The organism is Sphingobium sp. LSP13-1-1.1 (genome assembly GCF_040676415.1).
In the GTDB taxonomy this organism is placed as follows: domain Bacteria; phylum Pseudomonadota; class Alphaproteobacteria; order Sphingomonadales; family Sphingomonadaceae; genus Sphingobium.
The window spans coordinates 1-46,143 of record NZ_JBEGHU010000014.1; the positions used below are offsets into that span (position 1 = coordinate 1).

Sequence of the window (46,143 nt, forward strand, 5' to 3'; positions counted from 1 at the left end):
CGAAGAAGGGCATGAGCGCCAAGCAGATGGAGCGCATGCTGGGCGTCACCTATAAGACAGCTTGGTTCCTCTGCCATCGCATCCGCGAAGCTATGGATGGCGCAGCCCCTACGGGTCCGCTGGGAGGCCCCAACGCCGTTGTCGAGGCTGATGAAACCTATGTCGGCGGCAAGGCTAAGAACCGCGCCACCCGCAAGCCCGCCGCAAAGAAGGCAGTCGTGGCTCTGGTCGAGCGCGATGGCCATGTTCGCAGTTTCCATGTCGCCAATGTGACCGCCAAGGACGTTCGCGGCCTGATCGTCTCACACATCGACCGCGCCTCGCACCTGATGACGGACGAAGCGCCGATCTACACCCGCTTAGGCCGTGAGTTTGCAGGTCATTCGGCCGTGAACCATAGCGCCAAGGAATATGTGGCCACGGGCGGCTTCAAGCACAGCAACACCGCCGAAAACTTCTTTTCTATTTTCAAGCGTGGCGTAATCGGCACCTATCATCACATGAGCGAAGCACATCTTGGCCGCTACACGGCTGAGTTTGATCTCCGCTACAACACCCGCGACATGACGGATGGCGAGCGCGCTGCGATTATCCTCAAGGGCGGCGAAGGTCGTCGCCTTACCTATCGGCGGATTGATAAGCTCGCCGCCTAAGACGGCCCGCATCGCCGGCCAGATCGGGGCGAAAAGGAAGCGTTACTTTTCCTGAGACTCGACTCGCTTCTTCCGGCTAGCCCTGTGAGGCTTGTGGGGGGTTGCGAGCATGTTTTTGAGCGCCGCCTCTCGACGGGCCACCGTCTCCGCTTCGGAGTAGGTGTCATGTTGTTTCTGATCGGCGTTCGTCATGGTGGATAAGGTAACATCCGGCTCCTTTGCGAGCAATCTAGCAGTTCCTTACCTGAGAGATGGGCTGGCAACGCTGCTAATACCAATCCCAAGCGTCCTAACGGAATTGATTGGCCGTATTGTAGTACAATGGGGTGCATTTGAATTGAGAATGGATGCCCTGGTTCAGGGCACCTCTACCGCTCTCCAGCGAGAACCAGATGAGCGCTGGCAGAGGTTACCTTTCAAGAAACGGAAAACGCTGTTTAGAGAACTCATGCGGGAGTATCTGAGCCGGACCCATCAACCGCAATTCGCCGGTGAATTTGATAAAATTTGCGGGACTGCTGCCAGCTTACATTGGAAGCGGAATGTGGTCGCGCATGGTTTTTATCAGATGGCTGCGCCCGAAAGTGGGAATCCCGACGATAACATCCAATTCATCGCGCACGGCACACACAACGGTCGTGACGTATCGATTGCGATACAAGAAGATGTCCTCACAGAGTTATGGCACGATATTGCCCACCTTGGTGGCGCGCTTATGGTATCAGCCGTTAAGATCGGCGCTGCGCTGACCCATCCAGAACTCGTAATCGAAGATAAATGGCTTTTACAAGATCAGCCACAAGGCAGCTTTCAGAGCCTTCCCATTCCCAATACGCATTGACCCCCACCTTAATCATCTCAGCGGTGATCTCTGGCTTATCCTGAAAAAGAGCGCCGGCCTGTCCTGTCGAATCTGGCATCTCATACTCGCTAAGTAAAGTATATAATTGCCCCATGTTCCGCTAGGAACCTATTGGCTATGGCAAGTGGGGCGAATGGCATAATTGTTCTCCATTCCCCTTATGGTCTCCGCGAGTCGCTTGGCGGTTTCCCGGTCGCCTATGACGATTTCGGGACACGCGTTGCGTCGATAATCCAGTTCAAGGCACTGCCTGTCGAGGTCATCAACAGACATACCATCATTGAGGGATTTCGACGTCGGCTTCGGTCGTCTCCGGCCGCTCCCTTTGAAACCCGTGTATGCCAAGCCACCACTGGAGGGCCATGATGCCGCCTTTGGCGGGCTGGAGCAGCCCGATCATCAGGGTCAGCGATAGCGGCATGATGATCGCAAGGAGCATGGGCACGGATAGCTGCGCATCGTGCACCAGTGCGATGATCACTGGCGCCAACAGATGCCCAGTCAGGAAGATCGAGACATAGGCCGGGAAGTCGTCCGTCTGTTGATGCGACCAGTCCTGTCCGCAACGGGCGCAATGCGGAACGGGCTTGAGGAATCGAGAGAATAGCTTCTCATCCCCACATCGAGGACATCGGCCACGCAGTCCGCGCATCGTTGCTTCCCAACCCGTGACGGGCAGCGCCAGTGCCTCAGTCAGCACGGGCTCGGACGTACTCACCCGATCGGGATCGACTCCCATATTGTCGAAGGGCGACACCATGAAATCAGGCATTGATCATCACGGCCGCGGTTTCCGGGAATCGTTCAGGAAAGTTTGATCGCTTGGATTGCACAAGCCATATATACAATATTACTATTAATTGTTAACAATGATATTTGATGTATTAAACATCATGAGGCAAATATGATCACGTCGCAGCAAATGCGGGCCGCACGCGCTCTTCTCGGCTTGGACCAGCGTCAGTTGGCCGAATTGGCGGGATTGTCTCTCCCTACGATCCAACGGATGGAGGCGTCCGAAGGCCAGGTGCGGGGCGTGGTCGAGACTCTGGTTAAAGTGATCATGGCGCTGGAGAGCGCCGGTATTGAGCTGTTGGGCGAGAACGCGCCGAGCACAGGCGTCGGGCGCGGGGTCCGCCTTCGTGAACCTGCCAGTGGCGGCGTCAGGCGGTCGTCGTCCTCCATGCTGTACGACAAGATACCGGCTGAGGAAGCCGACAGGTGATGGCAGCCTCCTATACGCCCAAACTCCTCACAACGCTGCGCGAAGGCTATTCGGTCGCGAGCTTCCGGGCAGATGCCATAGCAGGATTGACTGTGGCCATTGTTGCGCTCCCGCTCGCGATGGCGCTCGGCATTGCCAGTGGAGCGACGCCCGACAAGGGATTGGTGACCGCTGTGATCGCGGGCTTCCTGATCTCGGCGCTTGGCGGATCGCGCGTCCAGATCGGCGGACCGACCGGCGCCTTCGTGGTCGTGATCTTCAACGTCATCGCCCAGCACGGCTATGATGGACTTCTGGTGGCCACGCTGTTGGCCGGGCTGATCCTCATCGCCGCCGGCGCCCTTCGCCTGGGGCGGATGATCAAATATATCCCGCACCCGGTTGTGACCGGCTTTACCGCTGGCATCGCGGTGATCATCGGGTCGAGCCAGGTGAAGGATTTTCTCGGCCTCTCGATCGAGCATGTCCCTGCTGAATTCATTCCGAGGTGGCAGGCCTATTTTGGCGCGATCGCCACCGTCAATTGGGTCACGCTTGGCATCGGCGTGGGCACGCTTAGCGTTATCGTCATGCTGCGCAAGCTTGCGCCGAAATGGCCCGGCTTCTTGATCGCTGTGGTGGCGAGTTCGCTCGCAGTTGCCCTGCTCAAACTGCCGGTCGACACGATCGGGTCGCGCTTCCCGGATATGTCGGCCGGTTTGCCGATGCCGTCGTTGCCGGAATTCTCCCTGGCCAAGGTCGCCGCAGTTCTCCCTTCCGCGTTCACGATCGCCTTCCTCGCTGGGATAGAAGCCCTGCTCTCCGCAGTTGTCGCCGATGGAATGGCCGGAACACGCCATCGCTCCGATCAGGAGCTGATCGGCCAGGGCGTGGCGAATTTGGGGTCGGCACTCTTCGGCGGCCTGCCGGCGACCGGTGCCATCGCACGCACGGCGACCAACATCCGTTCTGGAGCAAAGACGCCTGTTGCGGGAATGATGCATGCGGCTTTTCTGCTCCTGTTCATCCTCTTCGCCAGCGACCTGATGGCCTATGTGCCGATGGCGGCGCTCGCTGCAATCCTATTCATGGTCGCCTGGGGCATGAGTGAGTACAAACGTTTCGTGGCCCTTCTGCGTATGCCGAACAGCGATCGTGCGGTACTTTTGCTCACTTTCGGACTGACGGTGCTGGTTGATCTGACAGTCGCAATCGGTGTCGGCGTAGCGCTCGCGTCATTGTTGTTCATGGCGCGCATGGCCGAAGCGGTCGAAGTTGACGCGGGGATCGCGCAAGAGTCCGAACTGGATGCAGAGGACATGCACCAACGCGATGCGCTTCCCCGCGGCGTCGAGGTGTTCCGGATCAACGGGCCGTTCTTCTTCGGGGTCGCCGGCGAACTGCTGGACACGTTGAGGCGGGTCGGTTCGTCGCCCAAAGTCCTTATCCTGCGCATGCGCCTGGTCCCGCTGCTCGATGCCAGCGGAGTGCAGGCGCTGGCGGAATTTGTCGAACAAGCCCGCATTACCGGCGCGCGTGTAATCCTCTCCGGTATAAGGCCACAGCCGTTCGCCATGCTCAAACGCGCACGCCTTGGCCGGTCCTCGGGCAAGCTCCTCTACACGTCGAACTATGCAGAGGCGCTCATCGCCGCCGCAAAGATCGTCGAGGAAGCCTGACATGCCGGGAACTTTCAACTCATGCGCATAACGCGGGAGGCAGGCTTGTGCGCTGTCGATCGAAATGCGCAGGCCCAACGTGACGACGGTCCATTATCAGGAGAAGCAGATGAACGACCAAGATTATGTCTATGACGAAGAAACCGGGGAATGGATGCCAGCAGCGGAACTGGCAGTGCGCCATGCCGAAGCCGAGAGGGTCGAGGTGCGTGATGCCGTGGGAAACATACTCATCGATGGCGATCAGGTCACATTGATCAAGGATCTGGAAGTCAAAGGTGCTGGGCAGACGCTGCGGCGTGGCACACTTATCAAGTCGATCCGACTTACCGGCGACACACAGGAAATCGACTGCAAATATGATGGCATTAAGGGACTGGTGCTGCGAGCGGAGTTTGTTCGGAAACGCACCTGATCACGAAGCAAACTGTCCGACACAGAGCATCAACAGGAAGCCCACCGTGCTGGCAACGCCGCCGATATAGGGGAAGGACCCGGAACGGGATCGCCGCAGCCGGAGCGGACGGAACACGCGGTGCAATGATGGCGCGATCGATCGGCAAAGCCTTGCCGCGACATATGCTGTAGCCGGATCATCAACTCGCCAAGCGCTGTGAGTGAATAAGCCGGGAGTACCGGCACGCAATCGAACCCAATTAGCGGACCGTCTGGACGCAGGAACGAAAATCGGCGGTTGAACGGCTACAAGGGGTCGGTTTCGCCGAAGGTGAACGCCGGATCGTGGGACAATCCTGCCGTTCGCGGATATGAGCAGGAATGGCGGGTCTCGGCGACACCCGAAATTCGATCCTTGACGCCAGTCATCCTCGTAATGGGTGAGATTGGCTGGGAACTCCTCCCAAAGATCTGCGGAATGCGGGATCGGGCCCTAGCTCGATAGCCGCTAGCCAAGCCTGGGAGACCCCCATTCTTCAAGTTTCGGTCCGCTCAGACAGTATCAAAGCATCGTCCATGTCGATCCCTGGTACGACCAAATCCTATCGCTCCAATAACATGTGAGCGGGATTTCATTGCGACGAATGAACATGATCCCCTAGTCTGTCAGTCGCACACCATCTGGAGCGCGCTCATGGCCGATGACCAGCCTCGTTACGAACCCTACGACAAGCCGGCAGGCGGTTGGGGTGCGGCTGCTGCTACGACAAAAGTCCTGATGCAGGAAAGCGTGGTCACTAAAGGATCGAAAGCGCTGCTCTCCATGAATCAGCCCGGCGGGTTCAAATGCCCGAGCTGCGCCTATCCCGACCCCGACTGCACCCAGACGCTGGAGTTTTGTGAGAATGGAGCGAAAGCGTCGTGCGCGCATTCGGGACCAACAACTTCCCCGACTGTTCGAACATGTGCCACGAACCGACCAGTCGGGGCCTCCCGCATTCGATCGGCGTCGGCAAAGGCACGGTCACCATGGCCGATTGGGCCAAGGCCGAAGCGATCTTCGTGATCGGCCAGAATATGGGGACCAATTCTCCCCGCATGATGACCGATCTCGTGCGCGTGTCCGGCATCGAGGAGGCACAGATCCGGCGTTGTGCCGAGATCTACATCCGGACCAGCGCGACGATCATCTGCTACGGCATGGGGCTGACCCAGCACCAGCAAGGCGCGCGGTTGCTCCAGCAGGTCTGCAACCTCCTGTTCCTGCGCGGCAACTTCGGCAAGCCCGGCGCCGGGATCGCGCCGATCCGGGGTCATTCGAACGTCCAGGGCGATCGCACCGTCGGCATCGATGAGCAGCCTGCCGCCGCATATCTCGATCGCGTCCGGGATGTGTTCGGGTTCGATCCGCCGCACGAGCATGGCCATCACACCGTCGATGCCGTCAAGGCGATTAGGGCGGGGACGGCCAAACTGTTCGTCGGCATGGGCGGTAACTTCGTGCGCGCCGTTCCGGACACCGAGCGCACCTATGAAGCCATGCGCAATCTCGACCTGACCGTCGGCATTTCGACCAAGCTCAATCGCAGGCATGTGGTCCATGGCAAGGAGGCGCTGATCCTGCCGGTCATTTCCCGGTCCGAGCGCATCGAGACAGAGGCGGGCGAGCAGTTCGCCACGATCGAGGACACCATGTCCAAGGTCAGCGCCTCGCGCGGCGTGCTCGATCCGGCCAGCCCGGACTGCCTGTCCGAAGTGGAGATCGTCTGCCGCATGGCCCGTGCCACGCTGCCCGATAGTAGCATCAAGTCGATCCCGGTAAAGATCCGGCTGGCGTGAGAATGGCTCGGGCGGCCCGATGACGCTGATAAGCCTTGCCGCGCTGCTCCACACCGCGATCGTCGCGGCGACGCTGCTGCACATATTGGCGCGACCGGACATCAACGCAACCACACGGATCGCCTGGGCGCTGGCTCTCTTCGTACTGCCTGTCCTCGGTGCGCTGGCCTATTTTCTGTTCGGTCGAATCCGGTTCGATGGCCCGCAAGGCGCCGCTCATCGCGAGGCCGAACTTGCGACCCGGCCAATGGTGCTGGACAGCGGCGAGCCGCATGACCTTGTCACTCAGGGACCGGCCAGCGGCTTTGCCAGCGCCATCAACGGGTTCGGCGTCACGCATGGCAACCGCGCGGAGTTGCTCGACAGCCCGGACGGGCAGCGCGCGCGCCTGATCGCCGATATCGATGCGGCACGGCGCTTCGTCCATGTCTTCTACTATATCTGGCTGGATGACGGCACCGGCCGGGCGGTCGCCGAAGCGCTGATCCGGGCGGCACGGCGCGGCGTACGCGTGCGCGCCGGAGTGGACGCGATCGGATCGGGCGCGCTCCTTAAATCCACCGTCTGGCAGGCGATGCGCGCAGCGGGCATCGAGACCATGGCGGCCTTGCCCATCGGCAATCCGTTATCGACGGTGCTCGTTCGCCGGCCTGATCTTCGCAATCATCGCAAGATCACGATCATCGACGGCGCTATCTGCCATTGCGGCAGCCAGAACTGCGCCGATCCGGCCTTCTCACCCAAGCCGAGATATGCGCCATGGGTCGATGTCATGACCCGGTTCGAGGGGCCGGTGGCGCGGCAGATGGACCTCCTCTTCGCGCAATCCTGGTTCGAACAGGGACCGATCGACCTGACCCCCTGGGACTACCGCACCGATCCTGTCGAAACCGGCGTCACGGCTCAGGTCGTTGGCACGGGTCCGACGACGGACAAGGGTGTGACCGCCCAGCTCCTTGCCCGCATCGTGGGCGAGGCCCGCCGTGAAATCATGATGACGACCCCCTATTTCGTGCCGGGCGATGTCGTATCGGAAGCCATCATCGGAGCGGCCATGGCGGGCGTGGATATCACGCTGATCGTGCCGCATCGCAATGATTCCTGGTTCGTCGGCGCGGCGAGCCGAGCCTATTATCCGCGACTGCTCGATGCGGGTGTCAGGATCCAGGAGTTCGAGGGCGGCCTCCTCCATGCAAAGATCCTGACCGTCGATGGCGAGCTGACTTTCTTCGGGTCGACCAATCTTGATTCTCGCAGCTTCGACCTCAATTTCGAAAATGACATCATGGTGCGGGACAAGGAATTCACCACCGCGATGCGGGCGCGCCAGCAGGAATATGGTCGTTCGGCGCGGCCGGTGACGCGAGGTCAGACAGAAGCCCTCCCTCTGCACACCCGCATCTGGCGCAATGCGCTTGCATCGCTCGGTCCGTTGATTTGACGTCCGGTCAGCTAGCGCTTCTCCCGGAATTTGGATCCCGATAGTATGGTTCGTCGAAGCACGGAGTATGACGCACATGGTTGGCACGCCGATCCCGAAGGACATCTTTACCGAACCGGAGAATGTCGATCCGGATACCCTCGCCAATCTCGGCCCGCTGAGGCGTTTGGCCGGAATATGGGAAGGCGACAAAGGCACCGATCTAAATCCGAAAGCGGATGGTCCCGAGCAGCGCCAATATTTTGAGCGTGTCGAGATGCAGCCGATCGATCCCCAGACGAATGGCCCCCAACTTCTCTACGGCCTGCGCTACCACACCCATATCGGCACGCGCGAAGAGGACATCACCTTCCACGACCAGATCGGCTATTGGCTGTGGGAGCCTGCAACCGGCCTCATCATGCAGACACTGGCTATCCCTCGTGGCCAGGTCGCGCTCGCATGTGGGCAAGCCGGGAAAGACGACATGACGCTGAAGGTGAAAGCCGTTCGCGGCCAGACCGATTATGGCATCTGCTCCACGGAGTTTCTGGAGCAGGCGTTCCGGACCGACAGCTACATGCTCGATATCGCTTTCGCCGCGGATGGCTCCTGGACATATACGAGCGAGACCATGCTGATGGTCAAAGGCCGCAACGAGCCGTTCACCCACCGCGACACGGGCAGCCTTAAGAAGGTGGGCGAGGCGGATCTCAATCCCTGGCTCAGGATCGTTCGCGCCAAGGCCGGCGGGCCGGGCTGATGGGGGGAGCCGCGACGACGTTTCACTATTTCGACACCAGGACCTGGCTTGGCGCGGTGATTCTTGCGGCGCTGCTGATCGGAGCCGCGATCCTCATTTCCTGGCTGGTGCAACGCGCCTTCACGACGCTCATCGCGCATGACCGGTCCGAACGCATCGACCAGATCACGATCTCGTTTCTCAGCCACCTGGCAATCCTGATCATATGGCTGCTGATCGGCGCGCTGTACGCCCATCTTGTTCCGGCGCTTAACCGTCTCAGCACCGCCTTGCTCGCCGGGGTCGGGCTGATGTCGGTGATCGTCGGCTTCGCCGCCCAGACGACGCTGGGCAATCTGGTCTCTGGCGTTAGCCTTGTATTGTACAAGCCATTCCGCCGTGGGGACCGATTGCAGGTCGTCGCGCCCAATAAGGATCAATTCGACGTCGGTGTTGTCGAGGATATCACGCTGGGTTTCACCATCCTGCGCACGGATGATGGCCGCGAGATCATCATAGCCAATGGCACGATGGCGCAGCAGACAATGATCAAACTGCCACGCAGCGAGAAGGATGGCGCATGAGAGCCGTGATCGCCGCCTCAGCTTTCGGAATAGTTGTGGGGGGCTTGGCCGATCGCCTAATTCACGATGAGGGAACGGGGGCGTCTGTCAGGAGCAGGCATTCGGACATCTATCCCGGAACGCCCGGCTCTGGTCGGCACAGGCTTCAAGGAAACTCCTCCGTCTTACATCGGCAAGCTGCGAAGTGAGTATGGCGCCCATTCACTTCGCCGGACGCCATTCACTTCGCCGGACGCCATTCACTTCGCCGGACGAAGGCGTCGATCATCTATAGGGCGACCGGGAACCTTCGTGCCGTCCAGATCCCTCTCGGTCATAGCAAGATCGAGAACATGGTTCGCTATCTCGGCTTCTTGGCGAGGGGCCATTCAGCGTAACCACAAGCGGAGCACTCCTCCGACCAGCGCCAACGCAAGAACGCTCGTCGCCCAAATTCCGACGAACCATCCAAGCCGGCACAGCCAAAGCGGCATCAATGATAGCCCTCCGTCCCTACCTTGCCGCGAAACACCCAATAGGACCACGCAGTATAGGCCAGGATGACGGGCACCATGATCGAGGCCCCCACCAGCATGAACATCTGGCTGCGGTGAGGCGCGGCCGCTTCCCAGATCGTCACCCGCGCTGGAATTACGTCGGGCCAGATCGAAATGCCAAGGCCGACGAGGCAAAGCCCGAACAAGGCAAGCGCCCAAAAGAATGGCTGCGCATCACGCTTCCGACGCAGGCTGCGATAGAAGAGCAATGTCACGATCACTGTGGCAAGCGGCACCTGCGCCGTCGCCACTATGCCGGGGAAGCTCAGCCAACGCTGATAATATTTTGTCTCCAGCCCCAAGGTCGCGAGACTGATTGCGCCGATCATGCTCAGAAGGCCGATGCCCAGTCGACCGGCATAGGTCACCGCCTGCCGTTGCAATCCGCCCTCGGTTTTCCAATTTAGCCAGCAGGCACCGAGCAGGGCATAGCCCACCAGCAGACTAATGCCGGTCAGCAGGCTGAACGGTGACAACCATTCCCACCAGCCGCCGGCATAGCTGCGACCCTTGACCGTGATACCCTGAAGAAGCGCGCCAAGCGCAATTCCTTGCGCGAAGGTGGTAATGACCGAGCCGGTGGTGAACGCCTTGTCCCAGAAGGCGCGGTGCGCCGGATCGCGCCATCGAAACTCGAAGGCGACACCTCGAAAGACGAGTCCCAGCAGCATCGCGATCATTGGCGCGTAAAGCGCTGGCAGGATGATCGCATAGGCTAGCGGGAATGCAGCGAGCAGACCGCCAACGCCCATCACCAGCCAGGTCTCGTTTCCGTCCCACACCGGCGCGATGCTATTCATCGCGGTGTCACGGTCCTGGCCGACCTTGAAGAGAGGAAAGAGGATGCCAATGCCGAGATCGAAGCCATCCATCACGACATAGGCAATGATCGCAAAGCCGATGATGCAAGCCCAGATGACAGTGAGATCGATCATGCCGAAGCTCCCTCGATGATAGCTGGGGCGGGGGTGATGCCTGCGCTGCGGATCGGTGCGTCATCGGGCGGGGTTTCATGCGCTTGGGGCGGCTTCTTCATCAGATGCAGGAGATACCAGATGCCCATGCCGAAGACGGTGAAATAGACGATCGCAAATGCGAGCAGCGACGAGGCGACGGCGGGAGCATCCAGAGGCGAAGCGCTCTGTGTCGTCCTTAGCAAGCCGTAGATCGTGAACGGCTGGCGCCCGACTTCGGTTACCACCCAGCCGGCCAGCACGGCGACAAGTCCGGACGGTCCCATCAGGACCGCGAACCGATGCAGCATCGGCCAGTCGTAAAGCGCCTTGCGCCAGCGCGCGATGAGGCTCCACAGCCCGATTGCGAGCATGGCAAACCCAATGCCGACCATGACGCGAAAGGCCCAGAAGACGATGCCGACGGGCGGTTGGTCGGCTTTCGGTACAGTGTCGAGACCCTTCAGGGGCGCGTCGAGTTCGTGCCTGAGGATCAGCGACGAGGCCTTTGGTATCTCGATGGCGTAGTCGACCCGCTGTTCCTTGCTGTTCGGGATGCCGAACAGGATCAGCGGAGCGCCGTGCGGGTGACTCTGGTAATGGCCCTCCATTGCCATGACCTTCACCGGCTGATGCTCGAGCGTATTCAGTCCGTGCATGTCGCCGGCGAAGATCTGGATCGGCGCAACGATCGCTGCCATCCACATCGCCATCGAGAACATCTTGCGCGCGCCCGGATTGGCGCGGTCCTTGAGAAGATGCCAGGCACCCACCGCGCCGACGATGAAGGCGGTCGTCAGATAGGCCGCGAGGACCGTGTGGAACAGGCGATAGGGGAAGCTGGGATTGAAGATGATCGCAAGCCAGCTTGTCCCGGGCAGGAACTGACCGTTGGCGCCGATCTCATAGCCAGTCGGCGTTTGCATCCAGCTGTTGACCGCCAGGATCCAGAAGGCGGAAATAAAGGTCCCCAGCGCCACGGCTAGCGTAGCGACAAAGTGCAGCTTGCGCCCGACCTTGTTGATTCCGAACAGCATGACGCCGAGGAAGCCGGCCTCCAGGAAGAAAGCGGTCAGTACTTCATAGGCCATCAGCGGCCCGATAACTGGACCTGCCTTATCGGAAAACACCGACCAGTTCGTACCGAACTGGTAAGACATGACGATACCCGAGACGACGCCCATCCCGAACACGACAGCGAAAATCTTGAGCCAATAGCGGAACAGATTGGCATAAACGCCCTTACCGGTCTTCAGCCACAGGGCCTCCAGTACCGCCAGATAGCTTGCCAGCCCGATGGAAAAGGCGGGGAACAAGAAGTGGAAGCTGACCGTAAAGGCGAATTGCGCCCGCGCAAGAATGATGGCGTCCATGGATGTCCCCGTTCAGCTGGCGAGTGCGGACCAGCTCTTGAATAGCATGTAGATGGCGACAATGAGCACGAAGATCGCGAACAGGCTGTTCAATCGGCCCTTTTCGGCAGCCATCACTTGGGATGTGCGTGTGCCGATGATGCTTCCGACGATGCCGCCCGCGATGAAAACGCTGGCGAGGCCCCACAGGACATAGCCAGAAACAGCATAGTTGAGCGCGGTGGTCAGGCCGAAGGCGGCGACCGCCACCAGCGAAGTGCCGATAGCACGCAGGATCGGCATATGTGTCGACGCAATCAGGCCCGGTACGATGAGGAAACCCCCGCCAATTCCGAAAAAGCCGGAAAATGCCCCGGTGCCGAGACCATAGCCAACCACCTTGCCAACGTTCTCCCGGTTACATTGCGCGCCTTCTATGCCCTGATCGCCGCGTCCGCGGAACATCAGGAACGCCACCACGACCATCAGGATAGCGAATAGAAAGAGCAGCCTGTGTCCGTCGATGCTCTTGCCGAGGGTCGAGCCGCCGAGCGCGCCGATGAGGCCAGCCGCCGCATAGATCCCGCCGCACCGCCAGTTCACCGTCCGGGCATGGGCATGGTTCCAGAGACCGGCGAGCGCGTTGACCGCGACCGCCAGAGCGCTGGTGCCGATAGCCTCGTGCGGATTGCGGATCCCCACGAGATAGAGCAGCAAGGGCACGGCGAGGATCGATCCGCCGCCGCCGACGAGCCCGAGCACGAACCCGACGAGCGCGCCCGAGAGACCGCCAAGGGCATATTGCATCGGCTCCAGCATGGCTCAGTGCGCCGCCCCGATTGCATGCGGCGCGACCATCCATTCGCGCCCCTTGAGCATGCCGTGCCAGTAGACCGGCGGAAGGATCGTGTCTTTCAGCAACCACGACAGGCGGGAGGGACGCGTCCCGTCGATCAGCCAGTTGGGGAAGCTGGGTAAGAGTTTGCCGCCATAGCCGAATTCGGCGAGGACGATCTTGCCTGCCTCGACCGTCAGCGGGCAGGAACCATAGCCGTCATAGTCCGCGACCGGTTCCTTGCCTTCAAGAGCAGCGAGAACGTTTACCGCGACGACCGGTGCCTGCTTGCGTGCGGCGGCTGCGGTCTTGGCGTTGGAGGCGGAGCAGGCGTCGCCCAGTGCGAACACGTTGGGATAGCGCAGGTGCTGAAGCTTCGCCTCGTCAACCTCGATGAAGCCGGACGCGGCCGCGAGCGGACTCGACCGGACAAAATCCGGAGCGACCTGGGGCGGTACGACATGGATCATGTCGAAGCGTTCATCGACCCGTCGCGTGCCATCGCCATCCTTGCGCTCGAAGGTGGCGACCTTCGCCGCGCCATCGATGGCAACCAGCTTCGATTCGAAATTCAGGTGCGCGCCATAACGCTCGACATATTCCATGAGCGCAGGGACATAGGCTGCGACGCCGAACAACACCGCACCGGCAGTGTGGAACTGCACGTCGATGTCCTTCAGGACCCCGGCCTTTTCCCAGCGATGACAGGAGAGATACATGGCCTTTTGCGGCGCGCCGGCACATTTGATCGGCATCGCAGGCTGGGTGAACAACGCCCGCCCGCCCTTGAATTCCTTGACAAGCCGGTTGGTATAGGGCGCGAGATCGTAGCCGTAATTGGAGGTGACGCCGTTCTTCCCGATCGTTTCGGCCAGACCTGGTATGGCATTCCAGTCGAGCGTGATGCCGGGACAGGCGACCAGGACCCGATAGCCGACGTCGCGACCGTCACAGAGGATCACCTTGTTCTCGTCGGGGGCGAAGCCGGAGGCGGCGGAGCGGATCCAGGTGACCTGCCTGGGCATGACCCGCGCTTCGGCGCGGCGCGTGAATTCCTTGTCGAACACCCCTGCGCCGACCATCGTCCAGCCCGGCTGGTAATAATGCACCTCCGACGGCTCGATGACGGCGATATCAAGTTTGGGATTGCGCTTCAGAAGGCTGGACGCCGTTGCAATTCCGGCAGCACCGCCACCGACGATCACGACATCGTGAATCCTGGGAGAGGAAGCCGAGTTCTCCTGCGATTGGGCAAGCTCGTAGAGCTTCGTCGATCGAGCGCCGGAGCGACAGAAAGCCAGAATCGGCTTGGGAAGGACCGCAATCGCCTCCGCCATGGCGTCGACATTGGCGTTGGCGATCGCGCCTGAAGCTGCGGGCACATGGGCGAAGCGCAGGCCCGCTTGCTGGGCAGCCTCGCGGATCTGGTCTGCCGTAATTTGCCCCGGTTCCTCGCCGTCGGGCCGGTTGCAGATGATGGCCTTGAACCCCTGGGCTGCAATCGAGGGGATATCGGCGATCGTAAGCTGGGGCGATACGGCGAAGTCTGTGTTCAGCGGTTTGATGTCCATGATTGCTCCTCCACCCGCTGCCGCGCGGGGCTGTTATCTCATTATGTGGTGATGCGGTGGATGGTCATGCCGGCCAGCATGGCGACCACGAATATCCCGGCCTCGAACGGGGCGATCAGCAAGTCAGCCAGCGCCGGTCCGGGGCACAGGCCCCCGATGCCCCAGCCGATGCCGAACAGAGCTGCGCCCGCCAGCAGCTTCCCGTCGATCAGGCGGGTGCCGGGCAGGTCAAAGGCGTTGCACGCGACGGGCTTCGTCATGCGTTGCTGGATCAGCCAGGCTATCGCCATCGGAACCATCGCCCCCGCCATCACAAAAGCGAGCGTGGGATCCCATGCGTCGAAGAGGTCAAGAAAGGCACGCACACGTGCAGGGTCGGCCATGCCGGAAACGGCAAGTCCAGCGCCGAACAGCAGGCCAGACGCGAGCGCGAGCGCAACCTGCCTCATAGCCAGCCTCCCAGGCGCATCACGCCAACCGTTGCAAAGCCGCTGGCCATGAAAGTGAAGGTTGCCACTATCGACCGCGGCGACAGCCGCGAAAGGCCGCATACCCCGTGGCCACTGGTGCAGCCCGACCCGAGCCGGGTGCCCAGGCCGACAAGCAACCCCGCCCCGATGAGTTGCAGGATGCCCGCGCCGAAGCGGGTTTCAACACCACCGCAAACCAGTGTTACCAGCATCGCGCCCAGTGGCAGTCCGACCACGAAGGCGATGGCAAGCGCACGCGGCGCCCCAGCGGTGGCGATGGCGGTCGCGCGGGCCAGCATGCCGCTGACCCCCGCGATCCGGCCAAGGCCCAGCAACATGATGGCGGCGGCAAGGCCGATCATCAGGCCGCCCAGAAATCCGGCAACGGGCATTGCATCGGGAAAGCCGGGCAAGGTCATAGCGCGTTGACCGGGATCTTGAGGTAGGTGATGCCGTTGTCCTCAGGCGGCGGCAGGTGCCCGGCGCGCATGTTGACCTGGACCGAGGGCAGGATCAGGCGCGGCATCGCGAGCGTCTTGTCGCGGGCCTCGCGCATCGCGACGAATTCGTCTTCGCTCACGCCGTCGTGAATATGGACGTTGGAACTGCGTTCCGCCTCGACCGTGGTTTCCCACACATAGTCCGTACGTCCTTCGGGCAGATAGTCGTGGCACATGAACAGCCGGGTTTCCGGCGGCAACGACAGGAGCCGTTTGGCAGACTGGTAAAGGGTACGGGCATCCCCGCCGGGAAAATCGGCGCGGGCCGTGCCATAGTCCGGCATGAACATGGTATCGCCGACAAAGACGGCGTCACCGATCACATAGGCAATGCAAGCCGGCGTGTGGCCCGGCACATGGAGCACGGTGACGTCGAGATTGCCAATGCGGAAGTGGTCGCCATCCTTCCACAGATGATCGAAATCGGAGCCGTCGCGCTCGAAGTCCGTGCCGGCATTGAACAGCTTGCCAAAGGCTTCCTGCACGGTGACGATATGCTCGCCGATGGCGATCTTCCCGCCCAGCTTCTCCTGCAGATAGGGCGCTGCCGACAAGTGATCGGCATGGGCGTGGGTCTCCAGGTGCCAGTCGACCAGCAGTCCCTTCTCCCCAACATAATCGAGAACTGCATCTGCCGCGCAGAAGGATGTCCGACCCGAAGCCGGATCATAGTCCAGCACGCTGTCGATGATCGCGGCGCGTCGGCTTTCGGCATCGTGAACGACGTAAGTCACCGTGAACGTCGGTTCGTCGAAGAATGCCTTGATCTGCGGGACGCCAGTCTGCGCGGCCGAGATTTGCAACGATGCAGCTTCAAGTGAGGAGTCGATCACGGAAAACCTCATAAATTCACATTTACATATATTGTGTAATCGAATAATTCTGTTGCGTCAAGAAACTAGAGTGTCGAAGGAAGCACTATGGAAACCAGTCAAAGGATCGAGGGCAGGCCCCCGCGTATCGGAGAACCCGCGCCCGATTTCCGCGCGCGCTCGACAACCGGCGAAATCCAGCTCTCCAAGCTGCGCGGACGATGGGTGATCTTCTTCTCTCATCCCGCGGATTTCACGCCTGTCTGCAGCACGGAATTTGCCGAGCTCGCCCGGCGCCAGTTGGAGTTCGATGCGCTCGAAACCTCGCTATTGGGGCTGTCTGTCGACAGCCTTTACGCGCACATGGCGTGGGTCAGGGCGATCCGCGAGACGCTGGGAGCCGATGTCCGATTTCCCATCATAGAGGATCCGAGCATGGCGATCGGGCGTGCCTATGGCATGATCGATGAACAATCGGCCGACAGCATGGCGATGCGATCGACATTCTTCATCGACCCGGAAGGAGTCATTAGAGCGATCACTTGCTATCCCCACAATGTGGGGCGTTCGGTGGACGAGATGCTGCGGCTGCTCAAGGCATTGAAGGCGGTGGAAGGAGCCGACACGCTGGCGCCTGAAGGATGGCGGGATGGACAGCCGCTGCTCTCAGCACCCTCCGACGTCTCCGGAGATCGTCAGGACTGGTTTTGCCGTTTTGTGGACGCGCCATGAAAGCGGCATTTTACGAAGACCGCGACACTGCGACCATCGCTGCTGAAAAGCTGAAGGTCTTTGCTCAACCGCAGCGCCTTATGATTCTGTCGTGCCTGTTGCGCGGGGAACGCAACGTCTCGGAAATTGGCGAAGCGACCGACATCGCGCAACCCGCGCTCAGCCAGCAGCTGGGCGAGTTGCGCCGCGCCAACCTCGTTCAAACGCGCAAGGAAGCTAAATTGGTGTGGTATGCGCTTGCTGACGAGGATGTCGCCCTATGTGTCCGCACAATGGAAGCGATTTTCGGAGGCATAGGCAAAATAGACGATGTTCGCGGCGCTGCGAAGCCGGCCCGCGGCCAGCCGCTGTCGGGCGGTGTCGCTGGTTTCGCTCAAATTTTGGATTGAAAACTTTCTGTCGCTAGAACGATTTCCAAGCGATCGGAACCGATTGCTGGTTAAGAAATCGCGGAAAACAAGGAATCCAGGGCGGCGATCCGATTCAATCAGATCGAAACCCGCTCTAGCGCCCAGGCGCCTGACTCTTGACTCTGCTGACTCCGCAAAAATCACATCGGCAGTCGGTGCAGGAGCCAGGGATTATCGAAACGGACACACCGTCAGGCTTCAGAGGGATACGGCGTATATCGTGCCGATCATCGGCGCAGCGATTAGGCCGGGCGGTCTTGCACCAGCCGGAGCGGCACGATTGCTGTGAACTGACATATTCGCACCCGGACCGGAACGGCGCATGTTGGGTCCGCGTCCGCGCCGAGCCCCCTACCGGTTTGCTTTGGAACAAAGCCCTCGTTCCCGCCCACGTCGCTAAGCGTCGCGTTGTACCGAGAGCCGACATCTACCGTTTGGCCACATCGGTGTCGTTTGAGGAACGGGAAGGCGCAAACCATTTTCTGAAATTACATGACTTCAGACATCTTCTTGCGTTGCGGGCCAGCATGCCCCAACCTGCCTCATAATTCACGATACCACTTGAGTTTGGATAACGAGCCTAAGCTTTCGCTCAATCGCTGGCACCTTCATCATCTTGCTCAGATAGAAACTTCGTGTCTGCCACGATGGCTCTGCTTCGCCGCCGCCATGACCTGCATGACATTGAGGGCCTCCTCAACTGGGACAGGACCAGGTCCTCCCATCGCGATTGCGTCTCTGATTGCTGCATAGAACTGTCGATAGTCTCCCGGAATTGATGCGACGGGCATCCCGCCCTGTTCACATTCCGCCACTTCAAAAAGCGTGCATGGTTCCCGGTCCACGCCAAATTCGGGGTATGATGGGTTGCCCCCTGCCTTTAATTGCTGCTCTTGGGGATCCATGCCGCGCTTGATGAAACTTCCCGATGTGCCATGGACGGCCATGCGCAAGCTGTTGTCGAGTGTCAGCTGGCTGGCATGCAAGACAACACGAAGGCGCGGATAACGCAGCAGGATGTGGAAATAGTCATCGGCCAGACCTCCGTATTTCTGGATCCCCAGATCGGCGTAGACTGCTGCTGGCATACCAAATAGTAACAAGGCCTGATCGATCAGATGTGGGCCAAGATCGTTGAAGATGCCTGCGCCGGGTCGTTCGCGCCACCGGTCGCGGAGTTCGGGACGAAAGCGGTCGAAATGGCTTTCGAACTGCATGATTTCACCCAGCCTGCCTGACGCAATCAGCGATCTCAGAGTGAGAAAATCGCTGTCCCAGCGACGATTGTGGAACACCGACAGGAGCCGATTGGCCTGCCGTGAATGTTCGGCAACGCTCCGCGCGTCTTCGAGTGTGAGAGCAAAAGGTTTGTCGATCACGACATGTTTGTTGGCATCGAGAGCGGCATGGGCTTGCGGCACGTGGAGCGGGTCGGGAGTGGCGATCACGACCAGATCGATGTCAGGATCGGCCAGAGCTTGATCAAGCCCCTCGAACACTCTTGCCGCGGGAAGATCCGTGTGGACCTTGGCGGGGCTTGTGGAGACCACCGCGGCGAGTTCGATCCCCGGCGTGGCCGCAATCAAGGGCGCGTGAAACGTCCTGCCGGCATAGCCATAGCCGACCAGAGCGACCCTCACGACTGGATGAACCACAAGCACGCCCTCCCACAATATGATCGGCACTCGATCCCCGGAATAAGAAACCCGCAGCCAGGGAAGTTCCCCGACTGCGGGCATAGGTGCTCCCCGGCAGGGTTTCTACATCTTGACGCGAACCCCGACGTGAACGCCTGGCCAATCGTGTCATAGGCGCCCGAATAGGGGATTGAGAAGGTCGTCGTTGGCTTCGGCGAGGGCGGCGGATCCTTGTCGAACAGGTTACTGATGGTGAGGAAGGCCTCGAAGCGCTCCATGACCTTCGTCGTGAGGGTCACGTCGGTATAGGCCACAGCCGGGATATCGTTCTCGGGAATGCCGATCCCTTCGACCAGGTTGGCATCGATCAGCGATTTGCCGATGATCCGTTCCTGCAGGAACACGCCGAAGCTGTCCGAATTGTAGTTGATCTGGAAGATCCCGCGCCAGCGCGGATTGGTCGCAGCGCCGCGCTGGTTGATCACGGACCCCACGGCGGGACGGATGTAATCGGCGCTGTTGATGTTGACAAAGCCGCGCAGGGCTAACTGGCCCGATCCCAGATTTGTGCGATATTGCGCTTCGATGTCCCAGCCTTTGACCCGCTGCGGATTGAGGTTGAACGGCGGCGTGATGACCGTGAGCGCACCGTTTGACAGGCTCTGCAAGGCGCAGAAGGTCTGATCACCGGCCGCGTAGAGATTGACCTGCTGCTGGGCCAGCAACCCGGCAATCGCGTTGTTCACGTCGATCTTGTAGTAGTCGATCGATGCCTGGAAGCCGGGAAGGAAGCCGGGCTTCAGTACCACCCCGGCAGTAAGAGCATCCGCCTTTTCGGGAGTCAGGTTCGGGTTGCCGCGGGTCAGCTGGAACAGTGGAATCGTGTTTCCGCCGAAGGTGATGGTGGCACTCGAGAACTGGCTGCCGTTATAGAGGTCGATCATCGAAGGCGCCCGAATGTCGCGCGAGCGGGTCAGGCGGAAACGGATGTCGTCGACCGGCGCCCAGTTGGCGCCAAGCTTCCAGGTCGTCGCATCGAATGAGCTGGACGAAGGCGCCGACGTGGAGACACCTCTGGCGAAGGTGTAGACCCGGCCATCTGCGCTGTACCTCGCGTGGCGGACGGCTCCGTTGAGATCGAGCTGATGGAAGAACGGCTTGCCTTCGACCAGCGGAACCCCCACCTCCAGATAGCCCTCAACCACCTTGATCGCGCCGCTGAACGGCTGCGGATTGAAGAAGCGGAATGCGCCTTGGCGCCGTTCTGGGCCGATGGCGTGCCAAGGATGCCGGTGAAGCTGTTGACCGTCTGCGACAGGGCATCCGATGTCTGGTTGGCCTTGTCGCTGCGATATTCGATACCTGTTGCCAGTGAGATCGGCGAGTTGCTGGCAAGGAAGGCACCGCCGAGTTCACCGCGCAGGTTCAGAGCGATGTTGTGCTGGGATCCACTCGTCGTGATGCTTCCCGTTCTTCCATTCGGCCTTCTGTTCAATGTGAACCCTGAGGGCCGCCGCCTTGAAGGTCAGAATTGCCGGATCTCACTCCCATTCTTGCGGGGCCACTGCGGTTCTGCAAGCAGTAGGGCAATTAACGTGATGCCTCACTCTGAGAGAGCTTCGCAACAGCCGAAATATGGCGTCGCATGGAAATGTCACGGGGATAACCGACCGGCCGGCTTGTACGACCGGGCTTCGTCCACGAGGCTCTGCATCCGGGCGATCTTGTCCTTGCGTACCTGGTCGCGGCGGATCAGGTCGCGCACATAATCGCTCGCATTGCTGTAGCGGCCGGTTTCGGCCTGCGCCTCGACCCATTGCTTCATCGGATCGGGAAGGGAAATGTTCATGGTGGCCATGGGCGGACTCCTTGTCCAGAATATGCCAAGGACCGCCAATTCTTGTTAAATTCACCAGTCCCGACCCAAGGTCTAATTGTCCCTTTCCGCAAAAGGTTCATCCTGTTCCCAACTTTCAGACGAGTCCGGGAGAGGATGGATGTTACAGCAGGCAATGGCGCGGTTCGCGGGGAAGACGCTGGTTCGCGACACCTATGACAATTTCATCGGCGGCCAATGGGTGAAGCCGGTTCGCGGGGAATATTTCGACAATCTTTCGCCGGTGACGGGCCAGAGCGTGTGCAAGATCGCTCGCTCGACCGCCGAGGATATCGAGCTGGCGCTCGACGCGGCGCACAAGGCGAAGGAGGGTTGGGGCCAGCGATCGGCGACCGAGCGGGCCAACATCCTCAATCGCATCGCGCAGCGGATGGAGGAGAATCTCGACCTGCTCGCCATGGCCGAGACGATCGACAACGGCAAGCCGATCCGCGAGACGACCGCGGCCGACATTCCGCTCGCCATCGACCATTTCCGCTATTTCGCGGCCTGCGTGCGGTCGCAGGAAGGCTCGATCGCGGAGATCGACCATGACACGGTCGCCTATCATTTCCATGAGCCGCTGGGCGTGGTGGGGCAGATCATCCCCTGGAACTTCCCGATCCTGATGGCGGCGTGGAAGCTGGCCCCGGCGCTGGCGGCGGGCAATTGCGTGGTGCTGAAGCCTGCCGAGCAGACGCCGATGTCGATCATGGTGCTGATGGACCTGGTCGGCGACCTGATCCCCGAAGGCGTGCTGAACGTCGTCAACGGATTTGGCGTGGAGGCCGGCAAGCCGCTGGCCACAAGCAAGCGGATTTCGAAGATCGCCTTCACCGGGGAAACCACCACCGGGCGGCTGATCATGCAATATGCCTCGGAAAACCTGATCCCGGTGACGCTGGAGCTGGGCGGCAAGTCGCCCAATATCTTCTTTGCCGACGTGATGGAGGCGGACGACGACTATTTCGACAAATGCCTGGAAGGCTTTGCGATGTTCGCGCTCAACCAGGGCGAGGTCTGCACATGTCCGAGCCGGGCGCTGGTGCAGGAAAGCATCTACGAGAAGTTCATCGAGCGCGCCGTCGCCCGCGTGCAGAAGATAGTGCAGGGCAGTCCGCTCGACCCCGCGACGATGATCGGGGCGCAGGCGTCGAACGACCAGCTGGAGAAGATCCTTTCCTATATCGACATCGGCAAGGATGAGGGTGCCAAGGTGCTGACCGGGGGTACGCGGGCGCATCTGGGCGGCGAGCTGGAGCAGGGCTATTATGTGACGCCGACCGTGCTGGAGGGGCACAACCGGATGCGCATCTTCCAGGAGGAGATTTTCGGTCCGGTGCTGTCGGTCACGACCTTCAAGGACGAGGCGGAGGCGCTCGCCATCGCCAATGACACGCTGTACGGCCTGGGCGCGGGGGTGTGGAGCCGCAACGGCAACACCGCCTATCGCATGGGCCGCGCAATCCAGGCCGGGCGCGTGTGGACCAATTGCTACCACGCCTATCCGGCGCATGCGGCCTTTGGCGGATACAAGCAGTCGGGCATCGGGCGCGAGACGCACAAGATGATGCTGGATCACTATCAGCAGACCAAGAACCTGCTGGTCAGCTATTCGACCAAGGCGCTGGGGTTCTTCTGAGGCGCGTGGCGGGTCGCATGCCGAAGGCGGATTGTTTCCCCCTTCACGCCTTCGGTTCCGGCGGGCGCCTCTCCCGGGCGCCCGCCTTTTCGTCTTCGTCCCGACGGCGGGAGGGAGAAGGGAGAACATGATGAACCTGCCGCCCCGCGTCCTGGCCACGCCCGGCGCCGAGGCGCTGATCGCGCGGCTGACGGCGCGCCACGGGCCGTTGATGTTCCATCAGTCCGGCGGCTGTTGCGACGGGTCGGCGCCGATGTGCTTTCCGCGGGGCGAGTTCAGGGTCGGGGGGCAGGACGTGCTGCTGGGCCATGTGGCGGGCGAGGTAGACGGGGGGGTGCCGGTGTGGATCGGCGCGGCGCAGTTCGAATATTGGCGGCATACCCAGGTGACCATCGACGTGGTGCCGGGCCGGGGCGCGGGCATGTCGCTGGAAAGTCCGGAGGGGGTGCGCTTCATCGTGCGGTCGCGCGTCTTCAGCGATGAGGAGAATGCAGCGCTGGAAGCGGCGGGAGAACCCTTGCGCGGCGGATGATTAGGCATAGACAGTAAGAACAGGAGAACAGGCGGGGAGAGGAACATGACGGTGCTGGCATCGGAGATCGCCTTTGCGTCGAGCCATGCGGGCGATCCGGCCAGGGCCATGGCCGAAGTCGCCGGGCAATTGGGAAAGGAGCCGCTGGCCGGGATGCTGCTGTTCTGTTCGCACCGTTTCGACCGTGAGGCGCTGGCGCGGGCGGTCAATCGCAGCGCGGAGGGCGTGGTGGCGATCGGCTGCACCAGTTCGGGCGAGCTTACCGAAAATGGGTATGACGAGGACAGCCTGAGCGTCATCGGCTTTCCGGCTTCGGCCTTTCACATGAGCTCGCTCTGCTTCGATGACATAGAGAATTTCGATCCCGCCGCCGCGCGGCAGGCGGTGCGGGGGCTGGCGGCGCGGGCGGAGCGGGAAAGCCGCCATCTGGGCGAGAAGGTCAATCATGTCGCGCTGTTCCTGGTCGACGGGCTGTCGCACCGGGAGGAATTGCTGACGATGACGATCCAGGACGCGCTGGGCGATATCGCGCTGATCGGCGGGTCGTCGGGCGACGGGCTGGTCTTTCGCGAAACGGCGGTGTTCCATGGCGGGCGCTTCCACGCCCATGCGGCGGTGGTGGCGATCCTTTCCACGCCGCGCCCGATCCATGTCTTCAAGGCGCAGCATTACCAGCCGAGCGCGGCGAAGATGGTCGTCACCGGCGCCATCCCGCAGGACCGGATCGTGACCGAGATCAATGCGGAACCGGCCGCGCAGGAATATCTGAAACTCGCCGGCCATGGGGGCGAGGCGCTGGGTGTCGCCTTCTATGCCGCCCATCCGCTGATGGTGCGGGCCGGGGGCGATTATCATGTGCGGTCGATACAGAGCGCCAATCCGGACGGCAGCCTGACCTTCTATTGCGCGATCGACGAGGGGATCGTGATGACCGTGGGCGAGCCGGTGGACCGGATTGCGCGGATGGACGCGCTGTTTGCGGACATCGCGGCGCAGGTGGGGCCGGTGGACCGGATCATCGCCTTCGATTGCGTGTTGAACCGCATCGATGCCGAACAGCGGCAGATCAGCCGCGCGGTGTCGGAACTTTACGGGCGGCATCGGGTGATCGGCTTCAACACCTATGGCGAGCAATATCATGCGCTGCACGTCAACCAGACATTCAGCGGCCTGGCCATCGGACGGTGAGGGAGGTCGCCCTCTCTTCCGCCGAGCTGGAGGCGTTGCGGGAAGAGAACCGCAAGCTGCGCAAGATCAACGCAGCGCTGATCGACCGGGTCGAACGGTCGAGCGACATGGCGGGCAATGCCTTTTCGATGTTCGAGACCGCCATCTCGCTGGAAGCCATGGTGCGCGAGCGGACGGCGCAGCTGGAGGAGGCGCTGGCGAAGTTGGCGGAGGTCAATGCCGACCTTGCCGCCGCCCATGGTCATGCCGATGCGGCGCGGATGCGGCTGCGCGATGCGATTGATTCCGTCAACGAGGGCTTTGTGCTGTTCGATGCGGAGGACCGGCTGGTCCTCTATAACGAAGCCTATCTGGGTTTCTGGCCGGAGATTGCGGCGCACATCCGCGAGGGCATGAGTTTCGACGAGATCGCCCGGCTGGCCGCGGCGCATCATCGCCCGGTGGGGCAGGACCGCTGGGTGTCCGACCGGCTGGCGCGCCACAGCGTGGCGGAGGGCGGCCATGTCCAGGCGCTGTCCGACGGACGCTGGGTGCAGATCAATGAACTGCGCACCAGCGAGGGCGGCATCGTCGGCATCTATACCGACATCACCGAGGTGAAGACGGAGGATGCCCGCGACCGGGCGCGCGAACTGGCCGAGCGCAACATCGTGTTGCAGGCGACGCTCGACAATCTGTCGGAGGGCGTCTGCCTGTTCGACGCGGAGGGGCGACTGGCGGCGTGGAACGAGGCGTTGCAACGGCTGCTGGAATTGCCGGAGGAGTGGGCGCAGGAGGGCGGCACCCATGCCGCGCTGCTGGATTGGTGCCGGGGCCGGCTGGGCATGGACGACAGGGGCTGCCTCGACCGGGGCGGCGCGCGTCATCGCAGCGAGCTGGTTCATGCCGGGGGACGCAGTTTCGAGATCCGCAGCAACGCCATGGAACGGGGTGGGCAGGTGATCGGCTTCACCGAGGTCACCGACATGCTGCGCGCACAGGCGGCGCTGCGCGAGACGGCGGAGACGCTGGAACGGCGCGTGGCGGAACGCACGTCGGAACTGGAGGCGGAGGTAGCGGAGCGGCGCCAGATCGAGGCGCAGCTGATGGATGCCAAGACGGCGGCGGAAAAGGCGAACCTGTCCAAGACCAGCTTCCTTGCCGCGGCCAGCCACGACCTGTTGCAGCCGTTGAACGCGGCGCGGCTGTTCGTCGCGGCGCTGGGCGACCGGCGGCTGGCCCTGCCCACACGGGCGCTGGTCAACCAGACGTCGACCGCGCTCGATTCGGTGGAAGACCTGCTGGAGGCGCTGCTGGAGATCAGCCGCCTGGATGCAGGCGCGATCCAGCCGGAGATCAGCGATTTCCGCATCGACCGGCTGCTGGATACGCTGCGGACGGAATTCGCGCCGATGGCCCGTTCGGCGGGGCTGACGCTGACGGTCGAGGGTCTGGCCGACGAAGGAGGGCCGATCTGGGTACGGTCCGACATTCGGCTGTTGCGCCGTATCCTCCAGAACTTCCTGTCCAACGCCTTGCGCTATACCCAGCGCGGATCGGTGCGCGTCACCTGCGTGGCGGAGGGGGAGGGGATAAGGCTGAGCGTCGCCGACAGCGGCCCCGGCATCCCCCCGGACAAGCAGCAACTGATCTTCGAGGAGTTTCGCCGTCTCGAAACGCATGGAGGCAGGGGCGCGGGTGGCAAGGGGCTGGGCCTGGCCATCGTCCGGCGGGCGAGCGACATGCTGCGCCATGAGGTGACGCTGGAATCCGTGCCGGGGCAGGGTTCGACTTTTTCGATCCGCGTGCCGCGCGGCGGGGCGGTGGTGGAGGAAGGGGAGGGCGGTGCCGCGCAGCGCAGCGACCGTTCGATGCGCGGGCTGAAGGTGCTGGTGGTCGACAATGAACGCGCGATCCAGACCGGCATGGCCACGCTGCTGGGCGGCTGGGGCTGTGCCGTGGCCACGGCGGCGGGATTTGAGGAGGCGGTGGCGGCCTTCGCGGACGAGGACGCGCCTGACGTCATCCTGGTCGACTATCATCTGAACGACGGCGAGACCGGGGATGGCGTGATCGAGCGGCTGCACGGCCATTTCGGGCGGGCGGTGCCTTCGGTGATGATCTCGGCCGACCGGGGTGAGGCGCTGAAGGCGCGGATGGACGGCTGGGGCATTCCGCTGCTGGGCAAGCCGGTGAAGCCGGCGCAGTTGCGCGCCCTGTTGCGGACGATGTTGAAATAGGGCTGAAACAGGCCGTGCCCGGCGATCGGATTCAGGAAGGGCGCAGGTTTCGGCGCTTCATTTCGTCCAGCACCGCCTGTTCGAAGCCGCTGGGCCGTTTCGTGTCGCCGATCCTGCGGCGGATGGCGAGCAGTTGCTGGTCCGTCAGATCGGCCGCGTCGGCAGCGTCTTTCAGATGATCGTGCACGGCGAATCTCCGGATCACGGCGGTGAGAAGTGTCGCACGAAAGCCGGGCAGGGGCAATTTACCGGAAAGTTCTAGTACGATCGGAGAGCAGGGGGAGGCCGCCCCGTCCGGGGAGCGGCCCGCCCATCTTCATGCCGCCAGGTCGAAGCGGTCGGCGTTCATCACCTTGGTCCAGGCAGCAACGAAGTCGTTCACGAACTTGTCGCCCGCATCGGCGGAGGCATAGACCTCCGACAAGGCGCGCAGTTGCGAGTTCGATCCGAACACCAGGTCGACGCGCGTGCCGGTCCATTTCTGTTCGTTGGACGTGCGGCAGGTGCCGGTGAAGATGTCCTTCTGCCCCTCGGCTTCCTTCCAGGCCGTGCCCATGTCGAGCAGGTTGACGAAGAAGTCGTTGCTGAGCGTGCCGGGACGGTCGGTGACCACGCCATGCCGCGCACCGCCATGATTGGCGCCCAGCACGCGCAGTCCGCCGACCAGCACCGTCATTTCCGGGGCGCTGAGCGTCAGCAACTGGGCGCGGTCGATCAGCAGTTCCTCGACCGGGACATTGAACGGCACGGGCAGATAGTTGCGGAAGCCGTCGACCTTCGGTTCCATCACCTCGAAATTCTGCACGTCGGTCTGTTCCTGCGACGCGTCGGTGCGGCCCGGAGTGAAGGGCACCTCGATCGAGCGCCCGCCATCCCTCGCCGCCTTCTCGATCGCCGCCGATCCGGCCAGCACGATGAGGTCCGCGAGCGAGACCTTCTTCGCCCCCGCGACGTCGAACTCGGCCTTGATCTTCTCCAGCGCGGAGAGGACGCGGCCAAGCTGCTCCGGCTGGTTCACATCCCAGTCCTTTTGCGGGGCAAGGCGGATGCGCCCGCCATTGGCGCCACCGCGATGGTCCGACCCGCGATAGGTGGAGGCGGAGGCCCAGGCGGTCGTCACCAGTTCAGCCACGCTGAGGCCCGACGCCAATATCTTCTGCTTGAGCGAGGCGATGTCCGAAGCGTCGACCAGCGGATGGTCGACCGCCGGGATCGGATCCTGCCAGATCAGGTCCTCGGCCGGTACTTCGGGGCCGAGATAGCGCGCCTTGGGCCCCATGTCGCGATGGCACAGCTTGAACCAGGCGCGGGCGAAGGCATCCTCGAACGCGGCGGGGTCATTGCGGAAGCGTTCGGAGATCTTCCGATATTCCGGGTCCATCTTGAACGCCATGTCGGCGGTCGTCATCATCGTCGGCACGCGCCGGTCGGGGCTGTGCGCGCCCGGCGCCATATCCTCCGGCTTCTGATTGACCGGCTGCCACTGCTTGGCGCCCGCTGGGCTCTTCACCAGTTCATATTCATAGTCGAGCAGCATGTGGAAGAAGCTGTGGTCCCAGGTCCGGGGCGTGGGCGTCCACGCGCCCTCGATGCCGCTGGTGATGGTGTGGTCGCCCACGCCGCTTTCATAGCCGCTCTGCCAGCCCAGGCCCTGCTGCGCTATGTCGGCGCCCTCGGGTTCCTTGCCGACCTTGGACGCGTCGCCCGCGCCATGCGCCTTGCCGAAGGTGTGGCCGCCCGCGGTGAGCGCGACGGTTTCCTCATCGTTCATGCCCATGCGCAGGAAGGTTTCGCGGATGTCGCGCGCCGATTGCAGCGGGTCGGGATTGCCGCCCGGTCCTTCGGGATTGACGTAGATGAGGCCCATCTGGATCGCGGCGAGCGGGCTTTCGAGGGCCATGTTCTTTTCGGGCTGGATGCGGGTCTCATTGCCCTCCTGCCCGACCCAGAATTCCTCCGTGCCCCAATAGACGTCCTTTTCCGGCTCGAACACGTCGGCGCGGCCGCCGCCGAAGCCGAAGACCGGGCCGCCCATCGATTCGATGGCGACATTGCCGGCGAGGATCATGAGGTCGGCCCAGCTCAGCTTCTGCCCATATTTCTGCTTGATCGGCCACAGCAGGCGGCGGGCCTTGTCGAGATTGGCATTGTCCGGCCAGCTGTTGAGCGGGGCGAAGCGCTGCGAGCCGGAGGAGGCGCCGCCGCGGCCGTCGCCGGTGCGATAGGTGCCCGCCGAGTGCCAAGCCATGCGGATGAAGAAGGGGCCGTAATGGCCGTAATCCGCCGGCCACCAGGGCTGGCTGTCGGTCATGAGGGCCGTCAGATCCCTTTTCAGCGCGTCATAATCGAGCGTCTTGAAGGCTGCGGCATAATCGAAATCGTCGCCCAGCGGATTGCCGGACAAGCCGTTCTGCTGGAGAATGTCGAGCGAGAGCTGGTTGGGCCACCAGTCGCGATTGGTGCGCCCCAGCAGGGATCGAAGCGCCGCCGGCTCCTTCATGGGGCAGGCCAACGGATCATTGCTCGTCTTTGCGTCCATTGCACGGGTTCCTTTCAGCTTCTCCGGATGGGGGGATTTTAGGCCATGGCCGGCAAAGGGGGAACTGCGACGGCCATGTTATTTTTCCGATGACTGTATGGAATTTATTGCATGAAAGGGGAGGCGCCCGCCCCTGATCCTTCAAACGGGGTGAACGACTCCGCCCGATGGCCGCTCGCCTAGATGCTGAATGCGAAATGGCTGGCGCCCTTTTGCAGCCGCCGCCAGTTTTCCGCATTCATGTGCACCAGCGTGTGATGGTCGCCGCCCTCGAACCAGACATCCTGACCCATCAGCATGTCGTCGTCGATGATGGTCTTCAGCCCGTAGGCCGCGCCGACCGGGGGCAGCGCGCCGAGGTCGCAATCAGGAAACAGCGCCGCGGTCGTATGCTCCTCCGCCAGGGACACGTCGCGGGCCAGCCATTGCTGCAGGAAGTTGAAGCTCACATGTTTGGAAGAGGGGAGGACGGCCAGCAGATATTCGTCGCCCGCCTGCACCAGCACGGCCTTCGCCACCTGCCGGCCGGGGACATGCGCCGCCTGCGCCGCCCGCGCCATCTCTGTCGAGGGTTCATGCGGCCATTCGTCGAACCTGGTGCCGCAGCGGTCCATATAGCCGCGCAATCTCTGGGAAATCGCCATGACATCCTCCATCGGCCTGTGCCCGGGGGCATGGTCAGCGGGGCGTCGTGCGCGGTGCCGGAAATGGGGGCCGGCACAAGGGCGGGCGGCGAGTCTGGCCAATGCCGTCTATAGGTGAAGAATAGCAGATTTGCCGGCGACAAGCGATCCCGCCCTGGAACCCTCAATCGGCGCGGAAATGCACCCGATTGGCCTTGATCACCGCCTGGGTGCGGCTGAGCACGCCCAGCTTCTGGAGAATGGCGGAGACATGCGCCTTGATGGTGGTCATCGACACGCCGAGATCATGTGCGATCTGCTTGTTCAGCCGGCCGCGCACCAGATGCGCCAGCACCGTTTTCTGCTGCGGCGTGAGGCTGTCGATACGGCGGGCGATTTCATCCTCCTCCGCGGTGGGAGCGATCGTCTCGCCCATGGCCTCCGGCAGGTAGATCTCGCCCGAGACCACGCGATGGAGCGCGTCGACAATGGCGCTGCGCTTCAGTGACTTGGGAATGAAGCCCGCGGCGCCGGCGGCCAGCGCCTCCTGCACGATCGGGCGGTCGAAGGCGCCCGACACCATCACCACGGGCAGGATCGGAAAACGATCGCGCAGCAGTTTGAGGCCATCCAGGCGGCGGACATCGGGTATGTTGAGGTCGAGCAGGATGAGGTCGAAATTGTCCTGCTTTTCCAGCAAGGCGACGGCCTCTTCCATGCTTGCCGCCTCGAAGATCTCGCAATTGTCGAAGCTGATCGCGATCACGCTGCGCAGCCCGTCGCGCACGAGGGGGTGATCGTCGACGATCAGTACCCGCTCCATGATTGCCTCGCCACCCATATACTGGCCCACCCCTTGCCCCGGATAATCGGACAAGTCATGGGCCGTGGCAAGCCGCATCGCGCCAGGCGGGACCGCCCGGATGGAGGGGATGTGGTTGCCGCGGCCCATGACGATCATCGTGCTTATCCCTTATTTAGGCAGCTTGAACACCCAGAGCGAACCGCCCTGGTTGATGTCCTTGAAGCTCTTGGCGACTTCGCCGCCCCAGAGCGGCACCGCGCCACCCCAGCCGGACATCACCGCCACATATTGCTCGCCATCCTGTTCCCAGGTGACGGGGCTGCCCACCACGCCCGATCCGGTCTGGAACTTCCACAGTTCCTGGCCCGTCTTGGCGTCGAAGGCCTTGAGATACCCCTCCGGCGTGCCGGTGAAGACGAGGTTGCCCGCGGTCGAGAGCACGCCGCCCCAGAGGGGCGCCTTGTTCTTATATTCCCAGACGATCTTGCCCGTCTTGGGGTCCATGGCGCGCAGCGCGCCGATATGATCCTCCGCAATGGGCTTGATGGTGAAGCCGGCGCCCAGATAGGCTGCGCCCTTCTTGTAGGCGATCGGCTCGTTCCAGATGTCCATGCCCCAGTCGTTGGACGGGATGTAGAAGAGGCCGGTGTCCTGGCTGTAGGCCATGGGCATCCAGTTCTTTCCGCCCAGGAAGCTGGGGCTGGCGAAGACCGACGATCCCTTGGCCGCCTCGCCCGGTGCGCCGGGGCGATTGGCGTCGTTGTAGTTGGGCCGGCCGTTCTTGTTGAAGCCATTGGCCCAGGTCGTCTGCATGACGAACTTGTTGGCGCTGACGAACTTGCCGTTGGTGCGGTCGAGCACGAAGAAATAGCCGTTGCGGTCTGCCTTCGCGCCCAGCTTCATCGCCTTGCCGTTGACGGTGGCGTCGAAGGGGATGAATTCGTTGACGCCGTCGAAATCCCAGCCGTCATGCGGGGTCGTCTGGAAATGCCATTTGATGACGCCGGTGTCGGGATCGATCGCCAGCGTCGAGCTGGTGTAGAGATTGTCGCCGGGGCGCAGATGGCTGTTCCACGGCGCGGGGTTGCCGGTGCCAAAGAAGAGCAGGTTGGTTTCCGGATCATAGGTGCCGCCCAGCCAAGTGGCGCCGCCGCCGGTCTTCCACAGGTCGCCCTGCCAGCTGGCGTTGGTCTTGCCGGTGATGCCGTTGTCCTTGCCATTGAGGGTGCCCATATGCCCCTCTATGGTCGGGCGGCGCCAGACCAATTCGCCGGTGTTGACGTCGCGCGCCTCGACCGCGCCGACAATGCCGAATTCGCCGCCGCTATTGCCGTAGATCACCTTGCCCTTCACCACCATGGGTGCGGCGGTGGCCGAATAGCCGGCCTGATAGTCCGCGATCTGCTTGTTCCAGATGACCTTTCCGGTGTGGCGGTTGAGCGCGACCATGTGCGCGTCCAGCGTCGCGAAGATGATCTTGTCGCCATAGATCGCCGCGCCGCGGTTCACCACGTCGCAGCAGGGCATGATCGCTTCGGGCAGGCGGGCGTCATATTGCCACTTTTCCTCGCCCGTGCGCGCGTCGAAGGCGAACACGCGCGAATAGCTGCCGGTGACGTAGATGGTGCCGTCATAGACGATCGGCTGCGCTTCCTGCCCGCGCTGCTTTTCCCCGCCGAGCGAGGAGGCGAAGGCGGGTACCAGCCTTGCGACATTGGAGGCGTTGATCGCCTTCAGCGAGCTGAAGCGCTGCGCCTGCGGACCCATGCCATAGGTCAGAACGTCGCCCGGCGTCGCCGCGTCGTTCATGAGGTCCGCATCGGTTGGACCTTCGGCCAGCAATGGCGCGGCGGCAACCGCCAGGCCCAGGATCGCGGCGCCGGACAGGGCTCGCGTCAAACGTCCTTTCATTCTTTCCTCCCTCTGTTGAAAGGGCGTGCTCGGCGCCCCCGACCGTTGCAGATTATTGCACCTGTTGTGCGCAGCAATTGGACCTTGGGTCGGCCCCTTCCCCCCGACTCTCCGGAACGGGGAGGGGCAGGTGCCCGATCTCAACCCGCCGCCAGCGCGGGTGTCCATTCCACGCCATAGGGGGCGAACAGCGCCTTCATCTCGCCGCTGGCGGCCATGGCGACGACGATCTCCTCCACCGCGTCGCCCAGGGTGCGGCTGTTTTCCCTGACCGCCATGCCGATGTCCCATCCGGGCGAGGTGAAGGCGGGCAGGGGCCCCTTGCGCAAGGCAAGGCCCTTCGCGCCGCGGTGCAGCCCTTCCTCGATCTGCGCGCGGCTGGCGAGGACGGCGTCCGCCTTGCCCGCCGCGACGGCCGCGACCGCTTCGGCGCCGCTGGGATAATGCGCGACATCCTTCGCCAACAGGCCGCCGAAGGAACCGATCAGGTAGAAGTCGGGAATGGAGTCGAGTTCGGCCGCCAGCCTGTGCCCGCGCCATCCGGTGGGCGGCGCTTCCAGATCAATGGCGTCCGGCATACCGGCAAGACGGAAGCTCTCGCGATAATAGGGCGCGATGATCGCCACTTGGTCGTTGCGGGCGGCGAAGGTCCGGTCGAAGGGGATGTGCAGCATCAGGTCGCCCGGCGCGAAGCCGAGCAGTCCGCCCTTCCACACGCCATGGCGCAGATCGTCGTCCACGCTTTCGTCCGCGACGAGCTGGGCCAGGTCGGCGCGCACGCCCAGTTTCCCGGCGATCGCATGCGCCAGATCGACGTCGAGGCCGACGAGCTTCCCGCCTTCCTCCCAGGACCAGGGGCGATTGTCCCTGTAGACGACCACCCGCAGCACGCCCAGGTCCTTGACCTTGCCCAGCGGTGCCGCATGCGCCATGCCGGGCCTCATCCCTAGCCCCAGCGCCATCGCCGCGCCCGCTGCGCCGATCAGGCCACGCCGGCTGAACATGGCCTCAGCCCTGGAACTTGGTTTCGAGCCAGGCGCGGATCGCCCAGCCGGCCTTCTGGCCCAGCACGTCCCCGAAGGGCGGCATATAGACCTTTCCGTCATGGCTGGAGCCGTGGCGGAAGCGTTCGACGAACCACTGGTCGCCCGATTCGCCCTGTTCCAGATAGCGCAGGTCCGGCGCGATGCCGCCGCTTTCGGCGTCGAGCCCGTGGCAGCGGGCGCAATTCTGGCCATAGGCGGACTGGCCGATCTCTATGGCCTTGGCATTGCCGCTATAGGGGTTTTTCTGAAGCCATTCCTCGCCAATGTCCGGCAAGGCGGAGGTGTCGACCGCCTGCGGCGTCACATTGCCGTGCGCCATCAGGCCGGTTGCCGTGGTCGCGCCCAATATGGCGACGGCGCCCAGCAGCGAAATGCGTCCCAGATTCATGCTCGAAATCCTCACCCGAATTGATTGGGGCAAGTGTAGGGCAGCGTGCTTTGCCGCCCTATTGGCCGTTGGTACTATCCCGGTGGAGGCGCGCGCGCCTTAAAACTCGCGGGTGCCATACAGGAACATGGAATATCCATTGGGCGGCGGAGAGGATCAGGGCGGATGAAGCGCATCATTCTGGCGGGGTTGGTACTGGCTCCGGCGAGCGCGCAGCCAGTGAGCGCGTGGGCGGAGACGCTCTATGTCTCCAACGAGCGCGGCAACAGCGTCACGGTGATCGACGCGGCCAGCGCGAAGGTGGTCGCGACATGGGCGGTCGGCGGCCGGCCGCGCGGGATCACCGTGTCGAAGGACGGGAAATATATCTATCTGTGCGCATCGACCGACCATGCCGTGCAGGTGATCGAGCGGGCCACGGGCAAGGTCGTGGCGGAGTTGCCGTCAGGGGAGGATCCGGAGCAATTCTTCCTGTCGCGCGATGGCGGGACGCTGTTCGTCGCCAATGAGGACAATGCGGCGCTGACCGCGATCGACCTTGGGACCAGGACCGTCGCCTTCCAGGTGGATGTCGGCGGGGAGCCCGAGGGCGTGGCGCAAAGCCCCGACAGCCGGTGGGTCGCGGTGACGTCGGAGGAAGAGAATGTCGTCAACTGGGTCGACGTGGCGAAGCGGGAAATGGTCGAGGCGACGCCCGTCGACCTGCGCCCGCGCCATGTCGAATTCACCCGCGACGGCGCCCAGCTCTGGGTCGCGGCGGAGGTGGGCGGGACGGTGCAGATCATCGATACGGCCTCCCGCAAGGTGGTCGAGACGCTGCATTTCGCCATTCCGGGCGTGGCGGAGCATCGCATATTGCCCTGCGGCATCCGCTTCACGCCGGACGGCAGGACGGCGGTGGTGGCGCTGGGTCGGGCGGACCATGTCGCGCTGGTCGACGTGGCGAGCCGCAAGGTGCGCGCCTATGTGCCGGTGGGCAAGCGGGTATGGCATGTCGCGGTGAGCGGCGACGGCGCGCGGGCCTATGCGGCCAATGGCCTTTCGGACAATGTGAGCGTGATCGATCTGGCCAGGGGAGAGGTCACGGGAACGATCCCCGTGGGCGCCGCGCCCTGGGGAATCGTGGCGGTCCCCTGATCATCCGCAGATAGGTTGCCCCCTCATCCCAAGGGAGGAAGCCCTAAGTCCAATTTTCCTGCCGGGGCGTCCGCCTCACTCTCTCTTCAGCCGGGGGCATTGACCGGCACAAAGAGGGAGGATGTTATGAAAAGGACGCTGCTCCTCGCGAGCGCGGCCATGGGGCTGCTTTGCGCGACTGCCACGCCGGCGTTGGCCGGGACCACCGCCGATCTGCTGAAGCGGCTGCATGAGAAGGGAATCCTCTCCGACGAGGAATATCAGGAGCTGCTGAAGAATGAGAGCGCCGAGGCGGCTTCGGCGCCTGCCGCCCCGCCGGTGACACCCGACGCGTCGGGCGGCGGCCGGACCGTGCGCATGACCGACAGCGGCGTCGGCTTCGAAATGGGCGACGTCACGCTCAAATTCTCCGGCTCGGTCAACGGCTTCTACGTCCATGACAATGGCGAGGCGCCCAGCGCGACCAACAGCGTGGTCGGCGGCGTGGCGACGGTAGGCGGCAAGAGTTCGGCGATCCGCAACGGCCTGCTGCCAGGCTTCCTGAAGGTCGAGGTCATGACCCGGCAGGGCGGCTGGGATGTGGGCGCGCATTTCGGCATGTATCCGGGCATTAATTCGGTGAACTATGCGGCGGGCGGCGGCGCGAACAGCCCCGGCAATCCGCGCGGGCTGCAGACGGCGGGCATCGATTTCCGCCAGACCTACCTGACCTTCGGCCGGTCGGGCTTTGGCGAGGTGAAGATCGGCCGCGACATCGGCCTGTTCGCCTCCGAGCAGATACTGAACGACATCACCCTGCTGTCTTCGGGAACGCCGGCGGGCAATGTCGCGCCGTCCAACACCACGCTGGGGCGGATCGGCGTCGGCTATATCTACACCGATTTCCAGCCGCAGATCACCTATACCACGCCCAGCTTCAGCGGCTTTACCGCCAGCCTCGGCATTTTCGAGCCCTTGTCATCGCTGACCGGGCCGGACGAGGCCAACAAGGAGCCGGGCTTCCAGGGCAAGCTGGTCTATGACGGCAAGTTCGGCGGCGTGGGCACGCGCCTGTGGGCGGCCGGCATCCGGCAGAAGCATAATGTGATCGCGGGTCCGGACTATACCAGCTGGGGCTGGGACGCGGGCGCGAAGGTGACGGTGGGTCCGCTGACGCTGGTCGGCACCTATTATGATGCCTCGGGCCTTGGCACGACGGCGCTCAACCTGTTCGACACCGATGGCCTGGGCAACAAGCGCGACAGCCATGGCTTCTACCTGCAAGGGCTGGCGACCTTCGGGAAGGTCTCGGTCGGGGGCAGCTATGGCGAGAGCAGTCTCGACTATGCCAACGCCGCCGACGCGCTGGCCAATCCGACGCTGGTGGACAAGAATTCGAGCTGGGTCGGGCAGCTCCGCTACGGCCTTATGAGCTGGGTGACGCTGCTAAGCGAATATGTCCACACCAAGTCGGAAGCGCATAACGGCAACCAGGCCAGTTCCGACGCCGTCGCGGCCGGGGCGATCCTGTTCTTCTGATCCCGACCGAAGGAACAATGTCACGGGGCGGGGCCGCATCCTAACAGGGATGCGGCCCCATTTTTTCATGGCTGGACAATGGCCTGGCGGTCGAGGAACAAAGAAGAAGAGGCAAGGGGATGAGGAAGGGCATGCGGCTGGTCGGCGCGGCATGGGCGATGCTGGCGGGGCAGGCCATGGTCCTGGACGCGCGGGCGGAGACGGCCGACGCCGATGCGGAGCGGCAGCCGATCGTCGTCACGGCGCCCGGCGGCGCGATCGATGCCGATGATGCGTTGCACCTGACCGGCGCGGACATCGGCCGCGCCGGGGCGCCCGACCTGCTGGGCGCACTGACCCGGTCGATCGCGGGCGTGACCCTGCAGGATGCGCAGGGCAATCCGTGGCAGCCCAATCTGGTCTATCGCGGCTTTACCGCCTCCCCCTTGCAGGGGCAGGCGCAGGGGCTGGCGGTCTATCTGGACGGGGCGCGCTTCAACCAGCCCTTTGGCGATACCGTCGCCTTCGACCTGTTGCCGGAGGCGGCGATTCGCGGCGTCACCCTGCTTGACAGCAGCGCTGTCTACGGGCTGAACGCGCTGGGCGGGGCGATGGTGATCGACACCAAGACGGGCGCCAGCGATCCGGGGCTGGAGGCGAGCCTGACCGGCGGCCGTTTCGGGTCGCGGGAGGCGAGCGTCGCGGGTGGCCTGAAGAAGGGGGATTTCAGCGCCTTCGGCGCGTTCCAGTACCGCCATGAGGACGGCTGGCGCGACCATTCGCCCTCCACCCTCTATAATGGCTATGCCGACCTGGGTTTCGACACCGCGACGGGCGGGCTGCATCTGAAGTGGATCGGCGCCGACACGGACCTGGCGGGCAATGGCGTCGCGCCGGTCGAATTGCTGGCGGCGGACCGGCGGGCGGTCTTCACCTGGCCCGACAATGCCAGAGCGCGCTATGGCCGGGTCAGCCTGCACCCCTGGGTCGCGTTGGGGGAGGGGACGCGGATCGAGGGCACGTTCTATGCCCAGCGGTTGAAGCTGCGCACCGTGAATGGCGATGCCGCCGACATGGAGGCGTGCGAGGACGAGGATCGCGCCGGGCTGCTCTGCCTGGAGACCGTGGGCGGGACGGAAGAGGCGCTGCTGACCGATGGCGACGGGCGGCCGATTGCCGATGTGCGGGGCGGTGAGGGCTATGGCGTGCTCAACCGTGGCCGGCTCGACAGCCGGGCGATGGGCGCGCTGGTCCAGATGATCGACGAGCGGGCGTTGCCGGGCGGGCGCAATCACCTTGCCATCGGGCTGAGCTATGACACGAGCCGCAGCCGCTTTGGCGCGTCGACCGAACTGGGCGCGCTGACGGAGGATCGCAGCGTCCAGGGGCTGGGGCCGTCCATCGTGCAGGAGGACGGCGCCATCGGGCCGGTCGGCCTGGTCGCGCATGCCAGCTATTGGGGGCTGTTCGCGCAGGACCGGCTGCCGCTGACCCCCCGGCTCTCGGCGGAGATCGGGCTGCGCTACAATCATGTCGCGATCGCGATGCGCGACCGGATCGGCACGGCGCTCAACGGCGATCATCGGTTCGAGCGGCTGAACCCCGGTCTGGAGTTCGATTACCGGCTGTCGCAGGAACTGGACCTGCGCGTCGGCTATGCCGAGAGCAACCGCGCGCCCACGCCCGCCGAACTGTCCTGCGCCGATGAGCATGCGCCGTGCAGCCTCGCCAATTTCTTCATTGCCGATCCGCCGTTGAAGCAGGTCGTCGCCAAAAGCTGGGAAGCGGGCGCGGGCGGGCGGGGCCGGTGGGGCGGGTTCCGGCTGGAATGGCTGTTGTCCGCCTATCGCACGCGCAACCGCGACGACATTCAATTTGTCGCGTCCGACATTCGCGGGCGCGCCTGGTTCCGCAATATCGGCGCCACCCGGCGGCAGGGCGTGGAGTTCACCCTGAAGGCCGTGCGCGGCGGCTTTTCCGGGGCCCTCAGCTATGCCTTCACCGACGCGACCTACCGGCATGAGCTGGCGCTTTCCAGTCCCGCCAATCCCGCGGCGGACGAGAACGGCGTGATCCTTGTCCGGCCGGGCGACCGGCTGCCCGGCATTCCCCGCCACAGTGCGACGCTGTCGCTGGACTATGCCGGGCGGGGCTGGTCGGCCGGCGGCGACCTGATCGCGCGGACGGGACAATATCTGGTGGGTGACGAGGGCAATGACCAGCCGCCGCTGAAGGGCTATGCGCTGGTCAATCTGCGCGCCGGGGTCGATATCCTGCCGGGGGTGACGCTGTTCGGCGAGTTGCGCAATGCGCTGGACTGCAAATATGCGACCTTCGGCACGTTCAGCGACATCGGGGAGGTGGCGATGGCGCAAGCGCCGCATGCGTCCGATCCGCGCGCCTATGGGCCGGGCGCGCCGCGCCGCTGGTATGCGGGGGTGAAGGCTCGATTCTAGAGCCAACCGGCTTGGATCGCCGGCTAATCGCGCCAGATCAGGCTGGCTGGTCGATGCGGGGCAGCAGCCGTGCCTCCAGCCCCGGATAGAGGTGGGAGACGCTGCGTTGCAGTTCGTATCGTGCCGCCGCCATGGTCGCGAAGCGTGGGGGGATTGGCAGTTCGCCCGCCTCCACCATGTCGAGGCCCGATTGCACCGCCCGCGTCAGCGCGTCCTCCAGCCAGTCGATCCAGTCGCGGGTCTGAGCAATGGCGGCCCTGCCGCCCGGATCGAACGGGCCATGGCCGGGGACCAGCCCGCCATGCGGTTCGCTCGCCAGCCGGTCGAGGCTCGCGCGCCAGCGGGGAAGGTCGGCGGTCGGCGTGCTGGGTGCGCGATCGTGAAAGACGAGGTCGCCGCCGATCAACAGGCCGCTTCGTTCGTCCAGCAGCGCCAGGTCCGCGCCGCTGTGGCCGGAAAGCGCCAGCAGCCGCAAGCCGCGCCCGCCGAAATCATCGCGCCCTGTCGTGATCGGCAGGCCGGGCAGGACCAGTTCGGTGCCGCGCATCCAGTCGTTCAGCAACCGGTACATCGCGTCTGAATAGCCGCGTCCCTCGCGGGCGAGCGCTTCGATCGTGCCGGGCAGCGCCGCGACGATCCCGGGATCGAAGGCGGCGATGCCCATGCCGTGATCGGGGTGCAGATGGGTGACATAGACGCGGACCACCCTCTGGCCGGTCAGTTCCTCCGCCACCTTGCGCAGCGCCTGCCCATAGGAGAGCGACGGGCCGCAATCGCACAGCACCGTCCCCGCCGGCGTGGCGATGATCGCGATATTGGCGATGGCGCCGCCATTGGCCGGATCGATCGGGGCGTCCGCGCCGTGGATCATCCATATTCCGTCCGCGACGGCGACGGGATCGATCGCATAGCGGCCGCGCGCCTGCGCGGGCAAGGCGGCGAGCGCCATGCCGCCGGTGATCAGTCCGCGCCGGGTGAGCATCATCGCGGCGGGGGCGACTGGCGCGCGACGGACAGTGCCGCGTGATAATCGCGTCCGTTGGTGTCGCGGGCATCGACCGTCAGCATGTCGCTCGCCGCCGCATGAGGGACCAGGGTGATGGCCGGGTCTTCCGCGACCGAAGCCCAGATCTCCATCCGGCCCAGTTCGCGGCCGGCGCCGTCGCGCACGGTCAGCTGTTCCAGATGATAGGTGGGAATGGCATCGACCAGCCCGGTATCCATCGGGTGCCGGAAGCTGATGCGCAGGCGGCTGGCCGGCGTTGGCCCGGCGACGGGCCAGGCTTCGCCCCTGATTTCGCCCAGATGTTCGGCCCAGTCGCCCTTCACGCGGCTGACCGGCGGCGTCGAGCAGCCGCCGCCCGCCGCGTCGATCCAGCCGCCCGACACCAGCCATTCGCCGCTCGCCAGCTGCACCGCGCCGCGCACGGGCGTGCGCTGGTCCAGCTTGATCCGGGTGGCGAGATAGGCGTCGCTGTCCGTCGGGCGATAGTCGATGGCGATGGGGATCGGGTTGAGGTCTGCCATCAGCACGATGCGCCGGACGCCGGCAATGGCGCGGGCGTCGATGGCCACCGGGAAGCTGCGCTGATTTTCCGCGATTTCGGGAAAGCCGACCTTCACCCGCGGGTCGAAGCGGACCGGATCGTCGCCGAACAGCAGCTTCGCATGCGCTTCCCACATCGGCGATTCGAGCGGATCGGCAGGCACGGATGCGCCTGCGCGCGCCGCCAGCGCGAGCAGGGTCAGGGTCATGGCTGCGTATCTTCGCCCTTTCACGTCCTTCTCCCTTGGTGCAGGTCTACAGGCTGGCGCAATGCGCTACCATTGGCCCTTGGGTCGGATGGGGAGGGCCGGGAAATGAGGATGACTGTCTGGGGCGCCGCATTGCTGCTTTGCGCGGCGCCGGTGGGGGCGGAGCCATTGTTCGGCCCCGACGGATATCGCATTGCCGCCTATCGCGCGCCGGTCGCCCGCCCGCCCGACGGGGTTGGCCGGATTGCCCCGGCCGCCGCCGCGGCCCTGCGGCCGGGGCGGGACGCGCTGTTCATCGATGTCCTGCCGGCCGAGGGCGGGCATAAGGAGCGCGACGGGCGCTGGCGGCTGGCGGAGCAGCATGAAAGCGTTCCGGGCGCGCACTGGTTTCCCGAAGCGGGCAGGGGCGTGCCGGAGCCCGGCATCGCGGCCTGGTTCGCAGGTGGCGTGCGGCGGCTGACGGGTGGACGGCGGGATCGCATGCTCCTGGTCTTCTGCCGGGCCGATTGCTGGATGAGCTGGAACGCCGCGCGGCGGCTGCGCGCCATGGGCTATCGCAATGTCTGGTGGCTGGCGGAGGGGACGGACGGCTGGCGCGACCTGGGACAGCCATTGGCGCGGGCGGTGCCGGAGGGAGGCGTCGTGCGCGCGAGCGCTCCGTCCTAGATCAGGTGCAGGTCGTGCCCCGATTTTTGTCTTGGCATGCCTTGGTCTGCCCAAGCTCTAGGACCAATGGCCCATTGCGAGGATCCGCCGCGCTGCGCCATCTTTTGCCCAAGCATGTTTGCATGGGAGAGAGAGCCTTGACCGACATTCGCATCACCCTGGGCGCTGTTGGCGCCGTCGCGCTGCTGGCGCTGGCGCCGCTTTCGGCGCAGGCCAGGGACATCATCGTCCATATGAAGAACCAGGGCGCGGATGGCGCCATGGTGTTCGAGCCGTCCTTCGTGAAGGCGGCTGTGGGCGACACCATCCGTTTCCAGCCAAGCAATCCCAGCCATAATGCCGAAACCATGGCGAACATGCTGCCGGCCGGCGCGACCCCGATGAAGGGCGTGATGAACAAGGAGGCGGTGCTGACCGTCACCAAGCCGGGCCTCTACGGCATCAAGTGCATGCCGCATTATTCGATGGGCATGGTCGCCCTGGTGCAGGTGGGCAAGGTAACCCCGGCCGATCTCGCCGCCGCCAAGGCGGTGAAGTTGCCGCCCTTCGCCGCCAAGCGGATGACCGCCGCGCTTGCCAAGGTGAAGTGAGATCCGCCGATGCTGACCACGGCCCCCCTTGTCTATCCCGTGCCGCCGCTCTGGTCGGCGGAGGCGAAGGTCGATGCTGCCGCCTATGCCGCGGGCTATCGCCGATCGATCGATGACGCTGACGCCTATTGGCTGGAGCAGGCGCGGCGGCTGGACTGGCTGCGCGAACCCACCCGCGCCGACGAGAGCAGCTTTGCGGAGCGGAATTTCGGCATAAGCTGGTTCAGCGACGGCATGCTCAACGTGTCGGCCAATTGCCTGGACCGCCATCTGGAGACGCGCGGGGACCAGGTGGCGATCATCTGGGAACCCGACGATCCAGAGGAAGCGGCGCGGCGCTTCACCTATCGGCAATTGCATGCGGAGGTGTGTCGCTTCGCCAATGTGCTGAAGGCGGCGGGCGTGGGCCGCGGCGACCGGGTGACGCTCTACCTGCCGATGATTCCGGAGGCGGCCTTCGCCATGCTCGCCTGCGCGCGGATCGGGGCGATCCATTCCGTCGTGTTCGGCGGCTTTTCGCCCGAGGCGCTGGCGGGGCGGATCACCGATTGCGACAGCCGGATCGTCATCACCGCCGATGAGGGGCGGCGCGGCGGCAGGACCGTGCCGCTCAAGCGCAATGTCGACGCGGCGGCGGTTCTGGCGCCGGGGCTGGAGCGCGTGATCGTCGTCCGGGCGACCGGCGGCGATGTTGCAATGGATGCTGGGCGCGACGCCTATTATGACGAACTGGCCGCCACCGTTTCCGTCGATTGTCCGGCCGAGGCGATGGCGGCGGAAGACCCGCTGTTCCTGCTCTATACCTCCGGATCGACGGGCAAGCCCAAGGGCGTGCTGCATTCGACCGGGGGCTATCTGCTCTGGGCGGCGATGACATTCGACCTGAGCTTCGACCATCGGCCGGGCGAAGTCTTCTGGTCATCCGCCGATGTCGGCTGGGTCACGGGGCACAGCTATATCGTCTATGGGCCGCTGGCCAATGGCGGCACCACGCTGATGTTCGAGGGGGTGCCGAACTGGCCGACGCCCAGCCGCATCTGGGAAGTGGTCGACCGGCATCAGGTGGCGACGCTCTACACCGCGCCGACGGCGCTGCGTTCGCTGATGAAGGAAGGCGACGATTTCGTGACCCGCACCAGCCGCACGTCGCTGCGCCTGCTGGGGACGGTGGGCGAGCCGATCAATCCCGAGGCCTGGCGCTGGTATCATGAGGTGGTGGGCGAGGGGCGCTGCCCCATCGTCGACACCTGGTGGCAGACCGAGACGGGCGGGCACATGATCACGCCGTTGCCGGGCGCGACGGACCTGAAGCCGGGTGCGGCGGCCAGGCCCTTTTTCGGGGTGGAACCCCTGCTGGTCGACGGCAATGGCGTCGCCGTGGACGGCGAAGGGGAGGGCAATCTCTGCATCGCGCGGAGCTGGCCGGGGCAGGCGCGCACTGTCTGGGGCGACCATGAGCGCTTCTTCCAGACCTATTTCACCACCTATCCAGGGCTGTACTTCACCGGCGACGGTTGCCGGCGCGACGCGGACGGCTATTATTGGATCACGGGCCGGGTGGACGACGTCATCAACGTGTCCGGGCACCGCATGGGCACGGCTGAGGTCGAGAGCGCGCTGGTGCTGCACGAAGCGGTGGCCGAGGCGGCGGTCGTGGGCTTTCCGCACGACATCAAGGGCCAGGGCATCTACGCCTATGTGACGCTCAACAGCGGCGAGGAAGCGAGCGACGCGCTGCGCCAGACGCTGGTCAAATGGGTACGCAGCGAGATCGGGCCGATCGCGACGCCCGACGTCATCCAGTTCGCCCCCGGCCTGCCCAAGACCCGGTCGGGCAAGATCATGCGCCGCATCCTGCGCAAGATCGCGGAGGGTGAGGTGTCCCCGCAGGCGCTGGGAGACATTAGTACACTTGCCGATCCGGCCATCGTGCAGGAGCTGGTCGAAAGCCGCGCCGCATAGAGCAGCGATGGGGCGGGAAGAGGCATGTCCTTCCCGCCGCCGCCGCAGGGTTAAGAAATGGTTGATGACCATCGGTGGCAGGCGAGCGCTAAGCCGTTGATCATAATCGCTTTGTGATCGACCCCGTCCAATGATAGAAAGCTGCGCGGTTTCGATGCAGAAGGTTGTCGATGGACAGGAAACTGGCAAGCGAACGGGGTGCGGAGCAAAAGGCGCTAGCGGCCCGATGGAGCATAGCCGCCGAAGCCATGGAAGCGCTGGCCGGTGCTCGGTCCCTGGAGGCCATCACCCATGTCCTGCGAGCCTTCGCGCGTCGCGCGGTCGGGGCGGACGGCATTGCGGTCGTCCTGCGCGATGAGGACGAGTGTCACTATATCGCGGAAGATTCGATGGAGCCGCTTTGGGCGGGCCAGCGCTTTCCCGCGGCGAGCTGCGTATCGGGCTGGGCGATGGAGAATCACCGGACCGCGGTGATTCCGGACATATTCGACGATCCCCGCGTGCCGGTGGAGGCCTATCGCTCCACATTCGTGCGGTCCATGGTGATGGTGCCGATCGGCCGCGTCGAGCCCATAGCCGCTCTGGGCGCCTATTGGTCGGAATTCGCGCAGCCCACCGAAAATGAGATCGCGCTGCTGGAGGCCCTGGCCCGCGCGGCGTCCACCGCGCTGGAAAATGGGCGGCTGTTCGCATCGCTGGAAGCGCTGAACGATCAGCTGGAACGCCGCGTCAGGGAACGCACCACGGAACTGGAGCGGTCGCAGGACAGCCTGCGCCAGGTCCAGAAGCTGGACATGCTGGGCCAGTTGACCGGCCATGTCGCCCATGATTTCAACAATCTGCTGATGCCGATCGTCGGCGGGCTGGACCTGATCCTCTCGGGCAAGCGGACCCCGGAGTCGATCGAGCGGCACGCGACCATCGCGATGCAGGCGGCGGAAAGCGCCCAGACGCTGGTGCAGCGGCTCCTGACCTTTGCCCGCCGCCAGCCCCTGATCGCAAAGGCGGTCGACCTGTCAACCCTGCTCGATGGCATGCAGGCCCTGCTGGCCAGCACGCTGGGCCCGCGGATCGCGCTGTCGCTCGATCTGCAACCGATGCTGCCCGCCGTGCGCGCCGATGCCCACCAGCTTGAGGTCGCGCTGCTCAATCTGGCGGTCAACGCGCGCGATGCCATGCTCGATGGCGGCGCCTTCAGCATAAAGGCGGAGGCCCGGAAGAGCCGCCTGCCCGCCGCTCTGGCGCCGCCTGGTCCCTATGTCTGCCTGACCGTCAGCGATACCGGCACCGGCATGACGCCGTCGGTCCGGGCTGCGGCGATGGAACCCTTTTTCACCACCAAGCCTTCCGGCCACGGTACGGGACTGGGCCTGTCCATGGTCCATGGCCTTGCCACCCAGCTTGGCGGCACAGTGGAGATCGACAGCGCCGTGGGCGAGGGTACGAGCGTCAGGCTCTGGCTGCCGGTCGAGCAGGCCCCTGTCGCGAAAGCCGAACCGCCCGCGGTCGGGGAAGAACCCAAAGCGCGATCGGGCAAGGTGCTGCTGGTGGATGATAATGACCTTGTCCGGAACAGCACACGGGCGATGCTGGTCGACATGGGCTATGAGGTGATCGACACCGACCGCGCCGAACATGCCCTCACGATGATCGAATCAGGCGACCGGCCGGACATCCTGATCACCGACCATATCATGCCGGGCATGACGGGAGTGGAACTGGCGCTGCGTCTGCGTGCCGATCATCCGAAGATCGCGCTGCTGATCATATCGGGTTATGAGGGGGTGGACCTGATCGCGCCCGACATCACCCGCCTGTCAAAGCCGTTCCGGCATCAACATCTGCAGGCCTGCATCTCCGCCGCGCGCGCGCAGACCGCCTGATCCGGGTATATGACGGCTGCCGCCGGGCCTGCCTGTTCCAGTCATGCCGCCTGGGCGATGTCGACCGTGTAATGCGCGCTTGTCCTTTCGGCGACGTCGTCTTCTGTCACGCCCGGAGCGAGCTGGACGAGGCGGAAGGGGCTGTCATGGTCGGGCCGCTGGAAGACGCAGAGGTCGGTGACGATCATGTCGACCACATTCCTGCCGGTCAGCGGCAGGGTGCAGGCCGGGATGAACTTGG

43 protein-coding genes and 1 pseudogene are annotated in these 46,143 nt (G+C 63.8%); 22 read left to right on the plus strand and 22 right to left on the minus strand.

All coding sequences use genetic code 11. The features are described from left to right. Positions 1-11: 11 nt before the first annotated feature. Positions 12-653, plus strand: a complete 642-nt coding sequence (locus tag MRBLSP13_RS10665) for an IS1595 family transposase (protein WP_363754417.1) — start codon at positions 12-14, stop codon at positions 651-653. A gap of 190 nt (positions 654-843) precedes the next feature. After that, positions 844-1,494: a hypothetical protein gene (locus MRBLSP13_RS10670; RefSeq protein ID WP_363754420.1), complete on the plus strand. Its 651-nt coding sequence runs from the start codon at positions 844-846 to the stop codon at positions 1,492-1,494. Positions 1,495-1,792: 298 nt separating this feature from the next. On the opposite strand, the gene MRBLSP13_RS10675 is transcribed toward MRBLSP13_RS10670, so the two are convergent. Continuing rightward, positions 1,793-2,287, minus strand: coding sequence for a DUF983 domain-containing protein (locus MRBLSP13_RS10675; RefSeq protein ID WP_363754422.1), 495 nt, complete (start codon positions 2,285-2,287; stop codon positions 1,793-1,795). 132 nt (positions 2,288-2,419) lie between these two features. On the opposite strand from MRBLSP13_RS10675, the gene MRBLSP13_RS10680 reads away from it, so the two are divergent. The 7 genes from MRBLSP13_RS10680 (at position 2,420) to MRBLSP13_RS10710 (ending at position 9,379) form a co-directional block, all read left to right on the plus strand. Continuing rightward, positions 2,420-2,740, plus strand: a complete 321-nt coding sequence (locus MRBLSP13_RS10680; protein WP_133655018.1) for a helix-turn-helix domain-containing protein — start codon at positions 2,420-2,422, stop codon at positions 2,738-2,740. Beyond that, positions 2,740-4,398 (plus strand): SulP family inorganic anion transporter, encoded by a 1,659-nt coding sequence (locus tag MRBLSP13_RS10685; RefSeq protein WP_363754424.1) that lies wholly within the window; start codon positions 2,740-2,742, stop codon positions 4,396-4,398. Before MRBLSP13_RS10680 ends, MRBLSP13_RS10685 begins: the two co-directional genes overlap by 1 nt. Before the next feature lie 109 nt (positions 4,399-4,507). Continuing rightward, entirely contained in the window at positions 4,508-4,813 is a 306-nt protein-coding gene (locus tag MRBLSP13_RS10690) for an alkylphosphonate utilization protein (RefSeq protein WP_363754427.1), read from the plus strand. A gap of 902 nt (positions 4,814-5,715) precedes the next feature. Then, positions 5,716-6,633: a molybdopterin-dependent oxidoreductase gene (locus tag MRBLSP13_RS10695; protein ID WP_363754429.1), complete on the plus strand. Its 918-nt coding sequence runs from the start codon at positions 5,716-5,718 to the stop codon at positions 6,631-6,633. Positions 6,634-6,652: 19 nt separating this feature from the next. Further along, complete coding sequence (locus MRBLSP13_RS10700; RefSeq protein WP_363754432.1) at positions 6,653-8,074, plus strand: phospholipase D-like domain-containing protein; 1,422 nt, start codon at positions 6,653-6,655, stop codon at positions 8,072-8,074. Positions 8,075-8,141: 67 nt separating this feature from the next. Beyond that, positions 8,142-8,816, plus strand: coding sequence for an FABP family protein (locus tag MRBLSP13_RS10705; RefSeq protein WP_363754434.1), 675 nt, complete (start codon positions 8,142-8,144; stop codon positions 8,814-8,816). After that, entirely contained in the window at positions 8,816-9,379 is a 564-nt protein-coding gene (locus tag MRBLSP13_RS10710; protein WP_363754436.1) for a mechanosensitive ion channel domain-containing protein, read from the plus strand. The genes MRBLSP13_RS10705 and MRBLSP13_RS10710 overlap by 1 nt, the downstream gene beginning before the upstream one ends. Positions 9,380-9,747: 368 nt before the next feature. Here MRBLSP13_RS10710 and MRBLSP13_RS10715 read toward each other — a convergent pair whose 3' ends face one another. The 8 genes from MRBLSP13_RS10715 to MRBLSP13_RS10750 are packed head-to-tail and all read right to left on the minus strand — an operon-like array spanning position 9,748 to position 16,429. Next, positions 9,748-9,852, minus strand: a complete 105-nt coding sequence (locus tag MRBLSP13_RS10715) for a DUF2474 family protein (RefSeq protein WP_363736689.1) — start codon at positions 9,850-9,852, stop codon at positions 9,748-9,750. Next, on the minus strand, positions 9,852-10,850 hold the full coding sequence (gene cydB, locus MRBLSP13_RS10720) for a cytochrome d ubiquinol oxidase subunit II (RefSeq protein WP_363754438.1): 999 nt from the start codon (positions 10,848-10,850) through the stop codon (positions 9,852-9,854). Before cydB ends, MRBLSP13_RS10715 begins: the two co-directional genes overlap by 1 nt. Beyond that, a complete protein-coding gene (locus MRBLSP13_RS10725) occupies positions 10,847-12,241 on the minus strand; it encodes a cytochrome ubiquinol oxidase subunit I (RefSeq protein WP_363754440.1) in 1,395 nt (464 codons plus the stop codon). The genes cydB and MRBLSP13_RS10725 overlap by 4 nt, the downstream gene beginning before the upstream one ends. Before the next feature lie 12 nt (positions 12,242-12,253). Beyond that, positions 12,254-13,039, minus strand: coding sequence for a sulfite exporter TauE/SafE family protein (locus MRBLSP13_RS10730; RefSeq protein WP_363754442.1), 786 nt, complete (start codon positions 13,037-13,039; stop codon positions 12,254-12,256). A 3-nt stretch (positions 13,040-13,042) separates the two neighbouring features. Further along, positions 13,043-14,626 carry a TIGR01244 family sulfur transferase gene (locus MRBLSP13_RS10735; protein WP_363754444.1) on the minus strand — a complete coding sequence of 528 codons (1,584 nt, stop codon included), beginning with the start codon at positions 14,624-14,626 and terminating at the stop codon, positions 13,043-13,045. Positions 14,627-14,667: 41 nt separating this feature from the next. Then, a complete protein-coding gene (locus MRBLSP13_RS10740) occupies positions 14,668-15,075 on the minus strand; it encodes a DUF6691 family protein (RefSeq protein WP_363754447.1) in 408 nt (135 codons plus the stop codon). After that, positions 15,072-15,515 carry a YeeE/YedE family protein gene (locus MRBLSP13_RS10745; RefSeq protein WP_363736682.1) on the minus strand — a complete coding sequence of 148 codons (444 nt, stop codon included), beginning with the start codon at positions 15,513-15,515 and terminating at the stop codon, positions 15,072-15,074. Before MRBLSP13_RS10745 ends, MRBLSP13_RS10740 begins: the two co-directional genes overlap by 4 nt. Beyond that, entirely contained in the window at positions 15,512-16,429 is a 918-nt protein-coding gene (locus tag MRBLSP13_RS10750; RefSeq protein WP_363736681.1) for an MBL fold metallo-hydrolase, read from the minus strand. The genes MRBLSP13_RS10745 and MRBLSP13_RS10750 overlap by 4 nt, the downstream gene beginning before the upstream one ends. An 87-nt stretch (positions 16,430-16,516) precedes the next feature. Between MRBLSP13_RS10750 and MRBLSP13_RS10755 the strand changes: the two genes are divergently transcribed. After that, complete coding sequence (locus MRBLSP13_RS10755) at positions 16,517-17,140, plus strand: peroxiredoxin (protein ID WP_363736680.1); 624 nt, start codon at positions 16,517-16,519, stop codon at positions 17,138-17,140. Further along, positions 17,137-17,529, plus strand: a complete 393-nt coding sequence (locus tag MRBLSP13_RS10760; RefSeq protein ID WP_363736679.1) for an ArsR/SmtB family transcription factor — start codon at positions 17,137-17,139, stop codon at positions 17,527-17,529. Before MRBLSP13_RS10755 ends, MRBLSP13_RS10760 begins: the two co-directional genes overlap by 4 nt. A gap of 641 nt (positions 17,530-18,170) precedes the next feature. Here MRBLSP13_RS10760 and MRBLSP13_RS10765 read toward each other — a convergent pair. From MRBLSP13_RS10765 to MRBLSP13_RS10775, 3 genes are all read right to left on the minus strand, one after another. Then, positions 18,171-19,190, minus strand: coding sequence for an oxidoreductase (locus tag MRBLSP13_RS10765; RefSeq protein WP_363754449.1), 1,020 nt, complete (start codon positions 19,188-19,190; stop codon positions 18,171-18,173). After that, complete coding sequence (locus MRBLSP13_RS10770) at positions 19,187-20,392, minus strand: TonB-dependent receptor (protein WP_363754452.1); 1,206 nt, start codon at positions 20,390-20,392, stop codon at positions 19,187-19,189. Before MRBLSP13_RS10770 ends, MRBLSP13_RS10765 begins: the two co-directional genes overlap by 4 nt. Before the next feature lie 449 nt (positions 20,393-20,841). Next, complete coding sequence (locus tag MRBLSP13_RS10775) at positions 20,842-21,045, minus strand: type II toxin-antitoxin system ParD family antitoxin (RefSeq protein WP_363736676.1); 204 nt, start codon at positions 21,043-21,045, stop codon at positions 20,842-20,844. Between the two features lie 139 nt (positions 21,046-21,184). Here MRBLSP13_RS10775 and adh point away from each other — a divergent pair, with 139 nt between their 5' ends. From adh to MRBLSP13_RS10795, 4 genes are all read left to right on the plus strand, one after another. Then, positions 21,185-22,705, plus strand: coding sequence for an aldehyde dehydrogenase (gene adh, locus MRBLSP13_RS10780; RefSeq protein WP_363736674.1), 1,521 nt, complete (start codon positions 21,185-21,187; stop codon positions 22,703-22,705). A 130-nt stretch (positions 22,706-22,835) separates the two neighbouring features. Next, a complete protein-coding gene (locus tag MRBLSP13_RS10785) occupies positions 22,836-23,237 on the plus strand; it encodes a DUF779 domain-containing protein (protein WP_414714708.1) in 402 nt (133 codons plus the stop codon). Between the two features lie 45 nt (positions 23,238-23,282). Further along, entirely contained in the window at positions 23,283-24,425 is a 1,143-nt protein-coding gene (locus MRBLSP13_RS10790; protein ID WP_363754455.1) for an FIST N-terminal domain-containing protein, read from the plus strand. Then, positions 24,422-26,644 (plus strand): hybrid sensor histidine kinase/response regulator, encoded by a 2,223-nt coding sequence (locus tag MRBLSP13_RS10795; RefSeq protein WP_363736668.1) that lies wholly within the window; start codon positions 24,422-24,424, stop codon positions 26,642-26,644. The genes MRBLSP13_RS10790 and MRBLSP13_RS10795 overlap by 4 nt, the downstream gene beginning before the upstream one ends. 31 nt (positions 26,645-26,675) lie before the next feature. On the opposite strand, the gene MRBLSP13_RS10800 is transcribed toward MRBLSP13_RS10795, so the two are convergent. The 7 genes from MRBLSP13_RS10800 to pedF all read right to left on the minus strand — a co-directional run bounded on the left by MRBLSP13_RS10800 (position 26,676) and on the right by pedF (position 33,956). After that, entirely contained in the window at positions 26,676-26,849 is a 174-nt protein-coding gene (locus tag MRBLSP13_RS10800) for a hypothetical protein (RefSeq protein WP_363754457.1), read from the minus strand. A gap of 111 nt (positions 26,850-26,960) precedes the next feature. Next, a complete protein-coding gene (gene katG / locus MRBLSP13_RS10805; RefSeq protein WP_363754459.1) occupies positions 26,961-29,183 on the minus strand; it encodes a catalase/peroxidase HPI in 2,223 nt (740 codons plus the stop codon). Positions 29,184-29,362: 179 nt separating this feature from the next. Next, a complete protein-coding gene (locus MRBLSP13_RS10810) occupies positions 29,363-29,827 on the minus strand; it encodes an aminoacyl-tRNA deacylase (protein WP_363736659.1) in 465 nt (154 codons plus the stop codon). Positions 29,828-29,990: 163 nt separating this feature from the next. Then, positions 29,991-30,767: a response regulator transcription factor gene (locus MRBLSP13_RS10815; RefSeq protein ID WP_363736657.1), complete on the minus strand. Its 777-nt coding sequence runs from the start codon at positions 30,765-30,767 to the stop codon at positions 29,991-29,993. Positions 30,768-30,779: 12 nt separating this feature from the next. Then, positions 30,780-32,522 carry a methanol/ethanol family PQQ-dependent dehydrogenase gene (locus MRBLSP13_RS10820; protein ID WP_363754461.1) on the minus strand — a complete coding sequence of 581 codons (1,743 nt, stop codon included), beginning with the start codon at positions 32,520-32,522 and terminating at the stop codon, positions 30,780-30,782. A gap of 140 nt (positions 32,523-32,662) precedes the next feature. Then, a complete protein-coding gene (locus MRBLSP13_RS10825; RefSeq protein ID WP_363736653.1) occupies positions 32,663-33,526 on the minus strand; it encodes a substrate-binding periplasmic protein in 864 nt (287 codons plus the stop codon). Between the two features lie 4 nt (positions 33,527-33,530). Then, positions 33,531-33,956 carry a cytochrome c-550 PedF gene (gene pedF / locus MRBLSP13_RS10830; RefSeq protein WP_363736652.1) on the minus strand — a complete coding sequence of 142 codons (426 nt, stop codon included), beginning with the start codon at positions 33,954-33,956 and terminating at the stop codon, positions 33,531-33,533. 165 nt (positions 33,957-34,121) lie between these two features. Between pedF and MRBLSP13_RS10835 the strand changes: the two genes are divergently transcribed. The 3 genes from MRBLSP13_RS10835 to MRBLSP13_RS10845 all read left to right on the plus strand — a co-directional run bounded on the left by MRBLSP13_RS10835 (position 34,122) and on the right by MRBLSP13_RS10845 (position 39,046). Beyond that, positions 34,122-35,093: a PQQ-dependent catabolism-associated beta-propeller protein gene (locus MRBLSP13_RS10835; RefSeq protein WP_363754464.1), complete on the plus strand. Its 972-nt coding sequence runs from the start codon at positions 34,122-34,124 to the stop codon at positions 35,091-35,093. 126 nt (positions 35,094-35,219) lie between these two features. After that, on the plus strand, positions 35,220-36,611 hold the full coding sequence (locus MRBLSP13_RS10840; protein ID WP_363754467.1) for a porin: 1,392 nt from the start codon (positions 35,220-35,222) through the stop codon (positions 36,609-36,611). A 119-nt stretch (positions 36,612-36,730) separates the two neighbouring features. Beyond that, complete coding sequence (locus MRBLSP13_RS10845; RefSeq protein WP_363754470.1) at positions 36,731-39,046, plus strand: TonB-dependent receptor; 2,316 nt, start codon at positions 36,731-36,733, stop codon at positions 39,044-39,046. Between the two features lie 37 nt (positions 39,047-39,083). On the opposite strand, the gene MRBLSP13_RS10850 is transcribed toward MRBLSP13_RS10845, so the two are convergent. Then, positions 39,084-40,031: a quinoprotein relay system zinc metallohydrolase 1 gene (locus tag MRBLSP13_RS10850; RefSeq protein WP_363754473.1), complete on the minus strand. Its 948-nt coding sequence runs from the start codon at positions 40,029-40,031 to the stop codon at positions 39,084-39,086. Further along, complete coding sequence (locus MRBLSP13_RS10855) at positions 40,028-40,801, minus strand: quinoprotein dehydrogenase-associated SoxYZ-like carrier (protein ID WP_363754476.1); 774 nt, start codon at positions 40,799-40,801, stop codon at positions 40,028-40,030. The genes MRBLSP13_RS10850 and MRBLSP13_RS10855 overlap by 4 nt, the downstream gene beginning before the upstream one ends. A gap of 105 nt (positions 40,802-40,906) precedes the next feature. On the opposite strand from MRBLSP13_RS10855, the gene MRBLSP13_RS10860 reads away from it, so the two are divergent. From MRBLSP13_RS10860 to MRBLSP13_RS10875, 4 genes are all read left to right on the plus strand, one after another. Further along, complete coding sequence (locus tag MRBLSP13_RS10860; RefSeq protein ID WP_363754478.1) at positions 40,907-41,467, plus strand: rhodanese-like domain-containing protein; 561 nt, start codon at positions 40,907-40,909, stop codon at positions 41,465-41,467. Between the two features lie 137 nt (positions 41,468-41,604). Further along, complete coding sequence (locus MRBLSP13_RS10865; protein WP_363754480.1) at positions 41,605-42,057, plus strand: pseudoazurin; 453 nt, start codon at positions 41,605-41,607, stop codon at positions 42,055-42,057. Positions 42,058-42,066: 9 nt separating this feature from the next. Next, on the plus strand, positions 42,067-44,019 hold the full coding sequence (gene acs, locus MRBLSP13_RS10870; protein WP_363754482.1) for an acetate--CoA ligase: 1,953 nt from the start codon (positions 42,067-42,069) through the stop codon (positions 44,017-44,019). A 170-nt stretch (positions 44,020-44,189) separates the two neighbouring features. After that, complete coding sequence (locus MRBLSP13_RS10875) at positions 44,190-45,902, plus strand: GAF domain-containing hybrid sensor histidine kinase/response regulator (RefSeq protein WP_363754484.1); 1,713 nt, start codon at positions 44,190-44,192, stop codon at positions 45,900-45,902. Positions 45,903-45,943: 41 nt separating this feature from the next. Here MRBLSP13_RS10875 and MRBLSP13_RS10880 read toward each other — a convergent pair. Next, positions 45,944-46,143: pseudogene (locus MRBLSP13_RS10880) on the minus strand (succinyl-CoA--3-ketoacid-CoA transferase); the annotation flags it as partial.

What these genes read in the sequence shown, in the direction of transcription:
- MRBLSP13_RS10740 (WP_363754447.1), bottom strand. Translation starts at nt 15,075, where the DNA reads ATGAGGCAGGTTGCGCTCGCGCTCGCGTCTGGCCTGCTGTTCGGCGCT.
- MRBLSP13_RS10710 (WP_363754436.1), top strand. Translation starts at nt 8,816, where the DNA reads ATGGGGGGAGCCGCGACGACGTTTCACTATTTCGACACCAGGACCTGG.
- MRBLSP13_RS10875 (WP_363754484.1), top strand. Translation starts at nt 44,190, where the DNA reads ATGGACAGGAAACTGGCAAGCGAACGGGGTGCGGAGCAAAAGGCGCTA.
- MRBLSP13_RS10820 (WP_363754461.1), bottom strand. Translation starts at nt 32,522, where the DNA reads ATGAAAGGACGTTTGACGCGAGCCCTGTCCGGCGCCGCGATCCTGGGC.
- MRBLSP13_RS10665 (WP_363754417.1), top strand. Translation starts at nt 12, where the DNA reads ATGAGCGCCAAGCAGATGGAGCGCATGCTGGGCGTCACCTATAAGACA.
- pedF (WP_363736652.1), bottom strand. Translation starts at nt 33,956, where the DNA reads ATGAATCTGGGACGCATTTCGCTGCTGGGCGCCGTCGCCATATTGGGC.
- MRBLSP13_RS10700 (WP_363754432.1), top strand. Translation starts at nt 6,653, where the DNA reads ATGACGCTGATAAGCCTTGCCGCGCTGCTCCACACCGCGATCGTCGCG.
- MRBLSP13_RS10690 (WP_363754427.1), top strand. Translation starts at nt 4,508, where the DNA reads ATGAACGACCAAGATTATGTCTATGACGAAGAAACCGGGGAATGGATG.
- MRBLSP13_RS10725 (WP_363754440.1), bottom strand. Translation starts at nt 12,241, where the DNA reads ATGGACGCCATCATTCTTGCGCGGGCGCAATTCGCCTTTACGGTCAGC.
- MRBLSP13_RS10850 (WP_363754473.1), bottom strand. Translation starts at nt 40,031, where the DNA reads ATGATGCTCACCCGGCGCGGACTGATCACCGGCGGCATGGCGCTCGCC.
- MRBLSP13_RS10815 (WP_363736657.1), bottom strand. Translation starts at nt 30,767, where the DNA reads ATGATCGTCATGGGCCGCGGCAACCACATCCCCTCCATCCGGGCGGTC.
- MRBLSP13_RS10760 (WP_363736679.1), top strand. Translation starts at nt 17,137, where the DNA reads ATGAAAGCGGCATTTTACGAAGACCGCGACACTGCGACCATCGCTGCT.
- MRBLSP13_RS10825 (WP_363736653.1), bottom strand. Translation starts at nt 33,526, where the DNA reads ATGTTCAGCCGGCGTGGCCTGATCGGCGCAGCGGGCGCGGCGATGGCG.
- MRBLSP13_RS10845 (WP_363754470.1), top strand. Translation starts at nt 36,731, where the DNA reads ATGAGGAAGGGCATGCGGCTGGTCGGCGCGGCATGGGCGATGCTGGCG.
- MRBLSP13_RS10715 (WP_363736689.1), bottom strand. Translation starts at nt 9,852, where the DNA reads ATGCCGCTTTGGCTGTGCCGGCTTGGATGGTTCGTCGGAATTTGGGCG.
- MRBLSP13_RS10755 (WP_363736680.1), top strand. Translation starts at nt 16,517, where the DNA reads ATGGAAACCAGTCAAAGGATCGAGGGCAGGCCCCCGCGTATCGGAGAA.
- MRBLSP13_RS10730 (WP_363754442.1), bottom strand. Translation starts at nt 13,039, where the DNA reads ATGCTGGAGCCGATGCAATATGCCCTTGGCGGTCTCTCGGGCGCGCTC.
- MRBLSP13_RS10685 (WP_363754424.1), top strand. Translation starts at nt 2,740, where the DNA reads ATGGCAGCCTCCTATACGCCCAAACTCCTCACAACGCTGCGCGAAGGC.
- MRBLSP13_RS10680 (WP_133655018.1), top strand. Translation starts at nt 2,420, where the DNA reads ATGATCACGTCGCAGCAAATGCGGGCCGCACGCGCTCTTCTCGGCTTG.
- katG (WP_363754459.1), bottom strand. Translation starts at nt 29,183, where the DNA reads ATGGACGCAAAGACGAGCAATGATCCGTTGGCCTGCCCCATGAAGGAG.
- acs (WP_363754482.1), top strand. Translation starts at nt 42,067, where the DNA reads ATGCTGACCACGGCCCCCCTTGTCTATCCCGTGCCGCCGCTCTGGTCG.
- MRBLSP13_RS10735 (WP_363754444.1), bottom strand. Translation starts at nt 14,626, where the DNA reads ATGGACATCAAACCGCTGAACACAGACTTCGCCGTATCGCCCCAGCTT.
- adh (WP_363736674.1), top strand. Translation starts at nt 21,185, where the DNA reads ATGTTACAGCAGGCAATGGCGCGGTTCGCGGGGAAGACGCTGGTTCGC.
- MRBLSP13_RS10775 (WP_363736676.1), bottom strand. Translation starts at nt 21,045, where the DNA reads ATGGCCACCATGAACATTTCCCTTCCCGATCCGATGAAGCAATGGGTC.
- MRBLSP13_RS10790 (WP_363754455.1), top strand. Translation starts at nt 23,283, where the DNA reads ATGACGGTGCTGGCATCGGAGATCGCCTTTGCGTCGAGCCATGCGGGC.
- MRBLSP13_RS10675 (WP_363754422.1), bottom strand. Translation starts at nt 2,287, where the DNA reads ATGCCTGATTTCATGGTGTCGCCCTTCGACAATATGGGAGTCGATCCC.
- MRBLSP13_RS10855 (WP_363754476.1), bottom strand. Translation starts at nt 40,801, where the DNA reads ATGACCCTGACCCTGCTCGCGCTGGCGGCGCGCGCAGGCGCATCCGTG.
- MRBLSP13_RS10810 (WP_363736659.1), bottom strand. Translation starts at nt 29,827, where the DNA reads ATGGCGATTTCCCAGAGATTGCGCGGCTATATGGACCGCTGCGGCACC.
- MRBLSP13_RS10705 (WP_363754434.1), top strand. Translation starts at nt 8,142, where the DNA reads ATGACGCACATGGTTGGCACGCCGATCCCGAAGGACATCTTTACCGAA.
- cydB (WP_363754438.1), bottom strand. Translation starts at nt 10,850, where the DNA reads ATGATCGATCTCACTGTCATCTGGGCTTGCATCATCGGCTTTGCGATC.
- MRBLSP13_RS10670 (WP_363754420.1), top strand. Translation starts at nt 844, where the DNA reads ATGGTGGATAAGGTAACATCCGGCTCCTTTGCGAGCAATCTAGCAGTT.
- MRBLSP13_RS10745 (WP_363736682.1), bottom strand. Translation starts at nt 15,515, where the DNA reads ATGACCTTGCCCGGCTTTCCCGATGCAATGCCCGTTGCCGGATTTCTG.
- MRBLSP13_RS10785 (WP_414714708.1), top strand. Translation starts at nt 22,836, where the DNA reads ATGAACCTGCCGCCCCGCGTCCTGGCCACGCCCGGCGCCGAGGCGCTG.
- MRBLSP13_RS10840 (WP_363754467.1), top strand. Translation starts at nt 35,220, where the DNA reads ATGAAAAGGACGCTGCTCCTCGCGAGCGCGGCCATGGGGCTGCTTTGC.
- MRBLSP13_RS10860 (WP_363754478.1), top strand. Translation starts at nt 40,907, where the DNA reads ATGAGGATGACTGTCTGGGGCGCCGCATTGCTGCTTTGCGCGGCGCCG.
- MRBLSP13_RS10835 (WP_363754464.1), top strand. Translation starts at nt 34,122, where the DNA reads ATGAAGCGCATCATTCTGGCGGGGTTGGTACTGGCTCCGGCGAGCGCG.